At 37.2% G+C, this 57,671-nt stretch carries 52 protein-coding genes (2 of these 52 running past the window's edge); 23 read left to right on the forward strand and 29 right to left on the reverse strand.

What is annotated here, in order from left to right; all coding sequences use genetic code 11:
* On the reverse strand, positions 1 to 142 hold the 5' portion of the coding sequence (locus C3K47_RS06510) for a hypothetical protein (RefSeq protein WP_103788316.1). Its footprint begins 239 nt before the window's first position; only the first 142 of its 381 coding nucleotides appear in the window; its start codon is at positions 140 to 142; its stop codon lies off the left edge, out of view.
* A 210-nt stretch (positions 143 to 352) separates the two neighbouring features.
* Between C3K47_RS06510 and C3K47_RS06515 the strand changes: the two genes are divergently transcribed.
* Positions 353 to 1,690, forward strand: a complete 1,338-nt coding sequence (locus tag C3K47_RS06515) for a cytochrome ubiquinol oxidase subunit I (RefSeq protein WP_103788317.1) — start codon at positions 353 to 355, stop codon at positions 1,688 to 1,690.
* 3 nt (positions 1,691 to 1,693) lie between these two features.
* A complete protein-coding gene (locus C3K47_RS06520; RefSeq protein ID WP_103788318.1) occupies positions 1,694 to 2,704 on the forward strand; it encodes a cytochrome d ubiquinol oxidase subunit II in 1,011 nt (336 codons plus the stop codon).
* A 103-nt stretch (positions 2,705 to 2,807) separates the two neighbouring features.
* Here the strand turns inward: C3K47_RS06520 and C3K47_RS06525 are convergent, their stop codons facing one another.
* The 4 genes from C3K47_RS06525 to C3K47_RS06540 all read right to left on the reverse strand — a co-directional run bounded on the left by C3K47_RS06525 (position 2,808) and on the right by C3K47_RS06540 (position 7,411).
* A complete protein-coding gene (locus C3K47_RS06525; protein ID WP_103788319.1) occupies positions 2,808 to 3,293 on the reverse strand; it encodes a thermonuclease family protein in 486 nt (161 codons plus the stop codon).
* Positions 3,294 to 3,388: 95 nt separating this feature from the next.
* Positions 3,389 to 4,696, reverse strand: coding sequence for a TolC family protein (locus C3K47_RS06530; RefSeq protein ID WP_103788320.1), 1,308 nt, complete (start codon positions 4,694 to 4,696; stop codon positions 3,389 to 3,391).
* Between the two features lie 77 nt (positions 4,697 to 4,773).
* Positions 4,774 to 6,360 (reverse strand): DHA2 family efflux MFS transporter permease subunit, encoded by a 1,587-nt coding sequence (locus C3K47_RS06535; protein ID WP_103788321.1) that lies wholly within the window; start codon positions 6,358 to 6,360, stop codon positions 4,774 to 4,776.
* A gap of 1 nt (position 6,361) precedes the next feature.
* Entirely contained in the window at positions 6,362 to 7,411 is a 1,050-nt protein-coding gene (locus C3K47_RS06540; protein ID WP_103788322.1) for an HlyD family secretion protein, read from the reverse strand.
* Positions 7,412 to 7,543: 132 nt separating this feature from the next.
* On the opposite strand from C3K47_RS06540, the gene C3K47_RS06545 reads away from it, so the two are divergent.
* On the forward strand, positions 7,544 to 8,044 hold the full coding sequence (locus C3K47_RS06545) for a MarR family winged helix-turn-helix transcriptional regulator (RefSeq protein WP_103788323.1): 501 nt from the start codon (positions 7,544 to 7,546) through the stop codon (positions 8,042 to 8,044).
* A gap of 87 nt (positions 8,045 to 8,131) precedes the next feature.
* Positions 8,132 to 8,728, forward strand: coding sequence for a hypothetical protein (locus C3K47_RS06550; RefSeq protein ID WP_103788324.1), 597 nt, complete (start codon positions 8,132 to 8,134; stop codon positions 8,726 to 8,728).
* 1 nt (position 8,729) lies between these two features.
* On the opposite strand, the gene C3K47_RS06555 is transcribed toward C3K47_RS06550, so the two are convergent.
* Positions 8,730 to 9,194 carry an Lrp/AsnC family transcriptional regulator gene (locus C3K47_RS06555; protein WP_103788325.1) on the reverse strand — a complete coding sequence of 155 codons (465 nt, stop codon included), beginning with the start codon at positions 9,192 to 9,194 and terminating at the stop codon, positions 8,730 to 8,732.
* 154 nt (positions 9,195 to 9,348) lie between these two features.
* On the opposite strand from C3K47_RS06555, the gene C3K47_RS06560 reads away from it, so the two are divergent.
* Positions 9,349 to 10,506: a histidine decarboxylase gene (locus C3K47_RS06560; protein ID WP_103788326.1), complete on the forward strand. Its 1,158-nt coding sequence runs from the start codon at positions 9,349 to 9,351 to the stop codon at positions 10,504 to 10,506.
* 55 nt (positions 10,507 to 10,561) lie between these two features.
* Here C3K47_RS06560 and C3K47_RS06565 read toward each other — a convergent pair whose 3' ends face one another.
* The 3 genes from C3K47_RS06565 to argS form a co-directional block, all read right to left on the reverse strand.
* Positions 10,562 to 11,782: a hypothetical protein gene (locus C3K47_RS06565; RefSeq protein WP_103788327.1), complete on the reverse strand. Its 1,221-nt coding sequence runs from the start codon at positions 11,780 to 11,782 to the stop codon at positions 10,562 to 10,564.
* A 49-nt stretch (positions 11,783 to 11,831) separates the two neighbouring features.
* Positions 11,832 to 14,333 carry a DUF2339 domain-containing protein gene (locus C3K47_RS06570; protein ID WP_103788328.1) on the reverse strand — a complete coding sequence of 834 codons (2,502 nt, stop codon included), beginning with the start codon at positions 14,331 to 14,333 and terminating at the stop codon, positions 11,832 to 11,834.
* A 152-nt stretch (positions 14,334 to 14,485) separates the two neighbouring features.
* Entirely contained in the window at positions 14,486 to 16,252 is a 1,767-nt protein-coding gene (gene argS / locus C3K47_RS06575; protein ID WP_103788329.1) for an arginine--tRNA ligase, read from the reverse strand.
* Between the two features lie 287 nt (positions 16,253 to 16,539).
* Here argS and C3K47_RS06580 point away from each other — a divergent pair, with 287 nt between their 5' ends.
* The 4 genes from C3K47_RS06580 to C3K47_RS06595 all read left to right on the forward strand — a co-directional run bounded on the left by C3K47_RS06580 (position 16,540) and on the right by C3K47_RS06595 (position 21,166).
* Positions 16,540 to 17,997: an arginine deiminase family protein gene (locus C3K47_RS06580; protein ID WP_103788330.1), complete on the forward strand. Its 1,458-nt coding sequence runs from the start codon at positions 16,540 to 16,542 to the stop codon at positions 17,995 to 17,997.
* A 72-nt stretch (positions 17,998 to 18,069) separates the two neighbouring features.
* Positions 18,070 to 18,984: a citrulline utilization hydrolase CtlX gene (gene ctlX, locus C3K47_RS06585; protein WP_103788331.1), complete on the forward strand. Its 915-nt coding sequence runs from the start codon at positions 18,070 to 18,072 to the stop codon at positions 18,982 to 18,984.
* A 203-nt stretch (positions 18,985 to 19,187) separates the two neighbouring features.
* Positions 19,188 to 20,576 (forward strand): type III PLP-dependent enzyme domain-containing protein, encoded by a 1,389-nt coding sequence (locus C3K47_RS06590; RefSeq protein ID WP_103788332.1) that lies wholly within the window; start codon positions 19,188 to 19,190, stop codon positions 20,574 to 20,576.
* A 146-nt stretch (positions 20,577 to 20,722) separates the two neighbouring features.
* Positions 20,723 to 21,166 carry a hypothetical protein gene (locus C3K47_RS06595; protein WP_103788333.1) on the forward strand — a complete coding sequence of 148 codons (444 nt, stop codon included), beginning with the start codon at positions 20,723 to 20,725 and terminating at the stop codon, positions 21,164 to 21,166.
* A gap of 86 nt (positions 21,167 to 21,252) precedes the next feature.
* On the opposite strand, the gene rlmB is transcribed toward C3K47_RS06595, so the two are convergent.
* Positions 21,253 to 22,014 (reverse strand): 23S rRNA (guanosine(2251)-2'-O)-methyltransferase RlmB, encoded by a 762-nt coding sequence (gene rlmB, locus C3K47_RS06600; RefSeq protein ID WP_103788334.1) that lies wholly within the window; start codon positions 22,012 to 22,014, stop codon positions 21,253 to 21,255.
* A gap of 349 nt (positions 22,015 to 22,363) precedes the next feature.
* Here rlmB and dnaB point away from each other — a divergent pair, with 349 nt between their 5' ends.
* The gene (gene dnaB, locus C3K47_RS06605; protein ID WP_103788335.1) at positions 22,364 to 23,944 is read left to right on the forward strand and encodes a replicative DNA helicase; all 1,581 of its coding nucleotides are present in this window, start codon (positions 22,364 to 22,366) and stop codon (positions 23,942 to 23,944) included.
* Positions 23,945 to 24,068: 124 nt separating this feature from the next.
* Here dnaB and chrA read toward each other — a convergent pair whose 3' ends face one another.
* Positions 24,069 to 25,274 (reverse strand): chromate efflux transporter, encoded by a 1,206-nt coding sequence (gene chrA, locus C3K47_RS06610; protein WP_103788504.1) that lies wholly within the window; start codon positions 25,272 to 25,274, stop codon positions 24,069 to 24,071.
* A 32-nt stretch (positions 25,275 to 25,306) separates the two neighbouring features.
* The gene (locus C3K47_RS06615; RefSeq protein ID WP_103788336.1) at positions 25,307 to 25,642 is read right to left on the reverse strand and encodes a hypothetical protein; all 336 of its coding nucleotides are present in this window, start codon (positions 25,640 to 25,642) and stop codon (positions 25,307 to 25,309) included.
* A 128-nt stretch (positions 25,643 to 25,770) separates the two neighbouring features.
* On the opposite strand from C3K47_RS06615, the gene C3K47_RS06620 reads away from it, so the two are divergent.
* The 5 genes from C3K47_RS06620 (at position 25,771) to C3K47_RS06640 (ending at position 30,640) form a co-directional block, all read left to right on the forward strand.
* Positions 25,771 to 26,508, forward strand: coding sequence for an electron transfer flavoprotein subunit beta/FixA family protein (locus tag C3K47_RS06620; protein ID WP_103788337.1), 738 nt, complete (start codon positions 25,771 to 25,773; stop codon positions 26,506 to 26,508).
* 79 nt (positions 26,509 to 26,587) lie between these two features.
* Positions 26,588 to 27,565 carry an electron transfer flavoprotein subunit alpha/FixB family protein gene (locus C3K47_RS06625; protein WP_103788338.1) on the forward strand — a complete coding sequence of 326 codons (978 nt, stop codon included), beginning with the start codon at positions 26,588 to 26,590 and terminating at the stop codon, positions 27,563 to 27,565.
* Between the two features lie 85 nt (positions 27,566 to 27,650).
* On the forward strand, positions 27,651 to 28,253 hold the full coding sequence (locus C3K47_RS06630) for a bifunctional nuclease family protein (RefSeq protein ID WP_103788339.1): 603 nt from the start codon (positions 27,651 to 27,653) through the stop codon (positions 28,251 to 28,253).
* A 45-nt stretch (positions 28,254 to 28,298) separates the two neighbouring features.
* The gene (locus C3K47_RS06635; protein ID WP_103788340.1) at positions 28,299 to 29,561 is read left to right on the forward strand and encodes a NupC/NupG family nucleoside CNT transporter; all 1,263 of its coding nucleotides are present in this window, start codon (positions 28,299 to 28,301) and stop codon (positions 29,559 to 29,561) included.
* A 92-nt stretch (positions 29,562 to 29,653) separates the two neighbouring features.
* The gene (locus tag C3K47_RS06640; protein WP_103788341.1) at positions 29,654 to 30,640 is read left to right on the forward strand and encodes a DUF3667 domain-containing protein; all 987 of its coding nucleotides are present in this window, start codon (positions 29,654 to 29,656) and stop codon (positions 30,638 to 30,640) included.
* A gap of 72 nt (positions 30,641 to 30,712) precedes the next feature.
* Here C3K47_RS06640 and C3K47_RS06645 read toward each other — a convergent pair whose 3' ends face one another.
* The 3 genes from C3K47_RS06645 to C3K47_RS06655 all read right to left on the reverse strand — a co-directional run bounded on the left by C3K47_RS06645 (position 30,713) and on the right by C3K47_RS06655 (position 33,911).
* A complete protein-coding gene (locus C3K47_RS06645) occupies positions 30,713 to 31,999 on the reverse strand; it encodes a citrate synthase (protein ID WP_103788342.1) in 1,287 nt (428 codons plus the stop codon).
* A gap of 192 nt (positions 32,000 to 32,191) precedes the next feature.
* Entirely contained in the window at positions 32,192 to 33,055 is an 864-nt protein-coding gene (locus C3K47_RS06650) for an aldose 1-epimerase family protein (protein ID WP_103788343.1), read from the reverse strand.
* A gap of 70 nt (positions 33,056 to 33,125) precedes the next feature.
* Positions 33,126 to 33,911: a TIGR00266 family protein gene (locus tag C3K47_RS06655; protein WP_103788344.1), complete on the reverse strand. Its 786-nt coding sequence runs from the start codon at positions 33,909 to 33,911 to the stop codon at positions 33,126 to 33,128.
* Positions 33,912 to 34,064: 153 nt separating this feature from the next.
* Between C3K47_RS06655 and C3K47_RS06660 the strand changes: the two genes are divergently transcribed.
* On the forward strand, positions 34,065 to 34,424 hold the full coding sequence (locus C3K47_RS06660) for a Rieske (2Fe-2S) protein (RefSeq protein ID WP_103788345.1): 360 nt from the start codon (positions 34,065 to 34,067) through the stop codon (positions 34,422 to 34,424).
* Here C3K47_RS06660 and C3K47_RS06665 read toward each other — a convergent pair whose 3' ends face one another.
* Positions 34,425 to 35,423, reverse strand: a complete 999-nt coding sequence (locus tag C3K47_RS06665; RefSeq protein ID WP_103788346.1) for a lipid A deacylase LpxR family protein — start codon at positions 35,421 to 35,423, stop codon at positions 34,425 to 34,427.
* Between the two features lie 326 nt (positions 35,424 to 35,749).
* On the opposite strand from C3K47_RS06665, the gene C3K47_RS06670 reads away from it, so the two are divergent.
* From C3K47_RS06670 to C3K47_RS06685, 3 genes are all read left to right on the forward strand, one after another.
* On the forward strand, positions 35,750 to 36,127 hold the full coding sequence (locus C3K47_RS06670) for a hypothetical protein (protein ID WP_103788347.1): 378 nt from the start codon (positions 35,750 to 35,752) through the stop codon (positions 36,125 to 36,127).
* Positions 36,128 to 36,141: 14 nt separating this feature from the next.
* Entirely contained in the window at positions 36,142 to 36,798 is a 657-nt protein-coding gene (locus C3K47_RS06675; protein ID WP_103788348.1) for a hypothetical protein, read from the forward strand.
* Between the two features lie 483 nt (positions 36,799 to 37,281).
* A complete protein-coding gene (locus tag C3K47_RS06685; RefSeq protein WP_103788350.1) occupies positions 37,282 to 37,461 on the forward strand; it encodes a histone H1 in 180 nt (59 codons plus the stop codon).
* Positions 37,462 to 37,496: 35 nt separating this feature from the next.
* Here the strand turns inward: C3K47_RS06685 and C3K47_RS06690 are convergent, their stop codons facing one another.
* A complete protein-coding gene (locus C3K47_RS06690; protein WP_103788351.1) occupies positions 37,497 to 38,639 on the reverse strand; it encodes a putative sensor domain DACNV-containing protein in 1,143 nt (380 codons plus the stop codon).
* Positions 38,640 to 38,759: 120 nt separating this feature from the next.
* On the opposite strand from C3K47_RS06690, the gene C3K47_RS06695 reads away from it, so the two are divergent.
* Positions 38,760 to 39,812, forward strand: a complete 1,053-nt coding sequence (locus C3K47_RS06695) for a ferredoxin--NADP reductase (RefSeq protein WP_103788352.1) — start codon at positions 38,760 to 38,762, stop codon at positions 39,810 to 39,812.
* A 76-nt stretch (positions 39,813 to 39,888) separates the two neighbouring features.
* Here C3K47_RS06695 and C3K47_RS06700 read toward each other — a convergent pair whose 3' ends face one another.
* The 6 genes from C3K47_RS06700 to C3K47_RS06725 form a co-directional block, all read right to left on the reverse strand.
* Positions 39,889 to 40,488, reverse strand: coding sequence for a class I SAM-dependent methyltransferase (locus C3K47_RS06700; protein WP_103788353.1), 600 nt, complete (start codon positions 40,486 to 40,488; stop codon positions 39,889 to 39,891).
* Positions 40,489 to 40,617: 129 nt separating this feature from the next.
* A complete protein-coding gene (locus tag C3K47_RS06705; RefSeq protein ID WP_014680377.1) occupies positions 40,618 to 40,839 on the reverse strand; it encodes a DUF2795 domain-containing protein in 222 nt (73 codons plus the stop codon).
* Positions 40,840 to 40,978: 139 nt separating this feature from the next.
* Positions 40,979 to 41,527 carry a cob(I)yrinic acid a,c-diamide adenosyltransferase gene (locus C3K47_RS06710; RefSeq protein ID WP_103788354.1) on the reverse strand — a complete coding sequence of 183 codons (549 nt, stop codon included), beginning with the start codon at positions 41,525 to 41,527 and terminating at the stop codon, positions 40,979 to 40,981.
* 96 nt (positions 41,528 to 41,623) lie between these two features.
* Complete coding sequence (locus tag C3K47_RS06715) at positions 41,624 to 42,349, reverse strand: ABC transporter ATP-binding protein (RefSeq protein ID WP_103788355.1); 726 nt, start codon at positions 42,347 to 42,349, stop codon at positions 41,624 to 41,626.
* A 148-nt stretch (positions 42,350 to 42,497) separates the two neighbouring features.
* The gene (gene gatC / locus C3K47_RS06720; protein WP_103788356.1) at positions 42,498 to 42,782 is read right to left on the reverse strand and encodes an Asp-tRNA(Asn)/Glu-tRNA(Gln) amidotransferase subunit GatC; all 285 of its coding nucleotides are present in this window, start codon (positions 42,780 to 42,782) and stop codon (positions 42,498 to 42,500) included.
* Positions 42,724 to 43,509, reverse strand: coding sequence for a lysophospholipid acyltransferase family protein (locus tag C3K47_RS06725; RefSeq protein ID WP_103788357.1), 786 nt, complete (start codon positions 43,507 to 43,509; stop codon positions 42,724 to 42,726). The genes gatC and C3K47_RS06725 overlap by 59 nt, the downstream gene beginning before the upstream one ends.
* Before the next feature lie 139 nt (positions 43,510 to 43,648).
* Between C3K47_RS06725 and trpS the strand changes: the two genes are divergently transcribed.
* Entirely contained in the window at positions 43,649 to 44,644 is a 996-nt protein-coding gene (gene trpS / locus C3K47_RS06730; RefSeq protein WP_103788358.1) for a tryptophan--tRNA ligase, read from the forward strand.
* Positions 44,645 to 44,727: 83 nt separating this feature from the next.
* Entirely contained in the window at positions 44,728 to 45,348 is a 621-nt protein-coding gene (locus tag C3K47_RS06735; protein ID WP_103788359.1) for a deoxynucleoside kinase, read from the forward strand.
* 219 nt (positions 45,349 to 45,567) lie between these two features.
* On the opposite strand, the gene C3K47_RS06740 is transcribed toward C3K47_RS06735, so the two are convergent.
* The 3 genes from C3K47_RS06740 to C3K47_RS06750 form a co-directional block, all read right to left on the reverse strand.
* Entirely contained in the window at positions 45,568 to 46,116 is a 549-nt protein-coding gene (locus C3K47_RS06740) for a hypothetical protein (RefSeq protein ID WP_103788360.1), read from the reverse strand.
* A 162-nt stretch (positions 46,117 to 46,278) separates the two neighbouring features.
* The gene (locus C3K47_RS06745; protein ID WP_133159343.1) at positions 46,279 to 47,043 is read right to left on the reverse strand and encodes a hypothetical protein; all 765 of its coding nucleotides are present in this window, start codon (positions 47,041 to 47,043) and stop codon (positions 46,279 to 46,281) included.
* Between the two features lie 232 nt (positions 47,044 to 47,275).
* Positions 47,276 to 49,861: a zinc-dependent metalloprotease gene (locus C3K47_RS06750; protein WP_103788362.1), complete on the reverse strand. Its 2,586-nt coding sequence runs from the start codon at positions 49,859 to 49,861 to the stop codon at positions 47,276 to 47,278.
* A gap of 523 nt (positions 49,862 to 50,384) precedes the next feature.
* Here C3K47_RS06750 and C3K47_RS06755 point away from each other — a divergent pair.
* Positions 50,385 to 51,404: an outer membrane protein assembly factor BamB family protein gene (locus C3K47_RS06755; RefSeq protein ID WP_103788363.1), complete on the forward strand. Its 1,020-nt coding sequence runs from the start codon at positions 50,385 to 50,387 to the stop codon at positions 51,402 to 51,404.
* 447 nt (positions 51,405 to 51,851) lie between these two features.
* On the opposite strand, the gene C3K47_RS06760 is transcribed toward C3K47_RS06755, so the two are convergent.
* The 3 genes in view from C3K47_RS06760 to C3K47_RS06770 are tightly spaced (at most 18 nt apart) and all read right to left on the reverse strand, a layout consistent with a single transcriptional unit that may run on beyond the window.
* The gene (locus C3K47_RS06760; RefSeq protein WP_243392505.1) at positions 51,852 to 54,044 is read right to left on the reverse strand and encodes a glycoside hydrolase family 3 C-terminal domain-containing protein; all 2,193 of its coding nucleotides are present in this window, start codon (positions 54,042 to 54,044) and stop codon (positions 51,852 to 51,854) included.
* 18 nt (positions 54,045 to 54,062) lie between these two features.
* Positions 54,063 to 56,225: a glycoside hydrolase family 3 C-terminal domain-containing protein gene (locus tag C3K47_RS06765; protein ID WP_103788364.1), complete on the reverse strand. Its 2,163-nt coding sequence runs from the start codon at positions 56,223 to 56,225 to the stop codon at positions 54,063 to 54,065.
* Positions 56,222 to 57,671: the 3' portion of a glycoside hydrolase family 31 protein gene (locus C3K47_RS06770; protein WP_207765247.1), read on the reverse strand. The gene runs 887 nt beyond the window's last position; 1,450 of the gene's 2,337 nt are visible here — the last part of the coding sequence; its start codon lies off the right edge, out of view; its stop codon occupies positions 56,222 to 56,224. Before C3K47_RS06770 ends, C3K47_RS06765 begins: the two co-directional genes overlap by 4 nt.

Here is a 57,671-nt window from a genome sequence, read left to right on the forward strand (position 1 = left end):
GCATAGCGTCGGCGTTTCTTTTTTTAACCACCTCGGTTAAGCTCGAGTTAAACTTTTTTAGTTCATCTCTAACCGTGTTTACCAGGTTTTTCCATTCTGTAATTTCTCCGTGTAAATCGGATGCTTGAATTGTGCTGTTCATACGCATAATTTTTAATTAATGAACAATTAGAAGAGTATATCCGGTGGGATATTATTTGTATAAATTTTATAAAAAAATACCTTATTCCGAAATCAATTTTCCTAAAAAATGAACCTCTTTCAGATACCCCGATTAGCTGGTTGAGTAGCAATTTTTCGGAGAAAAAAATAATTTTCAATGTTGCAACCGTTCTTTTAATAAATTTGAAGTATGGATAATTTACTAGCCGCCCGTTCACAAATGGCCCTTTCCCTGGGCTTCCATATCATATTTTCTTGTATAGGCATGGCAATGCCTTTTTTTATGGCCGTATCTCATTATAAATGGTTAAAAACAGGCGACGAGCAGTTTAAAAACCTTACGAAAGCATGGAGTAAAGGGGTGGCAATATTTTTTGTTACTGGTGCCGTTTCAGGTACTATGCTGTCGTTTGAATTAGGTTTGTTGTGGCCAACATTTATGAAGCATGCAGGTCCCATTTTCGGAATGCCATTCTCTTTGGAAGGCACTGCATTCTTCATTGAAGCAATTGCCTTAGGCTTTTATTTGTACGGATGGAAGAAATTCAAACCCTGGTTCCATTGGTTTACAGGCGTTATGGTTGGAATAACCGGATTAGCCTCTGGAATTTTGGTAGTTTCAGCAAACGCATGGATGAACAGCCCTGCCGGTTTTGATTTTGTAAATGGAGAGTATCTTAACGTCGATCCGATGAAAGCGATGTTCAATGAAGCCTGGTTTTCACAAGCCTTACATATGACCATAGCCGCTTTTGTATCTACTGGATTTGCGGTGGCAGGCGTACATGCTTTAATGATTCTAAAAGGCAAAAACACCTTATTTCATTGGAAAGCATTTAAAATTGCTATTTCATTCGGAGCTGTTTGCGCCATTTTACAACCCATAAGCGGTGACATTTCTGCCAAGGATGTAGCCCAACGCCAACCAGCCAAGCTTGCTGCCATGGAAGCGCATTTCAAAACTGAAGAAAGAGCTTCTTTAATAATTGGGGGAATCCCGAATGAAAAAGAGAAACGAGTTGATTATGCAATTAAAATCCCTGGTGCCTTAAGTTTTTTGGCTCATGGTAACTTTAAGGCTGAGGTTACGGGTTTAGATCGTATTCCGGAGAATAATCATCCTCCTGTTGCCATTACCCATTATGCATTTCAGGTAATGGTGGGTTGCGGAGTAATTTTGATGCTATCTGGAATTCTATTTTTAATCGCTTTTTATAGAAAGAAGAAATGGCTCGAAGCTAGTTGGTTTTTCAGACTTTTTGCCATTCTCACACCTCTGGGTTATATCGCTCTTGAGGCAGGTTGGGTAGTTACTGAAGTAGGTCGTCAACCTTGGATCATATACGGTGTGATGAGAACCTCCGAAGCCGTAACTCCAATGCCTGGCATCCAATATTCATTTTATCTATACTCATTGGTTTATTTATCCTTAAGCGTAGTGGTTACCTTTTTGTTATATCGCCAAATAAAAAATATCCCACTTAAGTATGATGCAAACAACATCCATCCATCTTTAACTTTAAAATAAGTAATGCTTTATATCGATATTGCCTTTTTAGGCCTTTCCATCCTACTCTATTTATTGTTTGGTGGTGCTGATTTTGGTGCAGGGATTATTGAGTTATTTAGCTCCGACGACATTAAAAACAAAACCCGTCAACTTACCTATAAAGCTATTGGCCCCATTTGGGAGGCCAACCATATGTGGCTAATTATTACCATTGTGATCTTATTTGTAGGTTTTCCGATAGTTTATACTACCATTACAGTCCATCTTCATATTCCTTTACTGATCATGCTATTTGGCATTATTGCAAGAGGTACTGCATTTGTATTCCGACATTATGATGCGGTTAAAGACGATATGCAAAAGGTATATAATCTGATCTTTGTTTATTCAAGTTTTATCACTCCCCTATTTTTAGGCATTATTGCTGGTGCATTGATCAGTGGAAAAATTGATCCGGTGGCAGTTAGTTTTCAGGAAGCTTTTATAGCCCCGTGGTTTAATCTATTCTCGCTTAGCGTTGGATTGTTCACTGTTTGCATTTGCGGTTTCTTAGCGGCGGTTTATTTGATTGGGGAAGCTAAAACGACTGAAGATGCCGGTATTTTTATTTCAAAAGCAAAGTGGATGAATATTGCCACTGTTTTATCGGGTGCATTGGTATTTATAATTTCAGAGATGGAATCTATTGGAATTTTTAAAGGGTTATTGACGAATCGAATTAGTTTATTGGCCATTATCGCTGCTTCAATTTCGTTATTCTTTTTGTGGGATTATCTTCTAAAGGGAAAGAAAAACAGAGTGAGAATATTGGCTGGGTTTCAAATCACAATGATCTTATTTGCTGTAGGATATGAGTATTTTCCTGCTTTTGTTTTGTTGAAGAATAACTCATTTATATCACTGCTTGAAAATACGGCCCCTTTAAGTACATTAACAGTCTTAGGATGGGCGCTAATACTGGGCAGTTTATTTATTCTCCCGGCTCTATTCTATTTATATTATAGTTTCCAGCATAGGGAGCAGGAGGATTAGGAAGTAGAGCCAAGAAGTAAGAGATAAGAATCAGGATATATCACCCAACAATTTGTCAATTCAACAAATGTTCCTGGTTCTTTATTCTTGATTCCTGAATCTTTTATTCATATTTCCAAAGCCCCAGATTTTTGCTGCGAGCTTCGCGTTCGAGTTTTACAAAATACTTGGAGAACTTAACGTTTGGAGGAAAAGTAGCAGCTTTTGCATATCCGAGAGCAACTAATTTTTCATTAATAAAAACACCGTTAGGCAAATAAACGTAAGCCAATGTTCGTCCGTAACGGTCTTTTTTGCTAACATCATATTCCAGCTTTACCTGTTTATCTTTCAATAATGCAATTAAAAAAGACTTAGCCTGTTGGCCATAAACACCAACCTCCTTGTGAGCCGATCTATGGATCTCGGGTGCATCAATGCCAATCAGTCTGATCTTTTCAGTTTGATTTTTACCATTAATAATCGAGAATGTATCTCCATCAACAACCTTTTGAACGATATAACACCGGCTTCCGGATTCAGATTTTGGTGAATTAATTTCAATTGCGCCGAAAAGCAGCAATAATATGGTGGTTAAAAGATTGGGCATTTTGATTTATTGGTTTGATTGGCGGATATACAAGAAACCGGCGCTCTCATCACTGATTAGCGCCGGCAATAATACAACCTATCTATGTATTTTGCTTAATTATTGTTCCAAAACTGTACACCCATTAAGCGTTTTAAAGCTAACTGGGTGGTTGCTAGTTGATATTCGAATTGAATTTGATCGACCTTAGCCTTTAATAAATTACTTTGAGCATCCAACAATTCAATATTGGTAATTACACCATTTTTGAATCTTGAGTTAGCCAGGTCAAGTGCTTTTTGAGCTTGTTCAACCTGGGTTGCTGAAAATGTAACCTTTTCACGTTCAGTACTTTCATCTGCAATGGTTTGCTGAATATCTTTTTTAAGGTTAATGCTTACCGCATCAGTATTGTATTCAGAGGCTTTGTAGTTGACTTTTGAGATATTATGCTCATTGTCGTTACGCCCTCCCGTATAAATTGGAACAGATAAAACCGCCCCAACATTATAGTTGAACTTCATTTTGTAGAGATCGCCAGGGAAATAGCCGTTTTTATAGCCTGTCCCACCAACAAAGCGTAAAGCCGGAGCCCAATTCTTTTCCGTTATTTTCAGCTCACTTGCGGCTGCATCCTGACGAGATTTTGCAGCAGCTAAATCAGGGTTGGTTGCCTGTGCTACAGCGAAAACTGAGTCCGCATTATGCTGGGTAAGTTGGTAATCGAAACTCTTAAACGGAATTGAACTGCTATTGTAAGAAGTACCTGCCATAGTGTTCAACAATATAACCTGCTTTTGAAGGGAATTCTGTAGTTCTGTTTTACGATTGATGGCATCATTCAACTTAACCTGTGTCGATACCAAATCAAACTCAATACCTACACCATTACGAATACGGCTGTCAATGATCTTTTTGGTACCGTTTAACACCTCAATTTGGGCGTCAATGGCATCAATACTTTTGTTCAGAAAAATAATATTGTTGTAAACATTGGCCACACGATAAGCAAAACCAAACGAGGTGCTCTTGTACTGACTTTCCACAACCTTTTTCTGACTCTTACTTTTATCAATATCTGCCTTGGTTTTCCCAAAATCATACACCAGCTGATTTACTTTAATACCAGCATCCCATTGGTCGAGTGGGTAAAAAGAGAATTGCTCCGGTCCAAAGTTAGCGTAAGAATCAGGGTACACGTGATGATAAGCAGCGTCGCCTGTAACAGTTGGTAAGTATTTACTTTTGGTGATTTCAGTTTGAAAATCGCTTACTTCCAACTGAACCTTTTGTTCTTTTAATGTTGGGTAATAATCGATCGCCTTGGCAACAATGCCATTTAATGACGCTGGTTCATTGGTTTGCGCCTGTAAAGAGGTAAATGCAAACAATGAAATTATACCGAATACGTATTTTTTGTCCATCTATCTTTCGATTTATTTTTTGATTGTAGTTGTGAATTGAAAATGTAGTTCAATTTACTACAAGCTATTATTATTTACTAATGTGCTGCCTCTGCTGCTGCTTTTTGAGCTTGTTCAGCTTCTTTTTTGCTCATGGTTTTACGTTTTACCAAACCAATTAAAGGAAGGCAAATAATAAAGAAAATGCCCACCAAACGAAATGCATCCTGATAACTTAGTAATGCAGCCTGTTGATTTACAATTCCATCGATCATGTGTAAAGCCTGATCTTTTGCACGGGTCAAATCAGCTCCTTTACTCATAAAAAAGCTGGTTAATTGATTGATACGTTGAGATGAAATAAATCCACCATCTACATTACTTACCAAATCAACCCGGTGCGTGCCCATACGGTTGCCGATATAAGTATTGGTTATAGCAATACCAAAAGCTCCACCCAACTGGCGCATCATGTTGTTAATGGCAATCCCTTGTGGAATATCTTTTGGTGCTAAGCCCATTACTGCCTGGTTGGTCAACGGCACCGTTAACATAGCTGCTCCCACCCCACGGATGATCAAGGGATGAAAGAAATCCCAGCTACTTGCATCGGCATTAAAGCTGGCCATCCAAAAACAAAATCCTATGTAACAGGCAAAGCCAACACCTACGAATAATTGAGGAGAGGTTCCTTTAACCATCATTTTACCTACAATAGGCAAAATGAAAAAGGCACTCAAGGTCCCGGGAATTAATGAAACACCCGTCATAGTTGGAGTGTAACCCATTAATCGTTGAACCATTACCGGGTAAATAAATACGGCCGCAAACAACCCGTAACCGAAAATAAAGGTTAAGATTGTGGTAAAGGCCAGGGTTTTATTACCCATCACCCGGATGTTAACCACCGGTTCTTTTTGCCGGAGCTCCCAGAACACAAAACCTACCAGACCGACAATTGCGGCAATGGTTAAAACGGTGATATAGTTGGTGTGGAACCAATCTTCCGATTCGCCTTTTTCAAGGACAACCTGTAACGCTCCAATTCCTACAGCAAGTAATACAATTCCAATCACATCAATATGCATGTTTTTGCGATCGATACTGTACTCTTCCGGTTTCTTATCAACAAACAGGTAAACTAAAACCGCGGCAACAATACCTACCGGAACATTGATATCGAATATCAATGGCCAGTTGAAATGATCAATGATCACACCTCCTAGAGTTGGGCCGAAGGCAGGGCCAACAATCACTCCCATACCAAATAAAGCGGAAGCAAACGGACGTTCTTCAGTAGGAAATGAATCAAATAAAAGAGCTTGAGATGTAGATAGAAGCGCGCCACCACCCACGCCTTGTATGAACCTGAAAATAACCAGTTCAACCAAACTGGTTGATTGACCACAGGCATACGAAGCAATGGTGAATAATATAATGGAGCCGAGATAGTAATTTTTCCGCCCAAAATAACGAGCCAAAAAGCCTGTCATCGGAATGATAATTACGTTGGCAATTGCGTATGATGTTACCACCCAGGCAATATCTTCAATTGACGCACCTAAACTGCCGCTCATTTGCGACAAGGCAACGTTTACAATTGAAGTATCAATCAGCTCCATGATCGCTGCAACAATAACTGTTATTACAACAATCCATTTTTTAAAGCCTGTTGGAGTAGCCATATTACTTAACCTCTACAGAAACGTCCAAACTTAAGCCTGATTTTAAATACTCGCGGTATTTATCTGGTTCGTTCAATTGGATTTTTACAGGAACACGCTGGGTAACTTTAACGAAGTTGCCGGTGGCGTTGTCAGGAGGTAGTAAAGAGAACTTGGCGCCCGTGGCTTCAGAAATTGAAACAACCTTACCTAAAATGCTTAAATCAGGATAACTGTCGATAGTGATTTTGGCAGCTTGACCAACTTTGATCTTCTCAATTTGAGTTTCTTTAAAATTAGCTACCACCCAAAACTCATTATTATCAATAATGGTCATTAATGACTGACCGGCTTGAATATATTGTCCGTTCTCAATGTTCTTTTTACCGATTTTACCACTTGCTGTTGCAACAATAGTCGTATAAGAAAGCTTCAGTTTTTCTTCATCTATTTTAGCTTTCTTGAAATCAACATTTGCCTGGGCTTTAGCTACAGCAGCCTGCATCATTGGAATTCTAGAAGCTGAAATGGCTACATCTTCCTGTGAGGCTACTATTTGTTTTTGGGTAACATCATAATTGGTTTTCGAATCATCAACTTGTTTCGAAGTGATGGCCTGGTCTTTAAATAAGTTTTGATCACGTTTATAATCAGCAGAAGCCTTATTAGCTTTAATTTGATTTAAAGACAAATTGGTTTTGCTCAGGTTTGCGGTCAGTTCCGTATTCTTTAACGAAGCCTTTGCGCTTTCAAGATCAGCCAAAGCCGTTTGATATTCAGCTTCCATTTGTTTCAGGGTTATCTGTAACTCATCGTCATCAACGGTAACAATGGTATCCCCTACTTTTACTTGTTGATAATCCTGAACATTTACGGTTTTTACATAACCTCCTACACGCGATAAAATTGGCGTCATATGACCCTCAACCTGTGCATTATCAGTGCTTTCGTGGGCTAAAAAGAAAGTAATGCGCTTATAGCCATAAATACAAGCAGCGATAATCACTATACCAATTATCACGCGGCTAACAATTTTCTTACTTGGATTTGATGTAGAATTCTCAGTGCTCATAAATTTTAAAATATTTTACAAAGGTAAACCACGTTGACTATATTGTCAACCTTATTGACTATTTTTGTAAAATAAATTTACATATTGCACTCTGAATGTTATTGTAGCTGCAATCAGAAACGTGAGTATTTTATGAAAGAACGATTAAAGGGTCAACTTGAGCAATTAACGGATTTAAGAAAGAAAAGTCTTAGCCGAACAGTTCATAACCTAAGAATGCATTTAAGCAGTAGACTTACTAAACGTATCCATGAAATGGGCTATCTTTCGTGCTCGTTTCAACATACAGCCATTTTTGCCAACATCGATATTGAGGGAACCAATATTGTGACATTAGCCGATAGAGCTAATATTTCTAAACAGGCGATGAGTAAGCTGGTTAAAGACATTGAAGAAATGGGCTATGTAGAGACGATTAAAGATCCAAAAGATTCAAGGGCACTTCTGGTTATTTTAACTGATTTGGGAGCTGAATTAATAATTAACGTTCAATCATGTATTACAGAGATCAGGAATGAGGTGGAAAGGGTTATCAGTAAGGATAAACTCGAAACCTTCATGTCCATTGCCACCGAAATCAACGAATATTTTGATCAGGATAACAGATCAGAAAAAGGATATAAGGTTCAATAAATAGTAAGAGTGTACCGCCAATGAGTCTTTTTTGTAACATTCTTTTCTATGCCTCGTTAAAATATTACGAATACACTAGCTATTTAAATGACGCCTATTGCTGCTGCTTTAAAGAAACACAAAAACTTTATTCCAATTATTTTTCTTCTAATTCTATCAATTAATACTTTAATCAACTTAATAACATTAGAAGAAGCTATTGATGGTGTATCTTATCATAGGCATTTTTCAATAAAAAATTATTTAGCATTTGCCTTGCTAGCGATTTTAACCGTTACTTATTGTTATAAAAGAGTTTGGTTCAAGAACTTACTCGCTGTTTTTTTATTATTAAGCTTAGCCAATCTTATTAACTTCACTTCAGGCGAATATACAGGTGACCTGAGCTTTAACTCACTTTCTATTGGTTTTGGAGAAATAGGCTTTCTTTTGATCCTTTCTTATTTCTTTATAAACTATAAGAAAGTCAAAGCGTATATCTTTTCATCGGTAACCATTGAAAAAACGGCTATTGAAGAGGAATTCTATTATAATGAGGAACTCGAAAAATTTAAAAAGAACCTGGGACATTACTCAAATCAAGAGTTGGAAGGTTTAATTTACGCCAATAAACTCGTTCCTCATGCCGTAATAGCAGCCAAACAAATAATTGAAGAAAGACAATCAGTTGATCCACAATTGTAGATTAAACAATCTCCATCGCTGTTTCATTTTTAATCTCTTTTAAAACAAAACTACTTTGCAGATTAGAAATATTGGGAATTTGAGATAATCTGTTTAGCACAAACGAATGATAATCGTTCACATCTTTAACAGCTATTTTCAATAAGTAATCATGATTACCGGCTAAACACAATACTTCGAGCACTTCCTTAAAATTGGTAATGGTTTGCTCAAAGATCACCAGTGTTTCCATTGATTGCTGTTTTAAGGTAACCGTGCATAATACCAGCAGATGTTTGCCAATTTTTTCACGATTTACAATAGCTACATATTTCTCTATAAAACCATCTCTCTTTAAGCGGTTAATGCGCTCATAAGTAGGTGATACACTTAAACCTATAGCTGCCGAAACATCTTTTACACCCAATGAAGAATCTTTCTGAAGCAGATTTAAAATTCGAATATCAATTGAATCAAGCCTATCCATAAACTGTTTTTCCTGTTATTACCATCAAAGTCATCAAAGTTCAATAATATTTCCTAAAAAAGTTAATTAATCAGAAACAATTACTGATTTAATAAATTTAATAGAAACATTTTTCACCAACATCTACTTTTGCAGAAGATTAACCTACTAAACGATGAATCACTTAAACCAATCTGATCGCACCCATTTGCATGAGTACATGCAGAAAGCTACTGAAAGAAGTAAATACTTTATTGGTTATCCAATTGCCCGGGATTTTGATTATTCAGAACTGTACCCTCTTTTAGAACTACCTTTAAATAATGTTGGCGACCCACAGGTTGAATCGACTTATGATTTAAACTCACGTTCACTTGAACAAGAGGTACTTGCTTTTTTTGCCGAATTATTTAAAGCCCCTGAAAACAATTGGTGGGGTTATGTTACGAATGGTGGTTCAGAGGGTAATCTTTATGGTTTATATGTTGCCCGTGAGTTATATCCAACCGGAATCGTTTATTATTCAGAATCAACCCATTATAGTGTTCAAAAGAACATTCAACTATTAAACCTGAGAAGTATTGTTATTCGTACGCAGGAAAACGGTGAAATGGACTATGACGACCTACGCCAGATGTTGCAAATGCACCGCGATCAACCGGTTATTATGTTAGCCAATATTGGAACTACCATGACCGAGGCGAAAGATGATCTGGGACAAATTCAAAAGATATTCAGAGACCTGGCCATCAAAAACTCTTACATCCATTGTGATGCTGCATTGTCAGGTACCTATAGCGCTTTATTAAAATTAAATCCTGGATTCGATTTTACCTACGGTGCCGATAGTATTGCCATCAGCGGTCACAAATTTATTGGTTCTCCTATACCTTGTGGATTAGTGCTGGTGAAAAAAAATTATAAAGAACGTATTGGTCGTTCCATACCTTACATAGGTACAGTTGATACTACCATTACCGGTAGCCGTAACGGCCACAGCCCTATTTTTATGTGGTATGCCATTAAAAAAATGGGTAAAAATGGATTGATCCAACGTGCATTAGCAGCTTTAGCAATGGCTAACTATACAGTTGAAAAATTAAACTCAATTGGTGTAAAGGCTTGGAGAAATCCTGATGCGCTTACAGTGGTATTTCCACAACCATCTTACAAGTTGCGTCAGAAATGGCAAATAGCAACAGAAAATGGCAAAAGTCACGTTATATGTATGCCGGGTGTTACACAGGAACAGATTGATCAATTTGTAAGTGAACTGGAAGCAGAACTAAATGAAAATACTTCCACTCCCAATCGTCTCCTTTCGTCAATTTAACTTTTCATTATATTTCATTAGATTGATCGGCTTAGAGGAAACTTTAAGCCGATTTTTATTTACCCTTCATTTCCCCAATCATTTTAAAAGAAATCAAGAGCAAGGTTCCTACCAATACAATCAAGCCGGTCCAGATCCAATTTTTACTACCAAAGAACACAGAAGTTGATGATTCGGTTAGTTTTTCAACCGACTTAATTTCACCTACCTTCAATACCGGTAGATTACCGTTGATTTTATCTGTAAAATAGCTAAGATCATATTGAGGCGATGAAATGATGGTGGCATTCCCAAAGTTCAAGCTATAAATTTTATCCTTCTCCAGGTAAGCAGTTAGATAATATCGCTGTTGAAATGCTTCTATCTGTTTAAAAACTAAAGGCTGATTATCTTCATTTTCAACAACCAAATACACCGTGCTTTCTTTAACAGGATTATCCAAAGTAACTTCTTGCATTCCACCTGAAACTAAAGAAAATGAACTTATAGGGATGTATTGAATGGCTGATTGCTTTTTATACCGAGGAGTTTTTTCATTTTTTAATGCCAGAAAAGCTTCTCTTTTAAAAAACTTAGGCGACTTAACATCAAATAACAACTTTCTTATAAGAAATGGCTCTTTAAACGTTAGCTGTAGAACCGTTTGATGACTGTTTGAGCTCTTTACTTTGGTAATTACCGGAGATGGAACCTGATCATAATCCGAATTATTGATCAACGAAGTATTAAATTTTCCAACATTTTTAATAAACAATGGAGCACTTAATGAATCATTGATCTCCAATTTATAAAACTTATAATTAGTGGTTGGAACCGTGATCGTATAAATTAATTCTGTACCTGATTTAGAAGAAGAAGCCTCAAACGGATCCAAACTTATTGAATTGTTTACTACATACCATTGTGCGTTATCATTACTCCCACTTATAGATGCGACTTTCTGTACTGCAGTATTGTTTACTACCATGCTAAATTCATTTAGCTTAGCGGCATTTTCATTGGCAAATATTACCGATGTAAACTGCTTGGAAGTTTCTATTTTTTGAATAATAGTAAACGGAGTGAGTTTAGTTTCGTCGTATGCTAATGGTTTAGTGCGCAAAATATAAGATACGTCCTTCTCTCCTTCTGTTAATCGTATGTCGAAAAGATCAGGGCTCTTTAGTTTGGCAATGATCTCAGGCAAAAGTACTATGTCGTAAAACCCATTTTTATCAACTGTATTCAAAGAACCTTTCCACTCAAAAGATTGAGCATTGGATGTCGTTGAACACATGAAGCAAAAAAGAAAAAGTAAATAGCTCCTATTCATCAATATAAATTGGCTAAGATTCAATTTGAATTTCCCCATTATCATCATTCGTATTTTCCTGCGATGCATCTGATAGAAGGATCCGTTTTAATCGTTGATACATAAAAGATATTACAAGTAGTAAAGCTCCCAGCGAAAGAAAAGCTGCGATTTTACCGCCTTCAGATAATCCTCTTAAATCAAAAACAAAAAGCTTAATTAATGTAACCGCGAATACCGAAAGAGAGATAATACGTACATTTTTAGACTTCCAATGCATTCCTAAGTGGATAAGGATAAACGCAAAAACTCCCCACAAAATCGCATAGCCTGTTTTATGAGTTACTTCAGTTAGGATATCCGCATAGGTTTCAGGATTTCCGTATACCGCAGCCCCAATATGATCAAGTTCAGAGCTTAAAATGAACACCATACACACAGCGGCAAACCACTGAAAAATACGCAACAAATTTTCATTTGAAAGCACTTTAACAAGTCTGTAAACCTGAAATAGAGTAACAAAGAACAAAACCACTAACACGATTTGCAATAAGACATCGAACGTAGAAAAACCATTGATCATGTTTTGCAAGCGAAGTAAAATAAGCTGATTATTATAAAAAACAGGGTATGCTATCAGGTTAATTAATCCTACTGCACCTAAAAATTGCTTAGCAAAAAGAGAAATCTTTTCTTTTGCTCTTACTGAAAGATACAAAAGGATGGCAATGAACATATAGTTGTAGCAACCTACTATTATAAACAACTCTTCATTAAAATAATAAGCAGCCTGATAGTTGATCTCCAATCGGAATAATACATAGATCAGTATAACTGAAATTACCGATAATGCAGTTTTGTAAGATTCAACCTTAATACCATCTACTAAATGACTTTCTGATTCATCATTTTTTAACAGCTTAAGGGTTGTGTAAACTGAAACAATTGCAGCCACACCGGTAATAAAACCACTGTTGCTAAACGGCCTTAAAAACTTAAGGGTGGTTTGATAGATCGCGCCTGTATTGTAAATAGCGATCCAATCCATTGCTAAGCTGATAAACATTAGTGTCATAACAATTACGGATGCAACTCTTATATACACAATGCCCGATTTTTGTGATAACCAGAGTAATAAAACTGCCTCTGCTGCCCAGAATAGAGTAATGTAGTTACCATGCAACTGTATTGGCGCAACTAAACTGCAGAATGTTAACACTAAGCCAATCAACAGGTAAATCAAGTTCTTATCAACCCGCTCATTTTTATACAATACATATGCAAATACTAGATTAAATACGGCTAATAATGCTGTAAACAGACCTTGATAGACTTCTGCTTGCATACTGTTAAGCACCAGTATCCCGGCAGAAAAATAAAAGAAGGTATTACTTAATAAAATACTTATTTCGGCTGCATTAAATCTAGTTTTCTCTTTGATATTGTTGATTATGTTCATTAAAAAGAAAACAAAATAGAATAGCGTAGCAAATAGTAGAGCGCCGACATAAGGAACATTTTCAGCATCACTACCAACCATAATTACTTTAGTTGAGAGCCATGCCCCAAACATTATTATCGTAAAGGCATAGCAAATGATGTTCAAAATATTCCATTTTTTAAAGTAAGCCAGCACCAGCATACCGATGTTTAAAATCAGGATATAGGAGAACAGTACAACATAATTCCCTTCACCGGTGCTAATCATTAATGGTGAAGTAAAGCCGCCTAAAATGGCCAGGATAGCCAACTCTTTTCTATCATAACTTATAGATAATAACACGGCAAAACCGGTTATCAATACCATTATTAAAAATGCAATTGTTTGGCTGAAAAGCTGATATTGCTGAAAGGCTATGGTAATAGTAAAATAAAGTATGGCAATGCCACCACCAACTAAAACCGAACTGAACGCAGCAAATGATTTACGCATTCGGTGAGCGATTGTAATTAACGCTCCGCCGGTTACAATACCAATAAAGGTTCTGCCTATTTCGTTGATCCAGTTTTTGTCGATAGCGTATTTAAGGAAAAAGCCCATCCCTAATACCAAAATTGCAATCCCAATTTTATTAAAGAGGTTTTCTCCAATGTATTTTTCCAAATCCGGATTACGTTCAAGGAATGATTTTTTAGTGGGAATTTCTTCAGATTGGTTTCTAAGAGCTGCTGATGCCTCGGCAAATGAAGGTATTGATTGTTCCGGTTCGTAAGCAGAAATTCCTGAATCAGATAATGTTAAATGATCACTTTCTTCAGGGAAAAATAATCGCTCAGCATAGATTTCATCCTTTTCAGGTGAGGGTTCAACTTCCGGCTTAACAACTGAACTAATCACATTAGGCTGTACATCTATTGCAGTTTGGGTAGACTGTTCTCCTTTAGGTTCAACTTTAACAGATTGACTATTGATTAGCTCTGTAAGCTGATCAATTTTATAGCTTAAGTAAGTTGATTTTTGATTTAAATCGTTCTTTTGCTGTATTACCACAACCAAAATAACCAGGAGAAGGATAAAAATTAATGCTTCAATCATAAGTAGAAAAATTACAGCCAAAATTCATTTTACGCAGCAATATGTATTATTGTTTCAGGTTACTAACATAATGATTAAGATTAGTACTTAAAACAAAAAACACCGATCCATCTTAAAGACGAATCGGTGTTGAAGAATATCTCAATTGAAAACTACATTCGTTCAGGAACCTCAATTCCTAACAAAGAAGTTCCGCGGTTAAGTACATCAGCTGTTAATGACGATAAGGCCAAACGGAATTTCTTCAGTTCCTCATCTTCATTTTTCAATATCGGATTATCGTGATAGAATTTATTATAACCTTTAGCCAGTTCATATAAATAATTAGCTACAGATGCCGGGTTATAATTCTCGGCTGCGTCAGCAATAATAGTTGGGAACTTATCTAATTGTTGAATTAGTTCGCGCTCATCTTTATTGATGGTTTCGGGAACAATTCCTGCAAAATCGGCCTGCTCACTTTTACGAATTACTGATTTAATACGAGCATAAGTGTATTGAATAAACGGACCTGTGTGTCCCTGGAAATCAATGGACTCATTCGGGTCGAACATCAAACGTTTTTTAGGATCGACTTTTAGCAAATGATACTTTAATGCACCTAAGCCAATTTTACGGAACAGCTCTATTTTCTCTTCTTCCGTAAAATCATCCACTTTACCCAAATCTTCTGTATGCTGACGAGCAGTATCGATCATTTCATCAAGCAAATCATCAGCATCAACAACTGTTCCTTCACGCGATTTCATTTTACCGCTTGGCAAATCAACCATTCCGTACGATAAGTGATAAAGCCCTTTTGCCCAGCTTTTTCCCAATTTATCCAGAATCAAAAACAAGACTTTAAAATGATAATCTTGTTCATTACCTACCACATAAACCGATTTATCCATCTGGAAATCATCGTGCTTCAATTCAGCGGTTCCTAAGTCCTGGGTTATATAAACTGATGTTCCGTCTGAACGTAAAACAAGTTTCTCATCCAAACCGTCCGCAGTCAGATCGATCCAAACTGAACTATCTGGTTTACGGAAAAACACTCCCTTGGCAAGACCTTCCTCGATAATATCTTTACCTAACAAATAGGTATTCGACTCGTAATAGTATTTATCGAAATTAACACCCAAGTTATTGTAGGTAACATTAAAACCTGCATAAACCCAGCTGTTCATCATTTTCCAAAGCTCAATAACCGCTGTATCTCCTTCCTCCCATTTCTGCAGCATTTGCTGTGATTCAATGATTAAAGGAGCTTGTTTTTTAGCTTCATCTTCAGCTAAGCCCTGAGCTTTTAATTCATCAATCTGTTTCTTGTATTCTTTGTCGAAAATCACATAATACTTCCCAACCAAATGATCACCTTTTAACCCGCTTGACTCAGGAGTTTCTCCGTTACCAAACTTTTGCCAAGCCAGCATTGATTTACAAATATGAATACCCCTATCGTTCACCAGGTTAGTTTTAATTACCTCATAACCTGCAGCACCAATAATTTGTGCCACTGAATAACCCAAAAGATTATTACGAACATGACCAAGGTGCAAAGGTTTATTAGTATTTGGCGATGAATACTCAACCATTACTTTTTTTCCGTTTGACGGAGCAAAACCAAAGTTGGAAGTTGAGGCATTGGTTTTATATCGATTGATCCAGTAAGAATCATCAATAACAATATTTAAAAAGCCTTTTATTACATTAAAATCGGCTATTTCAGTAACATTCTGTTTTAAAAATTCACCAATTTCCTGGGCGGTAACATCAGGAGATTTTTTAGAAAAACGAGTAAAAGGAAATACAACAACAGTTACGTCGCCTTCAAATTCTTTACGTGTTTCTTGTAGAGTGATGTCAGAAGAAGTTAAGGTTTGATTGTAGAGTGTTTGAACAGCTTCTAACGTTTTTTGAATAATAAATTCCATGGGCCAAAAATATCAAATCTGCGCAAATTTTAGTTAGCTGATTTATAATAAACCTTGGCCTTAATTACTTGATTCTGCATCCATAATTACCCATTATAAACTTAGTACAAGATTTTTTTAACTTTTTTTGTTCAGCATTCCATTCATGAAAACAGAGTTTAAATGATTTAAACTCACAAAACAGACCAAATACACAATTAAAACAAATCAAAAATGCCCCTCACAGACTCACAATGGCTTTTTTATGTGCTTTTTTGATTTAGATTTGTATTCCAAACTAAACTTTTATGTCGTTTAATAATGTAGAAAACAAAGTAAATGTAACCTCTGAAATTGGCACCCTTCGCCGTTTGTTGATCCATAGTCCGGATAGCGGACTGGGTAAAGTTGTACCATCAAAAGCACAAGATTGGTTATTCGAGGATATTGTACACCTTGATACCATCCGCCGAAAAGAGTACGATTATTACGTTAAAATTTTGCTTTATTTCCTTGATCCAGGAAAGATCAAAGGAAAACTTGCCCATATTGATGCAGAGTCATCAAACCGTAGCTTTTTTAAACCCGACAGTGCAGACTTTCACAACTCCGACAAAGTAATTGAACTGCAGGTTCTGTTGAAAGATATTCTCAAAAACAAAGACATTAAGCTAAAAATTGTAGCTTCGGTATGTGCCATAGAAAATTGCACTTACGAGTTGCAAAATGAACTTATTGCTTTACCGGAAGACCAATTAGCAAAAACTCTTATTTGTGGTTCAATTGACGAAGAACGCATGATCTTCGCCCCTATCCCGAACTTTATCTTTACCCGCGATATTGGAATTACTATCAATAATTTCATCCTATTGAATAAAGCCGCCAAACAGGCCCGTGCCCGTGAATCAGTTTTATCAAAATATATCTTCTTTAATCACGAGGTCTTCGCGGATTACCGTAATAATATCATCGAAATTCCCGAACATGTTCATCATTTCTTATTACCTGATGAAGAAAACCAGGATCGTAAAATAACATTAGAAGGTGGTGATGTGATGGTGGTGAGCAAAGATCACTTAGTGATTGGCTGCAGCGAGCGTACTACATTATATGCTTGTAACCAGGTAGTTAAAACCCTTTTCAAAAAAGAAGTGGTTAAAAAGGTAACTGTGGTTAAAATTCCGAAGAAACGTGATTTCATGCATATCGACACAGTATTCACACAAGTTAAGAGAAACGTTTGGGTAATGCTGGGTTCACTAGGCCGAAAATCGGATGCGATCAATGTTAGAGTTACAGAGATCATTGAAGAGATGAAAGACATCCGTAAGGAAGACAAAACGCAGATCATTCAGTTTAAGATCGAAAATCCTTTAGAACCTACCTATTTCGAATACCTGGAAGACCTCCTGGATGATATCAGCCGAAATGATCTTGGAAGTACAGAAGAAACCAAATTCATTTACTCAGGTAACAATAAATTTCCATATGATGCACGCGAACAGTGGACAGATTCATGTAACTTAGTGTGTATCAAGGAAGGTGTTGTGTTAGGTTATGACCGAAACGACAAAACGGTAGAAGCCTTTAAGGAAAATGGATTTTCGGCTATTCATGCGCATGATCTGGTTCAAAAGCTGGAAAGTGGCGAGATTGATACCGAAACAATTACTGACACCATCATTTTAATGCCTTCTGCTGAACTATCTCGTGCAAGAGGAGGCTTCCACTGCATGAGTATGCCAATCTTAAGAGAAAACGTTTAATCAATTAAGATGGGGAATTGTCGAAAGCAACTCAATTCTCCATCTTAATTTCAATCAAAATATCATCTAAAAATGCAAACCACCAATCATATTCTAATGATTCGCCCGGTACGTTTTGGTTTTAATGCCGAAACAGCAGTGAATAATGCCTTTCAAAACCCAAATGCGCAAGCGGAAGACACCCAGGAAAAAGCGCTGCGGGAGTTCGACAACTTTGTTGATGTTTTAACTGAAAACGGAGTGGACGTTACCGTAGTTGAAGACACGGATACCCCACATACTCCCGATTCTATTTTTCCTAATAACTGGATCTCTTTTCATAACGACGGTACCATTTGTTTATACCCGATGCAGGCCGAAAACCGCCGGTTGGAACGCAGAACTGATATTCCTGAATTATTAAAAGTAAAAGGATTTGAGGTTAGAAGAACTATAGACTTTAGTCATTATGAATCAGATCAACTGTTTTTAGAAGGAACAGGAAGCATGGTACTCGATCGCGTTGATAAGGTGGCTTACGCTTGTTTATCTCCACGGACTGAAATAAGTGTGCTGGAAGATTTCTGCAAACAACTAGGCTACGAATATGTTGCTTTTGACGCTATTGATAAATCAGGAAAAGCTATCTATCACACCAACGTAATGATGTGCATAGGAACCGGTTATGCAGTGGTTTGTTTAAACTCTATTCCGGATGATGATGAACGTGAAATGGTGGCCAATTCATTGAATGCTTCGGGAAAAGAGATCATTGAAATAACGCTTGAACAGATGAATGAATTTGCCGGTAATATGCTCGAACTTAAAAACGAAGCCGGTGAAAGTCTCTTGGTAATGTCGGAGCAAGCTTACAAATCATTGGCTGCATCACAAATTGAAAAATTGAGCAGATACAGCAAGATTGTTTATGCTCCAATTGACACAATTGAAGCCAACGGAGGAGGCAGTGCAAGATGTATGATAGCCGAAGTTCATTTAGCTCTGTAAAACCAAGCAGTTTTTGAATTCTTTTTGAGAAATTTACTTTTTCTATTTAACGCATCTAACTATACTGAATTACAGTTAAATACAAATTTTAATTTTTGATAAAAAAGTCAGTTTTTTTTGAAAATGTCCCGAAGTAAAAAAAAACTGACTTTTACTTAATTTTTTTACTTCAAAAATTACATTTTTGCAAAAAATTAAAATAGATGCAAAGCTACCAGGAATTTCTTGACTTAAGTGTTGGTTTTCCCCAAGACGGATTTGACGTTATTGAGGATGAACTATTCTTCAATGATATCAACCTTATGGAACTAATTGAAACGTATGGCACTCCCTTGCGCTTTACGTACGTTCCGTTAATTTCAAAGAAAATTCAACAAGCCAAACTATTATTTCAAAAGGCGATCATTAACAATAATTACAGAGGTAAATATATTTATTGCTACTGTACTAAGAGTTCGCACTTCCGCCATGTGGTTGAGGAAGCCCTCAAAAATGACATTCACCTTGAAACTTCTTCGGCATTTGACATGCCAATGATTGATTCTTTGGAAAAAAGAGGTATAGTTAGCAAAGATGTTTATGTAATCTGTAACGGCTATAAAACATCGCAGTACAAACAATATATCTGCGATATGATCCATGATGGTTTCAAAAACATCATGCCAGTACTAGATAACAAAGAAGAGTTTTTCTTTTACGATGATGAGTTGGAAGAAGAATGTAACCTGGGTATCCGTATTGCCACTGAGGAGCAGCCGGACTCGCAGTTTTATACTAGCCGCTTAGGTATTCGTGCCGAAGATGTAATTGACTTTTATCACCAACGTGTAGAGAAGAACCCGAATTTTAACATTAAAATGTTGCATTTCTTCATCAACTCTGGTATTCAGGATTCTCCGTATTACTGGAACGAATTAGAGAAGCACGTTACTTTATACTGTAAGTTCAAAAAGATAAACCCTGCCCTTACCATGTTAGATATTGGCGGTGGTTTTCCATTTAAAGATTCATTGGTATTTGATTTTGATTACGAATACATGACCAATGAGATCATTAGCCGTATTAAAGAAATTTGTGCAGAGCACGAAGTTGAAGTACCGGATATTGTTACCGAATTTGGAAAATACACTGTTGCCGAAGCTTCTGGTATCATTTATAAAGTTTTAGGCCGTAAGCAACAAAATGACCGTGAGAAATGGCTAATGCTCGACGGAAGCTTTATCACTAACTTACCAGACGTTTGGGCCTTAAATCAAAAGTATATCCTTCTTCCAATTAATAACTGGGATGCTGAATATGAACGTGTGAACTTAGGGGGTATTACCTGCGACGGACAGGATTATTATAACCAGGAAGCGCATATGAACTCGGTGTATATGCCTAAAACACGTAAAGTTCAATACCTTGGTTTCTTCCATACCGGTGCCTATCAAGAGGTATTAAGTGGTTACGGAGGTATTCACCATTGTTTAATGCCTACGCCTAAGCATATTTTAATTCGTCGCAACCGTGATGAAACGTTTAACTACGAAGTATTTGGAGAAGAACAAAACTCTAAACAGGTACTCAAGTTATTAGGATACGTCCAATAGATCTCCAAGACAAATATAGAAGACCTGCAAATTTAACTTTCACTGAAACAGGAAGTTAGATTTGCAGGTTTTTTTTTATCAAATTAATCATCTTCTTTTCATAATTGCTTTCTATTTTGCGCCAAAACCAAACTCAAATTCATATAATGAAAAAATTCTTACTATTAGTTATTTGTTCTGTTTTTCTTTTTTCATGCACCAAAACTGTATATGTAGAGAAGGAATCACATCATAAAAAAGGTCCTCCTCCACATGCAAAAGCCTGGGGAGTAAAGAAAAAGCAACGTGTTTACTATTATTACTATCCTTCAACAAACGTTTATTTTGATGTAACTTTTGGCAAGTATGTATATTTTAATGCAGGTGCCTGGGTTAGGGTAAGCACATTACCTTCTACAATTATTATTACAAATCACGAGCGCGTGCGAATTGATTACACCGCGGATGATGTATATGTGTATAATTCCGATCATAAAACAAAGTATAAAAAGGTTCCTCCGGGACAGGCGAAGAAAATGAACTATGATAATGATCAGGGAGAAAATCATGACAACGGAAACAGAAGAGGCAAAGGAAAAAAGAAACATTAACAACCACTATTAAAACAGAAAAAGCCGTTCAAGAAAAACTGAACGGCTTTTTTATATAAATCAATGTAGAAAATCTTAAATAAAGCTTAAGCGCCTCGCTGCCTCACCGCCTCGTACAAAATCACACCAGCTGACACAGATACATTCAGTGAAGCAATTTCGCCAAACATTGGAATTTTGGCTCTCGAATCACAAAACTTCAAATATTCAGGCGATATACCGTCTTCTTCGGAACCCATAATTATTGCCGTTGGCCCTGTATAATCAACATCTGCAAGCAAGTTATCTGTTTTTTCAGTACAAGCAACCAATTGAACACCCGAGTCTTTCAAGTACTCCAAAGTTTCTTTCAGTTTCATTTCCCTGCAAATAGGCACCCTGAACAAAGCACCTGCAGAGGTTTTAATAGCATCTGGATTTACCTGAGCTGATCCCCTGGCTGGAACAATTACGGCATCAACGCCCATACACTCAGCGGTACGAACAATTGCTCCAAAATTTCGAACATCAGTTACCCTATCTAAAATCAAAAGCAAGGGAGTTTTACCTGCCGCATAAATCTCGGGCACGATCTGATCAGTCTTATGATAACTGATCGGTGATATAAACGCCACTGCTCCCTGGTGGTTCTTGGTAGTTAGCCGATTTAACTTTTCAATAGGAACAAATTGGAATGGTGTGTCGTACTCTCCTATCACCAAACGAAGTTCAGCATATAAATTTCCGGTTAGGCCTTTTTGTATAAAAAGACTTTCAATTTCTTTACCAGCTGTAATTGCCTCAATTACAGCGCGAATGCCAAATATCAATTCGTTACTTTCCTTTTTAGGCGTGCCAAAATCTCTCATAGAAACGCAAAACTACAAATCAATTATTTTAATCTCTGAAAATCTGTCATTTAAATTTTAAACATTTTCATATTGTCGCTTAGCCGCGATTTTACGTTTTCCACAAAAAAATAGTTATCAACATCGTTTTAAACTTACTTAAAAAGTTGATTTTTAATGAATAGGAAAAGAATTTGTTAATCGATTTTACAGTTGCCAACATTTTATGTTAATAACTACCAACCCGTATATCGCTAGTTTTCAGGTAGATTTAATACACGCGATTTGTCTGTTTATAAGTTGAAACTGAGCCTAAGCTTTAAGTAAATATATTTGTCGACTAAAATAAAAACTACCTGCTAACTAACATATGAGTTCAGATAATTTCGAAAATAACGGAAATTCAAGAGCCAGATCCGATAAACGCACTATTGCTCGCAAATCGCCACAATTAATTGGCGGTAAGTTGCAGCCACAGGCGGTTGAACTGGAAGAAGCTGTTTTAGGATCAATTATGATCGAAAAAAACGCTTTAACTTCCGTTATTGAGTTCCTTCGACCCGAAATTTTCTATAAAGATGCCCACCAAAAGATATTCAAAGCCGTAATGGACCTTTACAGCGAGTCTTCACCAGTTGATATTCTTACTGTAACCAATCAATTGCGCAAAACTGGTGATCTTGAAATGGTTGGCGGTGCATTTTTCATTACCGAGCTAACAAATCGCGTAGCTTCTGCTGCAAATATTGAATTTCACGCACGTATTGTTGCCCAAAAATACCTTCAGCGCCAATTAATTCAAATCTCAACTGAGACGGTGAATATGGCGTATGAAGATACCACTGATATTTTCGAGCTTTTAGATAAAGCTGAAAGTGGTTTATTTAAGATCACCGAAGGAAATCTACGTCGAAACGCAGAAAACATGTCGGACTTGGTAAAAAAAGCGGTTTTGGAAATTGAAAAACTGAAGGATAAAACCGATGGTTTAACAGGTGTTCCTTCAGGATTCACAGCCTTGGACCGTGTAACTTCAGGCTGGCAGAAATCCGATTTGGTAATTGTTGCAGCTCGTCCGGCAATGGGTAAAACCGCATTTATTTTAAGTGCTGTTAGAAATGCTGCTGTAGGCTTTAACTTTCCAGTGGCTGTTTTCTCGCTTGAGATGTCTTCGGTTCAGTTAGTGAATCGTTTGATTGCCGGAGAGGCAGAAATTGAAGCAGAGAAGCTTAAAAAGGGAAATCTGGCGCCTCATGAATGGCAACAGCTGCATTCAAAGGTTGGTAAACTTTCAGAAGCTCCAATTTATATTGATGATACCCCTGCATTAAACGTATTTGAATTGCGTGCAAAAGTGCGTCGTATGAAACAACAGTACGGCATAGAGATGATCGTTATCGATTACCTTCAGCTGATGCATGGTTCAGGTGATGCAAAAGGAAACCGTGAACAAGAGATTAGTGGAATTTCACGTGCACTAAAAGGTATAGCCAAGGAATTGAGTGTACCCGTTATAGCCCTATCGCAGTTGAGTCGTGCGGTGGAAACCCGTGGTGGTGATAAAAAACCAATGCTTTCCGATTTGCGTGAATCGGGTTCAATTGAGCAGGATGCCGACATGGTAATGTTCCTTTACCGACCTGAATATTATGGCTTTACACAAGACGAAAGTGGACGATCTACAGCCGGAGTTGCTGAGGTAATTATTGCCAAGCACCGTAACGGTTCCTTAGAAAATGTTCCGCTAAAGTTTGTGGGTAAATACATTAAATACCAGGATCTTGAACCAGACAACTTTGACTTCAGCGGATTCGATCCATCTAATTTAAATGCAGCAGCAGGCCTTGCTCCTTCGGCAGGTTTTGATGATGAACGTCCTCAGAACTTTATCATCCGTCCATCAAAAATGAATGAGTTTGATGAAGGCGGAGATGATTTCGCACCATTTTAATTAATCACACTTATACAAATAGAAACGGGCTATAACCATCATTATAGCCCGTTTTTTATTTATTGTTTAGGGGGAATACTTCTTACTTCTTACTTCTTACTTCTTACTTCTTACTTCTTACTTTCTAAAGAAAAAAACCTATCACCAGCCCTGTAATCATTATTAAAGCAGCCGGAATCTTAGTAAATCTCAACAAACAAAAGGTTATTACAATTACACTTACCGAAAAATAATTTACTCCAATAGGCTTTAATAAAAGGAAGAAAGCCGCCGCCACAAAACCCACCGAAACAGCATTTACTCCAGCCATTGAATTCTTAATCCTGCTTATTTTCTTAAGATCATTCCAAAATGGAACAATAAAAAGGATCAGGATCAATCCAGGGAGATTTATACCTAGAACTGCAGCCACACTACCGAGCAATTGCCCGCTAATACCCTGCTTTTTCATTGCCATTCCCCCTAAAAAAGAACTGAATGAAAAAACCGGTCCCGGAATAACCTGCTGTAAGGCATAACCTGAAAGAAACTCCTGGGTGGTAAGGTATTTTTTCAATTCTACAAACTCCGTATACATATACGGTATCAGCACCTGTCCCCCTCCAAAAATCAATGCCCCGTTGCGATAAAAATTCTCGAACAAACGAACCGGCAAACTAAAGAATGAAGTCCGGTTTATTACTCCTCCTAATAAGGCAAAAAGGATCAGGATACCGAAAAAGTAAGCGACTTTCTTCTTGTTTACATTTATCACCAGTTTTTCACCTAAATCTCGTTCTTCTTCATCCGCATTTATCCTTGATGTTACAAAGCCTCCTGTTAACACCAATACAGGAAACATAAATGGGAATACGTACGGATTCTTAAGCAATAAGGAGCAGGTAAAGGCTAGTAAAGCAAGAATACTTGTCACCTTGTTTTTAAGCACCTTTTGAGCAAAAATATAAGCCGCATACGATACAAAGCCCAGTGCCATAGGCTCAATAATTTTGAGCAGTTTAGGAATTTCAATTTTAGTTTGAAGGTGCGTAAAAAGTATAGCGGCAACAGCCATAAGAATAGCTGAAGGTAACAACCAGATAAGAAAGGTGAGAATTGCAAACCATAATCCACCTATTTTATAACCAATAGCGGTAATGGTTTGCGTAGAGGCCGGTCCAGGCAAAACCTGGCATAAAGCATTTAATTCAAGTAACTCTTCTTCAGTCAGATAATTCCTTTTTTGAACGAACTCCTTGAGCATAATAGCCACATGAGCTTGAGGTCCGCCAAAAGCCGTTAAGGTGTATTTAAACACATCTTTTAAAAAAAGAAATTGTTTTGATGTCAAACTGGTAGCAGCTAAATGAAGGGCCAAGTTAATTAATCGTCCTCGTAATCCAAACCTAGCACAGCATTAAGTACTTGTTGCAGCTCAGAGGCAGCGTGCATGTTTCCAGCTTTTCTGGCAATTAACAATCCTTTTTTGTAGGTTGCTTCTGCATCGTCTTTTCTATCGAGTTTTTCGTAAAGCTTGCCCAAATGATAATATGTGCCTACGTAATTTTCATCCGTAGTTACTAACTCAGTGAAATATTTAAGCGCTAGTTCGTTATTGTTTAATTTTAAATATTCGGTAGCAATAGCATATTTCAAAAATGAATCATTGGGTTCATTCACTAAAAACTGCTGTAACTGCTCTAATCGGGAAATTTGCATTTTGAGATATAAGGCTTTTAGGTATTTTTACAAAAACTATGCAGCAAAATTAGTAAAATACAATTTGGTTTATATATTTGTATGCATGCATAACATTTTGAATTCTATCAATTAATCAATTATATATTATGAAAGTTCTAGTTTGTATAAGTAATGTTCCAGACACCACCACAAAAATAGCTTTTACCGATAACAATACCCAATTCAATGCTGTAGGAGTACAATACATCATTAATCCTTATGATGAAATTGCCTTGGCTCGTGCCATTGAATTATGTGAAGGAGGAAAAGGGACCGTTACTGTAATAAATGTAGGTGACGCGTCTACTGAACCAACCATTCGTAAAGCGTTAGCTATTGGAGCAGATGATGCTATTCGTGTGAATGCAGCTCCACGAGATGCCTACTTTGTTGCTAAACAAATTGCCAATACAGCCAAAGACGGAGGATATGATTTTATATTAACCGGACGTGAATCGATTGATTATAACGGTTCACAGGTTGCTGCCATGGTGGGCGAATTTTTATCGATCCCATCGGTTTCGATCATTAAAAAATTAGACCTTAATGGAACATCAGCAACCCTGGAACGAGAAATTGAAGGAGGAAAAGAGGTTGTTGAAACTCCGCTTCCGTTTATTGCCAGTTGTGCCGAAGGTGTTGCAGAACCAAAAATTCCGAATATGCGCGGAATTATGTCGGCCCGTACTAAGCCTCTAGCAATTGTTGAACCTGTGGAAATTACTAAAGTTGCCGAGGTGAAATCATATGAAACCCCTGCTCCTCGTGGTCAGGTTAAATTGATTGACGCAGGTGATGTATCTAAATTGGTGGACGCCTTACATTCAGAAGCCAAAGTAATTTAACTTTCAGTAAACGAGCCTAAAGAGAAAAGCCACCTATATTCGCCTTTCTCCAATGAAAATCTAAAACCTAATTAAAACCATGTCAGTATTAGTATATGTTGAAAATGCCGAAGGCAAATTCAAAAAATCAACCTTCGAAGTAGTATCATACGCAAAAGAAATAGCAAAGCAATTAGGCACCTCATTAACTGCATTATCAATTGGCAATGTTGCTGATAGCGCTTTGGCCGAACTGGGTAAATATGGCGCACAAAAAGTTCTTTCAGTAAGTAACGACAAGCTTAAAAGCTTTGTTAACCAGGCTTATGCTTCAATAATTTCATCGGCTGCAAAAGCGGAAGGATCAAAAATTATTGTGTTGGCAGCAAGCTTTTCGGGAAAAGGTTTGGCTCCGCGTATTGCGGTTAAGCTGGAAGCCGGTTTAGTGGATGGCGCAGTTGAATTGCCAGAGCTTACTGGCGGTAAGTTTATCGTTAAGAAGAATGCTTTTTCAGGTAAAGCTTTTGCTCATGTTGAGTTAACTTCCGAAGTTAAAATCATCTCTTTGGTTCCTAATTCATATAAAGTGGTTGAACATCCGGAAACGGCAACTGTTACTGCATTTGAATCAACTGCTGCTGAAAGTGATTTCGGAGTAATGATCAAGGATATTGTTAGAGCATCAGACAAGATCTCTTTACCTGATGCGGAACTTGTTGTTTCGGCTGGTCGTGGCTTAAAAGGTCCGGAAAACTGGGCTATGGTTGAAGAATTGGCTAATTTATTAGGAGCCGCTACAGCCTGCTCTAAGCCTGTGTCTGATGCCGGCTGGAGACCCCATTCAGAACACGTTGGTCAAACAGGTATTACCGTTAGCCCCAACCTTTATATTGCCATTGGCATTTCAGGAGCCATTCAACATTTAGCAGGAGTAAGCTCATCGAAAGTAATTGTGGTTATCAATAAAGACCCTGAAGCTCCGTTCTTTAAGGTAGCTGATTATGGAATTGTTGGCGATGCTTTTGAAGTGGTTCCTCAATTGATCGAAGCCATTAAAAAATTTAAAGAAGTGGCTTAAAACAATTTATTCCCTGATTTCGATTCTAAATCCTATATTAGCATGTCGTTTGGTTAACAAAGCCAAACGACATTTTTTACTAATAATGAAGAAGATAAAACTTGACATAGTAGGATTATCATACAGCCAAACTCAATCGGGTGCCTATGCATTGGTAATGGGTGAGGTAAACGGACGCCGACGACTTCCGATCATTATTGGTGGTTTCGAAGCTCAGGCAATTGCTATTGAGATTGAGAAAATGACCCCTACCCGACCCCTTACTCATGACCTGTTCAAATCATTTGCTCAGGCTTTTAGTATTCAAATTCAGGAGGTTATTGTTTACAATCTGGTAGATGGAATTTTCTACGCAAAACTTATTTGTTTTGATGGAAAAAAGACGCTTGAAGTAGATGCAAGAACCTCGGACGCCATAGCCTTGGCTGTTCGTTTTAATTGCCCAATTTATACCTACGAATTTATTTTATCACAGGCAGGCATCCTTATCGAAGGTAATGAATTTGTCTTCCTAGAAAATGTAGAAAACAAAGAGGAAATAGCTCCGGTTCCTTTAAGTGGCGTAAGCAGTTACGCTTCTTTATCTGACGACGATCTTAAAGTTCAACTGAAGGCAGCTCTGGAAGAAGAGGCCTATGAAAAAGCTGCAAAGATCAGAGACGAATTAAGCAGAAGAAAATCATCTTAATTTCTAAATACCTTATTGTAGTCGATTTGAATACATAATCAATCTATGGATAGATTTACCGGTTTTATAGGCATTGCTCTTATTTTAGGCATTGCCTTTTTAGTATCTAATAATCGACGAAAAATAAATTACCGGGTAGTTTTAAGCGGTCTTTTTCTACAAATCATCATCGCCATCTTAGTTTTCAAAGTCCCCTTTGTTCGTGAGTTTTTTGAAGTCATTGGTCATGGAATGGGTCAAATTGAGCATTTTGCCTTTCAAGGCGCCTCCTTTGTTTATGGAGGTTTAGGTGTTGATAAAGGAGATGGAACAATTGGCAACTATGTTTCAGGCGGGTTTGTTTTTGCGTTTAATGTAACAGCCACCATAATTTTAGTTTGTGCCCTGGTTGCAGTATTCTATCATTTCGGCATTATGCAACGTATAGTTTCAATTATTGCTCGGGCGATGAATCTTATTATGCGTGTGAGCGGAACTGAAGCGCTAAGTAATGTAGCCAGTGCATTTGTTGGTCAGGTGGAAGCACAGGTAATGATCAGGCCTTACTTAAAATCAATGACCAAAAGTGAATTACTGGCAAGCATGAGTGGCAGTTTAGCCTGTATTGCCGGAGGAATTTTGGTAGTGTATGTCAAAATGGGTTCACAAGCAGGAATGGATTTGGCTCCTAAATTAATAACGGCCAGTTTAATGGCAGCTCCAGGTGCATTGGTTATTTCTAAGATCGTATTTCCTGAAGTAGAAGAAAGTCAAACCCTTGGCCAGGTAAAATTGGAAGTAAAAAGCAGTTATTCAAATGTGATTGATGCCATTTCCCATGGTTCGGCTGATGGTTTTAAAATTGCCATGAATGTAATTGCCATGTTAATCGGCTTTATAGCGATCATCGCTTTGTTTGATTCAATATTGCTATGGATCGGGCATTTGTACGATCCTGCTTTAAACCTCAGCCTAAACTATATTTTTAGCCAACTATTTTATCCTTTTGCCTATGCTATGGGTGTTCCTGCCGTGGATGTGAAAAATGTGGCTACTTTGTTAGGGCAAAAATTAACGGTAAATGAATTCGTTGCCTTTTTAAACCTAACCAACAAAAGTGTTCCTATTGTTACAGAAAAAGGATTATTGATCGTAAGTATCGCAATTTGTGGCTTTGCAAACTTCAGCAGCGTCGGAATGCAAATTGGAGGCATTGGAGCATTAGTCCCTGAAAGACGCGCAGACTTAGCCAAACTAGGATTAAAAGCCTTGTTATGCGGAACCTTAGCATCCTATCTTTCGGCTACAATTGCAGGTATATTAATGTAATTAACTATTTTTAAATAATAGTTAATAAAGCCGAAGCAAATTGTTTCGGCTTTATTATTTTTATCATAATACAGAAAGGACTCAACAACACTATGAGTAAACACTATAGAAAAGAAACAGATTGCTTAAACTGTGGATCAACTATAACTGGAAAGTTTTGTTCGAATTGCGGACAGGAGAATTTAGAGACACATGAAAACTTTTGGCACTTTTTATCTCACAATCTCGGTCACTATTTCCATGTTGATTCAAAGTTTTTTAAAAGTATTGTTCCCTTGCTTACTAAACCCGGTTATTTAACCAATGAATACAGTGCCGGACGAAGGGCAAGTCATTTTCCGGCTGCCAGCATGTATCTTTTTGTAAGTTTGATCTATTTCATCTTATTCTTTAAACAACAAAGTTTTATTAGTGTGGAACCAGATAAGGTTCAAAAAAGTAAAACTGAAGTAAGTGATACCACCAAGGTTTTGGGTATCGATATCGTCAACAAAAAAAATTCCTCAAATAAAGCTAAGGTTGACTCATCTGATATAGAAAACTACTTCCAGGGAAAGAAAAATTATACAGTTGAGAAATATGAAAAGGAGCAAATGGCTTTAAAACCTTCTGAAAAAGATAATTTTGTTGAACATTTTATTAATAAAAGATTAATCAAAGTATTTAATGGACGCGAATCACAGGAGCACTTTGTGGATACCTTTGTCCATAATATTCCTAAAATGATGTTCCTTTTATTACCATTATTCGCAGTTGGTCTGCGTTTATTCTTTTATCAATCTAAGCAATTTTATGTTGAGCACCTGGTGCATTCTCTTCATTTACATACCTTCATATTTTTTCTTTTTTCAAGCTATATTCTATTAAGCTTTTTACCATTATCGCATGCAGTTACCGATTGGTTGATACTAATAGTAATGCTCATTTCTTTATGGTATATCTATAGATCACTCCGGACAGTATACAAACAAGGACGAGCGAGAACACTCATAAAAATGTTCTTTCTATATGTTTTTTATGTGATATCATTAACAATAAGCCTGGGTTTAATGGCGCTTATCACTTTCGCAATAGTTTAACTTATAGCATTTAAAAGCAAAAGGCTCCGGAATATGTATTTCGGAGCCTTTTGGTGCAAATATTTATCTTAACTATCTTTTTTCAAGTGGAATATACTCACGGGTAGTACTACCAACATATACCTGGCGTGGACGACCAATTGGCTCTTTATTCTCACGCATTTCTTTCCATTGTGCCACCCATCCTGGTAAACGACCTAATGCGAACAATACGGTAAACATATCGGTAGGGAAACCTAATGCGCGGTAAATGATACCTGAGTAAAAGTCAACGTTTGGATACAACTTACGCTCAATGAAGTATTCATCATGCAAAGCAACTTCTTCCAGTTTTTTAGCAATATCTAATACCGGATCCTGGATCCCTAATTTATTTAATACATTATCACAAGCCTCTTTAATGATTTTGGCACGAGGGTCGAAGTTTTTGTAAACACGGTGACCAAAACCCATTAAACGGAATGAATCATTTTTATCTTTTGCTTTAGCAACCCATTTATCAACGTCACCACCGTCTTTCTTGATCAGTTCAAGCATTTCAATTACAGCCTGGTTTGCACCACCATGAAGTGGACCCCATAAAGCAGCAACCCCGGCAGAAATAGAAGCAAATAAATTACAGTCAGAAGAACCTACGATACGAACAGTTGAAGTTGAACAGTTTTGCTCATGATCAGCATGAAGGATCAATAATTTGTTCATCGCATCAACAATAACCGGATCCAAATCATATTCCTCCGTACGGTGACCAAATGTCATGTACAGGTAATTTGAAACATAATCAAATTTATTTTTAGGATACATTACCGGATGACCGATCGCTTTTTTATAGATCCATGAAACAATCGTTGGCATTTTAGCGAACATGCGAATAATGTTCAGCTCCACTTCTTCCGGAGTTTGATTTGGATGCAATGATTCTGGATAAAATGCAGAAAGACAACATACCAATGAAGCTAGCTGTCCCATTGGGTGAGTTTTTGACGGATAACCATCAAAAAACTTCAGCATGTCTTCGTGAACAAGTGTATGACGAGATACTCTGAATTGAAAATCAGTTAGCTGAGTTTGAGTAGGCAGTTCACCGTAAATCAACAAATAAGCAACTTCAATAAATGATGATTTTGCGGCAAGTTCTTCGATAGGATAACCACGATAGCGTAAAATACCTTCTTCACCGTCTAAAAATGTAATTGCACTTTTAGTTGCTCCTGTATTTTTATAACCTGAATCTAAGGTAATGAATGTGCTAAGATCTCTTAATTTAGCAATATCAACGGCTTTTTCATTTTCCGTACCGGTAATAATCGGGAGCTGGTACGTATTGTCTCCTAATTTGAGTTCTGCTACTTCTGACATAACTTTTGTGAAAATCTATTTGATAGTTAGGGGCCATAAACCACCCGATATAATAGATTTACATGATCAATTTTGAACGGGTTTTTTATGGAAGCCCAAATTTAATTAAATAAGAGAGATTTAAAAATAAATGTACTTTTCTTTAGAATTTTTTTAAAAAAAAGCAGTATTTAAGCTAATTCTATGTCAATTTTAAAATGTAACCACTTTATACCCACAGGTAAACTGCTCATTTTGAAGCAACGAGCGAATTCCTTCCTTATTTTTAAACTGCTGATCACTTTCTTTATTATCAGCAATTCCCTCCCATGGTTCCAAACAAACAAAATCGGCATTAGTTTTTGCCCAAATTCCAAAGAATGGAAAATTATTGAATAAAAAATCCAAACCATGCACCGATTTTTCACATTTAATACTAATTCTATCCGACTGTAAACCTTTAAATACTAAGGCATCTTCATTAAATAGTTCATAAGTCAGTGGCAATTTATCTTCTTGCTCTAAAACTTTACGATAAGGCTTTCCAATTAGCCCTTCATTTACCTCCCATCTTTCGATATTCTCAGTTTTATTTAACGCCAAGTAGTAATCGTTATATTTAGTATCAGCAGTTAGTGGAATTTTAAATGCAGGATGAAACCCAATTGAAAAATAAAGGGTTTTCGTATCCAGGTTGGTTGTGCGGGTCTCAACTTCCAATACTTTTTCATTCAAACGATAGATGATATCCAATTTAAATTGAAAGGGAAATTTCTCTAAGGTAGCTGGCGAGCTTTGAAGGGTAAGAACGCATTCATTAACTGTCGAACTCGACAATTCAAAATCCATATCCCTGGCAAAACCATGCTGGTTCATTGAGTATGATTTATCATCAATGAAACAAGTATTGTTCTTTAGTTTACCTACAATTGGAAATAAAATCGGCGCATGCTTAGGCCAGGCTTCACCTGCCTGCCATAAATACTCTATTTGAGTCTCTTTATTGAAAATGCTACACAATTCAGCACCTTTAGTTTTTATCTTAATGGAAAGGAAATTATTCTCCAGTTGGTACATATTTTTAAAATCAGAAATTAAAATAGATAGAATAAAAAAGGTTTGAGTAAAGCTCAAACCTTTATGTTAACTAATCACCGTCCAACAAATTACCCAAGCCACCTAAAATGCTTCCCTCTTCCCTACGCGGCCCTGTTGCCAACGAAAGGATTCTGCCAGCCAAACGTGAGATTGGTAATGATTGAATCCAAACTTTTCCCGGTCCTCGTAATGTGGCAAAGAACAAACCTTCCCCTCCAAACAAAGAGTTTTTAATTCCTCCTACAAACTGAATATCATAATCAACTGAACTGGTGAAAGCAACAATACAACCTGTATCAACTTTTAATACTTCGCCTGGATTCAATTCACGTTCAACCACCATACCTCCGGCGTGCACAAAAGCTAAACCATCACCCTCCAGTTTCTCCATAATAAAACCCTCTCCACCAAATAAACCTGTACCCAACTTCTTTTGAAATTCAATCCCTATAGAAACACCTTTTGCTGCACACAGAAAAGCATCCTTTTGGCAAATTAAACGGCCTCCCAGGCTGCTTAAATCCATTGGGATAATACGACCCGGATAAGGAGAAGCAAAGGTTACATGTTTCTTACTTTGCCCTAAATTGGTAAAGGCTGTCATAAACAAACTTTCACCGGTTAATAAACGCTTCCCTGCTGAAAATAACTTGCCCATTAAACCGGAAGTTTGCTGGCTTCCATCACCAAAAATGGTTTCCATTTGTATTTCCTGATCCATCATCATAAAACTGCCAGCTTCGGCAACAACGGTTTCTTGTGGATCGAGTTCAATTTCTACACATTGCAGTTCTTCGCCATAAATGCGAAAATCGATTTCGTGATTGCTTTTCATTAGATTATTCTTGTTAATAATGATGATTTGAATTTTAACCGATTATTGAATTAAACATGATTTGACCTTACAATTTCAATTTTTCTCTTCAAATTTACCCGATAAAAATACCATAACTTATCTGAACAGTAATTTAAAAAACGTAAAAATTTAATGGCTGAAAAATGGATTAGGATTGACTCCATTGAATGGATAAAAACCGATGTTGCGCAAAACTATTCAATTGGAATCTCAATCATTAACGGAAGAAAAGTATGTATAGTAAAAACCGGCGAGGAGTTACATGCGGTTCAAAATAGCTGTCCACATGCCGGAGGAAACCTTAGCCACGGTTGGATGGAAGAGAACATGCTTATTTGTCCTATTCATCGTCATAAATACAATTTATTAACAGGAAGAGGTGCTGAGCAGCAGGGAGATTGCCTTAAAACTTACGAACTAAAGCAAACAGACGAAGGTGTTTTTATAAAGTTTACCCGGTCATTTTTAAACCCATTTAACTGGTTTAAATAACTAATTGAAATAATATAGCAGTTTCAGCGAACCATATTTGGTTGGAACAATGGCCTCCCGGGTTTCTTTAGTCCGATAATTATAGGAAAAATTAAGGCCCCACCGATTTTGGGAGAACATGAACCCTATTTGTTGATTAAAGACGAGCGGTGATGGTGTTTTTAAAATTTCTTCAGGATCGTTATGCGTCTCAAACAAACTACCTTCTATTGTAGCGTCATAAGCTACATAATTAAGTTTAGGTATGACATAAAATGACCATTCACAATTTCGCTCCTTTTCATCTACCTGCGTTCCGTTTGAAACTCGGGCATCATAAACATTGCTATTAAACATTTTTTCGAGGGCACCAATTCTTATAACGGCACTAGCCTCTGCCCCATTGAAAAAAGTACCAATTCGGGCTTCAGTACCTGCCGAAATATCAAAAAAACGCTTTCCGCTACGATTGCTTAATAACATTTTTTGGTAAACCACCTTTAGGTTTACACCCACTGAATTTTGGATCTGGTGATTCCAACCAATTGGATGATAATAGCCAAATTTATCGTGTGTCCAGCTTTGTAATTCTTGAACATTTGTAGAAGGTCCTATGAAACCTATGGAACCCGAAAGCTTCAAAGCCGATTCATTTTTGTAATAACTATCCCAACTGCCGGTAAGCGAAATATAACCCGCATATGGGCGGTCAATAAGAGATTCGCGATAGTATTTTCTTTGAGATGTATAAGGCATGAATATTTCATGCCCAAGTTCAAATCCGTATATTTTCTTAGCCACTGAAGCTTTCGATTTATGTAAATCAGCATCTATGGCTTTTCGAAACGAAAGAAACATTCCATTCGAATAATAACGGTCTGAATTGGTAAAAGCATAAGAATCGTTATCTGTTTGTCCACTCATCTGAAACTTAAAATCTTTCTTCAATTGAGCATACACTGATAGCGGAAATATCAGTATAAAAAGAGAAAAAACAAGCTTGCCGATTGAATTAAACATGGTGCAAAGATGGTAGAATTTTTTTTTACCGCAATGGATTAAATCATTGAAACAAAAAAAGCGTTGAATAATATTCAACGCTAATTTCTTTAAATTCAGGCAGAGAGCTATTATTTAAATCAGGCAGAAGTGGGATGTGAGATTAGAATAGTTAGTAAAAAATTCTTAGCCTAAAATGACAATACTTTACAGCAAAAAGCTACGTATTACTACTTATAAATTTACGTACAACTACGTATATTTAACTCGTACTTATACTGTGTAACTTATTTGAATGAATGTTTTAATTTGATAATTCTAATTACGAACACTATAAACTATTTACCATGTCACCCAAAAAAAACAAAGTTACTATTGCCGAAGCAAAAGAATTGATCAAACGCTATCGCAATAATTCCCAGAAACATGTAAAAGGAGTTAAGCTTCTAAATTCTGTTGATTTTGACCTTGAGTCAGTAAAAGATATATTAAATACCGGTGATTGTAAAGGCGTAAGAGCTTATTTTACAGAGAACGAAGAAAATCAGGTACAATTGATTTTAGTAGGATATGATGGAAATAATGCAGATATTTTACCTTCATCAACAACCGAATCATCTACTGCGCAAACAATGAAAATAGCTTCAGCATCAGGAGGAACAACTAGCCCTATAAGAACCTGTCCTCCAACCTGCACTGGTCCGACCTCACCACTTGAACAATAGTATTTACTAATTGAATGAAATTATCTGCTGATGATACTAATTCGATTTGCTTGGGAATAGCCCTAATTATGGGGTTATTTAAGTATTCAAAAGTAGAAAATTCATACAAACCATTTCTTTACTATATCGCGGTTTGCTTTTTAACCGATATGGTAAGCATTGTTCTTATAAATCTCTATCAAAATAACTTAATTGCTGTTAACATCACTTTATTGTTGGAGTTTATTCTTATAAGCTACCAATTTAAATGCTGGGGTTTATTTAACAGAAAACCTACATTATTTTACATACTTAACAGCATAGTTGGTTTGAGTTTTATAACGGAGGTAATTAGAAATGGCAGTTTATGGACGTTATATTCTTATACAAGAGGAGTTTATTCTTTTTTAATTGTGATTTTAAGTATTCAACAATTAAACCAACTCTTATTTAAAGAGGGGAAAGGACTGTTTTTAGACTCTAAATTCATCATTTGCAACTCATTAATAATCAATTACACATTACTTTTATTAGTTGGAGTATTTATTAATTTTAACTTTTCAGCAAGCTTATCTTTTTATCAAAAGATTTTATTGCTTCATACTCCAATTAATGCTTTTGTAAATGTACTTTTTGCATATGCAATCTTTAAGATGCCTGAACGTAAAAAGTTTCTTTCGATTGATAAATAGTTTATCGCCTAACAAATTGTGGTTTTGATACAAATATTTATTTTTTGGAAATTTATTTACCTATTAATTAATTGTTTTTTCATGGAAAAAGCTTTTTTTATTGCTCCTTCTTTTAACCAAAAGCAACAAAGACAAACTGTTGATTTAGCAGCTTACAACAATTGTTTCATAGAAGTTTTTAATCCGAGGAGTATTATATTTTTAAGTGAATCATTTTTTTTGTACACTTTTAACATTTTTTTTGTGAATTTTAAATGTGAAACAAGTAATAATTTTTATTTAAGCTTTATAGACTACAAACATCTGTTTAAACGTTTATTAGTTTAGTATTTACGCTTGCAACGTGGATTTAGTTTGTAAAATGAAATTTTTATCAATTGAAAAATAACCTGAGGTATAAAATAAGGAAAGATTAAAAAAATACTTTTAATTGTCATTTTATATCTTAGCTTTACAATCACTGTTTAACTTACAATATTATTTATGGAAAAATTCAAACACCTAAAAGAACTAATTGCTGCGGCAGAAGAAGATGCAACAAAATTTTATGACAAAGCGAATGGTGCAGCCGGTACTCGCTTAAGAAAAGCGATGATGGATATCAAAAATGCAGCACAAGAAATTCGTAATTCTGTAACTGAATTAAAGAATAAAGAAAAATAGAAAAAGGCCCTTAGAGGGCCTTTTTTATTTAATAGTTATAGTAACAAAATATCAATGCGGTGGGCATGCACCATTTGTAATTCATTAGACCAGGTAAAAATGGTAAAGCGCCCATCCTGTGAGGCTACAAGCGCCAAAGCATCTTGTTGATCGTAAACAAATTGTGCGGCCGCTAAATGTCTTGTTCCTCCAATTTGTGAAGGATGTATCATTTGTGCGGTTCCACCTATTACGGGCTCAGTGGCGATAACCTCATTAACAGGGAAACTATGTTCTGACCTGGAAACCTTAGCTCCAAAAGCCAGCAGCTCATACTTGTCATTTAAAATAGTGGCCCCGTCTACCGCAGTAAACCCTCCTACCACCTCAATCATCCTTTTTAAAGATTCCTGCCAATGCGTCTCGATTCGTACTGAGCTATCCTCCTGCATTAATTCGCTAATCCCTTTAAATGCCGGTTCAGAGGGATAATTTATTGGGTGCACAATTGATTTGCGCCAATCAATCGTTTTTTCAGGTACTACTAAAACCAGTCCTCCCCTTTTGTGTGCTCTCATGCTGGCAGCGAGCTCAATTAACACATTAACCGAATCATTTTGAAATCGCGGCAAAGGCATTACCATTAATGAGTTTAAGATGGCTGGGCAATCATTCAAACTAAGGCTTTCTTCATCAACTAACTTAATATCGTCACCTTTCAAGACTGCTACGTTCACAAATTTCCCGAAACCATCAATTCTTTTGTGTTTAACCACCATTAAGCCTGGCTCAATTACTTCAAGAACAAAGCATAAAGTCGACAGGTTAAGAATGGTTCCCCAGATAAATAGCTCATTCTTATCAAACCAAACACCCAGGTGAATATTGGGACCAGCCAATGCCGGTGCCAGCTTGGTAATATTCTTAGGTGTTAACCTTATTGCATGCTCAAATACTAAAGGGCTAACAACGTGATCTGGAGGAAGCAAAGCAATAGAGAATTTAGGAGGAATGCCTTCTTCATGACGCAGACTAGCCCAGAATGATGTATCTATTACTGCTTCAACAATTTGAGCTTTAGGAAGAATGGCTGTATTGACTACTTCATTCAGATCTAAGTTTTCAATATGTGCTATAAAATGTCTTTCAATAGAGGGAGCAACAATTCGGGATGCAAGATAACTTGGTTCGGATATCATTATTGGTATAAGCTAAGGCTATTTCAATTCTAAAATACAGTATTAATTTTATTTAATTCCGAACAAGCAAGGCGAAATAAAGTTTGAGTCACTCGATTTAATATTTGTAGTTTTAACATAATGCAGAAACTTCATTTCAGGATAACTTCCATATCAAAACATCCAGGCGAGGTCGTAACATTTTCACTTGAGCCACTTTCAGAAAGAAAACCGGATTTTATTTCAGGACAATTCCTCTCAATTATTCTCCAAACAGCCAACAAAGAACTGCGAAGATCTTATTCAATATGTAGTTCGCCTTATACTAATGAACCGATTACTATTGCTGTTAAAAGAATTGAAAATGGTGAAGTTTCGAGAAAGTTATTTAATGACACGAGGGAGGGTGATGTTTTAACAACTCTTGAGCCTAATGGAATATTTACTTATGAGCCCATAAAAAATAGTAAACGAACTATTTTCTTGTTTGCTGCCGGAGTTGGCATTACTCCATTGATCTCTATGTTAAAAACGATTTTGACCGCTGAGGATCAATCGAAAGTTGTTTTGGTTTACAGTAATCGGTCGCAGGCATCAACATTATTTTTTTACGAGCTAAATAAATGGCAAAGCAATTACTCTAATCGATTTGATTTGATCTATTTATTTAGTGAATCTCAAAATCTGATAAGAGCAAGATTGAATAAAATACTAATTCAGGAAATAATTTCTGAGCATTTAATTTTTGAGAAATCTGACGCACTGTTTTATACCTGTGGCCCTATAAGTTATATGGATGTTTGCAGATTGACATTACTGGGAATGGGGTTCGGACAATGGCAAATTAAGCGGGAAACTTTTTTCATTTCAGCTGATGATGGTGATGAAGATGACGAAACGGAAAACATACCAACTGATACAAACACCTACACTGTTCGAATAATTTATCAGAATCGAAAAACCGATGTGGATATTCCCTACCACAAAAGCATACTCGATATAGCTCTCGAAAATAAAATCGATATGCCATACAGCTGCCGATCAGGTATTTGTGGCACATGTACAGCTTTTTGCAGCCAAGGTAATATTAGGATGGATTATAATGAGGTTTTAACAGAAAATGATATTGAAAAGGGAAAGATATTGACATGTGTGGGTCATCCAACTGTTAACGGAACGGAAATTTGGATTTAGTAATAGCCATTGGATAAGAAGTTAGTCTCAAGAAATAAAAATTGCTACTATTTGAGAATGCAATTAAAACACCTGATCATTTCTTCAGCCAAAAATTGAGTTTCTTGTTAAAATGTGATTCCAACAATTGATAACCTACCGGTATTTCATAGTGATCGCTTTGATAGGTGGCTACTTTGGTACCTGATGGACGACCATTAAGCATTTTATGCAATTCATCGGTATAATGTTGATATAAACCCGAATTGGTAGCATTGTTATCGATAAGGTAATCTTCATCCTCTACCAGGTTCTCAAAAAAGGAATTATAAAAATAGAAGTGTTGATAATGATCGAAGTTAAGCTTGGTAAAATCACCATGGATAAAAGAAACATTTTCAATTTCTAAAATCAATTTTACCTTTTCTGCCTCATTAATTAATTCTTTGCGCTGTTCAATTCCACAGAAAACATTCTTTTCAAATAAATTGGCGGCTATAAAGCAAAACTTACCAACTCCCGAACCTATATCCAGTATTTTTGATCCAGGGTCTGCGGCTAAAAATGCCGAAGCTTTCTGTGCCACGGCCATGGGGGTCCAGTGTTTACCCGATAGTTGTTGTGTTTTGAGGGAATATAAACTATCAAATAGTTTATTGGAGGAAAAGTAGTCAAATGCTGCCGATGAATTGTTCATACTTTTGATAGCCTTATTTATGCAACAAAAGTACTATCCTCACACCAATTATTAATTATAATCAGTAAACACCATCAATAGTCTTAATAAAACAAAAATCCCCACCTTTAATTTAGGTAGGGATTTCAGTTAATATTCGTCTTCGTTAAACAAGAAGTCGTCTTTTGTTGGATAATCAGGCCAAACTTCCTCAATGGTTTCATACGGTTCGCCGTCATCTTCCAAAGCTTGTAAGTTTTCAATCACCTCAACAGGCGCTCCCGAACGGATAGCATAGTCGATTAATTCATCTTTGGTAGCAGGCCAAGGAGCATCTTCAAGGTGCGAAGCTAATTCTAGTGTCCAGTACATAGGCAATAGATTTTAATATGGTTAAACAGAATTTTCTATATTTTTGCGAATATAAAATAAAAACGATTACTTGAATAAAAAAGTTTTTTTTATAATAATTATCTTATTATGAGAAAAAAATAATTATTCGATTTGCATTTTAAACCCTTGGTATCCAAATATATTCATCAGCCTTAAGATCCTGCGCAAGTTTACGACCTAAAACAAATAAATAATCGGATAATCGATTCAGGTATTTAATCACCAAGTCATTGACAGTACCCTCTTCTGCCAATTCCACCACTAAACGTTCGGCCCTACGGCAAACTGTTCGGCCTAAATGGCAAAAAGATACGGTTGTATGCCCCCCTGGTAACACGAAATGTTTTAAGGCAGGCAACTCCTCATTCATTCGATCCATTTCTTTTTCCAGCAACTCAATATCTTCTTCATGAAGATCAGGAATTACCATTTTCGATTTCTGCGGGTCAGAAGCCAAAGAAGCTCCCACTGTAAACAATCGATCCTGAATTTCTTTCAGAATAGCCTTATGGTGCGTGTCAATTGCCTGATCACGTATTAAACCAACGTATGAATTTAGTTCATCAACCGTTCCATAGGAATCGATACGCAAATGATGTTTAGCCACCCGAGTACCTCCTATTAATGCAGTGGTTCCTTTGTCGCCGGTTTTGGTATAAATTTTCATTTTAGCTTTCTCAGTTCTTATTAAAACCTATAAAAGATAAATAGGTTTGATCTTTCAATAATCAAACCTATTTAAAATAGTATAAATATCTTGTGGTTATAAAATTTCTGCAGCTTCTTTTAAAGCACTGCGAATATTGGTATTCAGGAAATCATCTTCGATTAATCCGTCGCGTAAACGAATAATACGATGTGCATGCTTAGCTATATCTTCCTCATGGGTTACCAAAATAATGGTGTTGCCTTTTTTATGAATTTCTTCCAGCAGGCCCATAATTTCAATAGAAGTTTTGGTATCGAGGTTACCAGTAGGCTCATCGGCAAGTATAATTGAAGGATTATTTACCAGAGCCCTTGCCACGGCAACACGCTGACGCTGCCCTCCTGATAGTTCATTAGGCTTATGGGTAACGCGATTTCCCAATCCCACATCTTCAAGCGCTTTTTGAGCCCTTGCATTTCGTTCATCCTTTTTAATGCCGGCATAAACCAAGGGTAAAGCAACATTATCTAACGACGATGAGCGAGGTAATAAGTTAAATGTTTGAAAAACGAAACCGATCTCCTTATTTCTAACTTCAGCTAACTCATCATCACTCATGCGGCTTACATCAATTCCATTTAATATATATTCACCCTTAGTTGGCGTATCTAAACAACCCAAAATATTCATCAAGGTTGATTTACCTGAACCAGAGGGGCCCATTAATGCTACAAATTCACCCTTATTAATAGACATTGTTACCGAATTCAAAGCGTGAATTACCTCCGAACCGATAACATACTTTTTACCAATGTCTGTAATTGAAATTAAAGCCGACATATTTTTCGATTAGCTGTTAGGTATCAAATCTAAATTAAAAGTAATGTATTGAATATTTGTATAAATAAAATTACAATACGGGAAAAATTAAATTGAAAGCCAAAACATTAAGAGCTTCTAACTTTTAATTAAAGCCCTATTCTACTACTTACTGTTCAATTACTTTGGCTACTTTTATGAAGTTTTCATCAGCATCAGGAGCATTTTTCAGTGCCTCCTCATGCGTAATTTCTTGCTTTACCACATCCTCACGAAAAGCATTGACCTCTTCTGTTAAATAAACCAATGGCTCTACATTGGAAGTATCAAGCTCATTTAACTTTTCCATAAAGGTTAATATCCTACTCATGTCGGCAACACTCTCATCAACATTCTCAACGTCGAGCCGTGCTAAGTGCGCTATCTTTTCTACTACGTTTCTGTCGATCTTCATATTCACTTAATTTACTGTTTATTACCTGATGAACTTTATGCTTTAAAATTTCATCATCTTCAACTGTTAACCCAACGGTTTCGATAGGTTGATGTACAAATATATCAATTACCCCGGGACGGGAACCAAATTGTTTTCCGTCATCAAAGAAAATTTGCCAGGCATTGGCAATGGTTACCGGGACAATCGGTGTTTGCTGTTCGATGGCTAATCGGAAAGCTCCGTTTTTAAACCGATGTAATTTAGGTGGGAAATGATCTAATATCCCTCCTTCCGGAAAGATGATCAAACTCATACCCCTGCTAATATTGGCCGCCGCTTTTTTAAATGCTCGATATGACGACAGTTTACTTTCGCGTTTAACCGCAATATCAATCGTTTCAAAAAAGATCCGCAATACAGGATTGGTTTTCAACTCATCCTTACCGATAAAGTGATGGTTTCCCCGACCAATCAGCAATAGTATAGGAATATCGAGGAATGAGGTATGGTTCGGACAAATAACATAAACAGCATCTTTATTCAATGGCTGTTCTGTTTTTATCCGCCAGAATATACCGCTCAACAATAAGGGTAATGCCGCATTTATCTTTCTGAAAAAATTTAATGTTTTATAGCGTTCGGGATTGCGGGAAGTGTAATAAAAAAATGGATAAAATAAATAAAACACTAAAGCCGTAAGCGCAAAATAATAGTATAGGTGTAATTTTCTCAATATTGTTGCCACGCTTCAAATTTATACGTTTTACCTATTAGGTTTTAGAGTTTGAACCGAAAAAATGCAGAAATCTCAAAATTCAAGCTGTTGCATTAATAATTCCATTCACTGAAAACAATTTTTCAATCTCTTTTTTTACTTTCGTGCAATGGAAACAGTAGTAAGTGGTATACGTTCTACCGGAAATTTACATTTAGGAAATTACTTTGGAGCAGTAAAAAACTTCGTTCAAATGCAGAGCGAGTACAATTGCTTCTTTTTTATAGCTGATTATCATTCGTTAACAACACATCCGAACCCCGCTAATTTACATCAAAGTGTTCGCCAGGTTTTGGTGGAATACCTTGCTGCAGGGATCGATCCTGAAAAAAGCACGATTTATATACAGTCGGATGTGCCTGAAGTAACAGAGCTTTATTTGCTGTTAAACATGAATGCGTACATGGGCGAATTGCAACGTGCAACATCATTTAAAGATAAAGTGCGGGCCAATCCAAACAATGTGAACGCCGGTTTATTGACCTACCCTACTTTAATGGCTGCTGATATTTTATTGCACCGTGCTACTAAAGTTCCGGTGGGTAAAGACCAGGAGCAGCATTTAGAAATGACCCGGACATTCGGAAACCGTTTCAATACTATGTACGGCAACGAATATTTCCCTGAGCCTTTTGCCTTTAATTTCGGATCGAAACTGGTAAAAGTTCCAGGTTTAGATGGAAAAGGTAAAATGGGTAAATCAGAAGGCGAAGGCAATGCTGTATTTTTAGCTGATTCGCCGGAAGTGATCCGCAAAAAAGTAATGCGTGCATTAACTGACAGCGGACCAACTGAAGCGAACTCGAAAAAACCAGATTATATTCAAAACTTATTTGATCTGATGAAGCTTGTTTCTGAAAAAGATACGATCAAGCATTTTGATGAGGCATGGAAAAACTGCAATATCCGCTACGGTGATTTGAAAAAACAATTGGCGGAGGATATGATCACCTACCTTACACCTGTTCGTCAAAAAATTGAGGATATTGCTGCGGATGAAACCTACCTACGACAGGTAGCTCGTCATGGGGCCGCAAAAGCCCGAGAAAGCGCTCAGAAAACCGTTCAGGAGGTAAGGGAAATTATTGGTATTAAACGATTCTAAAACAGTTATAAAAACAGCTAATTTGAGAATGTGCTACAATTTTCATTTTCAAATTATCAAATTGATTAATAATCAAACCATCTATGCACATAGCGATTGTTGGAAATATAGGGGCCGGTAAAACAACGTTGGCCGAACTGCTGGCCAAGCATTATAACTGTGAAGCCCTGTTTGAAACCGTTGAGGATAACCCTTATCTCGAAGATTTTTATAACGACATGAAACGATGGTCGTTTAATCTTCAGATCTATTTTTTAAATAGTCGTTTTAACCAGATACTTGATATTGAACGCAATAAACGTTCGGTGATTCAGGATCGTACCATTTATGAAGATGCTTATATTTTTGCCGACAACCTGCATGATATGAGTCTGATGACTTCGCGTGATTACCAAAATTATATATCCATTTTTAATTCGATCAAGCAATTCATTAAACCACCAGATATTCTTATTTACCTGAGGGCATCGGTTCCTACGTTGGTAAGTAATATCCAGCAACGCGGGCGTTTATACGAAGCCGGCATTCGTCTTGATTATTTGAGCAAATTGAATGAGAAATACGAAAAATGGATAGGTGATTATAACGAAGGTAAATTATTGATCATTGATAAAGACAAGGTTGACTTTACAGGAAATCCGGAAGATCTGGGCTTGGTGATCAACAATATTGAAAAAGAATTCCACGGTTTGTTTAAATTCTAAACAATTATATCAAAAGCTAACATCGGCTTGGCTTTCAAGAAAAAACTCCGTGAATTGATCGCGGAGTTTTTTGTTTACTCTTGAATAGATTCTTATTTATCATTTTTTAATGCCTTCTTAAGTAACTTTCCCAATGATTGTGTTGCAAGCTATTAAATAGGTTCAAATTTCAATTTGCTGGTCGCCAGCGCTGACGGCAAGCCTGTGTTACAAACAGTTTCACTCTACGCGTCTATATACTGGAGAGGATTCTCCACCAGAGGCAAAAAATGGAATCACGATAAATATCGCTGTTCCTCCATGTGATTCAAGTACAATTAAATCCTTGTTTTTTGTTAAGCCGATTGCTCTTTTATATGTCCCAGGACCCCATAAAAGGGGGAAACATGGTTTAAAAAAGTCCACTTGAGCTTTAGTCAGAAAATACCCGTTTTTAAACTTTCCCTGTATTGTTTTTTTCCTAACCAGGGAGTCTTTACGATAGAATTCAACCGACATTGAACGATTTGTTGGTTGAATTAACTTAAAGATTATACTGTCATTGTGTATTTCACTGGAGTATTTCTCTTCTCCATTAACTAATAGACTAAATAAGGGTTCATTTTGTGTATGTCTGTTATGATACATGCCAATAAGTTGATGTGAATTTGTATCACTTAGAATGATGTTAGAACAGCTTGTTTGGTCGTAATTGATACTCGCACAAGATGTTAGTTCAAGTATAGATATAATAAGAAGTAATTTGAGATCTATATAATGTGATGTCATTGGGTTCGCTTTTTAAAGTTGCCTATAACGTTTCAGCTTGCCGAAGACGCGGTGAAAATACCTGCGTCATTCTCCGCCGTTGCGTAATTTATTAATTAGGTTGTACGTTCAATTTGCATTTCTATAGCGCTTATGGCAAGCGTTTATTATGTGTAGTTGCTATCACTGAGCCAATTTATAAAAGTCCATTTCTTTTATTAAACTGTCAGCCCTAGGACTTGAAATTACTTCACTATTAAATGAATTCCCAACTCCAATGTCCGCTCCAAATACGTTTACAACCCAATCTTCCATTTCAGGAGCGTTCTGTTTTTTCAATTGAACTGTCTTGCCACAACTATTTAGTTCTGTTCTTACTTTGTCTATGCCGAATTTGCCAATACATAGTTCAATGTATCGATCGTGAATTTTACTGTTCCAAGCCTCGACATTTGCTAAGAATGGTTGTAATATCATTATAGCATTTTCTTTGTCTTTAAGTTTTTCATAGGCATACGAACAAAGAATTGCAGAATTAACTTCATATTGGAGATATCTGTTCATGTCCGAAAATCCTTTTAACTGTTTAGGTCGTTCGTTAAGATAGAAGTCAACTATGTTTTTATAAAATTTCCCAGCCTTTTCTTTTTGTCCTAACTTGTCATACTGAATAGCTGTTTTGGAAAGGTCTATTAAATTATGAGGAGTTGTCAATGGGTAATCATGCTGCAGAAAAGTGAAAATTCCAGTCTCAATAATTGTTGTGTCCAGTTTTGAATTTACAATCATTAAAGTATCGGCGCTTTCAATAATAGTGTCACATTGATGATATAAAGTTTCTAAAAAGTCGAAATTATCTGACTTACTATTTGTCGAAGTGTCCTCCGTTTTTCCGTGATTACAGGAAAAAAGTCCAATTGTTAATATAATAGCTATAAACTGTCTCACTGTCTTTTTGCAATTACACATAACAAGTCGCTTTACGCAACTCATTGCGTGTATTTAATAGTTAGTTGTGTATTTAACTGAATAACTCATCATTTTCATGGTGAAATTGTATTCAGGTATCAGTACTCTAAAATAACTATTCGTTCATCTTATCCAAATACAAAACCTACAGCAAAGCAAAACGCCCAACCGAAAGATTCCGATTGGGCGTTCAGTTTTTTTATTGAATAGTTTATTTAACTGCCAATGCTTTCTCAATCATAAAACTGATGTAGGCACGGTGTGCTTTGGTTTGCTCATCAGGCGAAGCTGCTGTAGCTAAACTCGTTTTAATTTTCTTTAATGCATTATAAGCTGCTGCTTTTGAAGCATTATCATAACCTGCAGCCGGCAGCGCATTTACCACATTGCTTAACCCTTTTACATACTCGGTTTGTAAGTTCTCGCGGTACAGATTTACCGATGTTTTTAAGTCAGCATCGAAAATTGCTTTGGTTAAGTCGTTAAGTACTTCGGCAACCGAATAGGTATTTCCATATAAACCCGAATTATTGATACGAGTTAAAGTAGTAGGATGAAAGAACTGCGCCAAGATAGTTTGGTGTACCCCCAAAGCAGTGCTTTGTGGTTTATAATCTTCAGGGCTTCCAAAGAAATTAAAACCACGACGCTGCATTTGCATATAAGGGAACAAATAGCTGTCGGCAGCATAGGCATTTGGTGCAAACACATACGTACTTAATACCTCCATTGCTTTTTTCTGCTTTTCCTTTGGCACTACTGTAAATGGCTTGTTCGGCGAATTTTGCCCGATAAAGCTTCTATCTACATACACCCCGCCAATATAACGGCTTACGCCATTGGCCATAATCACTCGCTGATTCACCAAAAGACCATAACGGTTGCGTAGTTCAGCGTATGATTGTCCGGGTTTACTGTACTTATCTTTCAGCTTGCCCATCATTGTATTCACCAGTATGAAACGATCCTTAGCATAGGTGATCATATCGTTACTCATGTCGTTGATCATCACGCGTGGATCAATACCATTTCCGGGCGAACGCATGTCGTCGGCATCATTACCAAAGGCCAGCTGAGGATCAGTGCTTCGGCTTAAAATTTTATCAATACCGTTTTTTTCTTCAGATGGCGCAAATGGTGTGTATCCAAACTGAATGGCCCAAATATCATAAGGACCTACTTTAGTGGTGTAATAATCGCCTTGTTTACTACGGTCGTTAGACACGTTAATAGCCGGGTAATCCATTACCGAACCTTGCAACCCTATTTTATGCGTGATTTCCTTGTTGTTTACTTCGGCAGGACTTAGCATTATACTGGCTTTCATGTTGTGGTTTAAGCCCAGCGTGTGGCCCATTTCATGCAAGATCAGGTAATACAAAAACTGCTTATGCATTTCTTTAATTTCCGATGACCCCGCTCCCATCATTTCGGCCATACTCATACCGGCGGCATACTGTGCTTTTAGTTCAGTAGCCATAGAGCAGAAATGAGCTTTTCCTTTTATATCCGTTAATAGCTTTTCAGGAGCATCTGCCGAAGGAGCCGAATTGAACAGATCGTCAAACACAGGTGTTGAGCTGCCCGAGCGCCATTCAACGGTAATATCGGCACCTAAAATTTGCCCGGTACGCGGATTTACAAAGCTAGGACCAATGGCACCGTATTGAGGATATGGCGAAGAAACCCAACGAATAACATTATAGCGAATATCAGCCGGATCCCAACTTGCGGTATCAGGCATAATTTTCATTACCACTGCATTTTTAAAACCTGCCTTTTCAAAGGCTTCGTTCCATTTCTCACCAGCCTCAACAATGGTTTGACGGTATTCAACCGGAGTACTGTTCTCCACCCACCATACGATTGGCTCCACCGGTTCACTCACAGCTGCAGACGGGTCTTTCTTTACCAAATTCCAGCGATTGATCACGTCTTTGTAATCGGCCACTTTAACGGTTGTTAAATTATCTACCTCCTGGCTGAAATAGCCCACGCGAGGATCGTCAAAACGGGGGCGGAAATCATTTTTAGGCATTTCGAGGAAACTGTGTTGCATACGAACACGGGTATAGCGTGCATCCGTAATGTCTTTACCTCCGCCGTTTAAAGGTGCTGGGTTATCATAAGCCAGGTCAACCACCACGTCGGTATTATTTGGATAGGACCTCAAGTTAGAATACTTCGACTTACCTGCATTCAGATTACCTAAATTAAAAACTGCTCCCGGAGGAACGGTTGGTGGTAAAATGGGTTTCACCTGATCGAGCTTGTCGCTAAGGAAAAGCCCATCGACAGCTACCAAATACCCCCCGGCATCTTCAGCTACAATTTTATCGGCATAAAAAACCGATTCAGCCACATCCACATCGGCAGCTTTGCTTACGGCATTTGCCGGATCGTACCAAAAGTTGGTGTTTACCTGCGAGAACTCCAATTTATCATAAGATTTCTTGATCTTAAATACCCAAGTGGTTCTGATCATGTTCTGATTCAAAAACAAAGAAGTGGGGCCGCCCATTGAAAAGCTCTGATAGATAAACTCCTTGCCGAGCTGGTCTTTCTTAATGTAAAGCTGCATGGTGCCTTTTGCCGTATCGAGATAAAGGGTAAACAAACCTTCAGATTTAGCACTGCCTTTGATCTTGTCAGTTATTCCTGTTTTTGCAGGTGCTTTTTTAACAGTATCTGCAACGGCATCTTTGTTCTTTTTATCGTTTTTGTTTTGAGCAGAAAGATTAAAACTGCATAATACTACTGGCAACAGTAGCCAGACAACGTTCTTAAGTGATTTCATTCGGTGATACTTTAGTAGATTGGTTGGAAGATAACTTATTTACATGAAAATTATTAACTAAAAATTTAAGGTATAGATTAAACTCAACAAAACGAAAGGATAATAGAAAGTAGATAAGGTTGTTACAAATAATGAAATAATTAAGGAAGACTAAAATTGAGGAACTTTTAAAAAACAAATTCCATAGCTAAAGTGAGGCCGCACAGGATATCTTAATTTTTTATATGAAGGGTGGACCTACGGCACTCAGGGTTAATCTTGTTTTTACACTTAACATCGGGTCGATGACCCTCCATTTCATGTACTTTAAAGAGATACTGCTTATATAAACGTACAATCACTACACTATTAACCAAATATAGAACTCACAGGAAGACCTTTTTGCTTAAACAAAACAAATTTAAGGTCAATAATCTTAACTAATAAGCAAGAGTATTGTCAATTAAATCAGATTTTTTAATTGAAATATTACAGAAAATTGTAACTTCCCCATGCCATTAGCAGATATTCTAAATGATTAAAAATGAGAAATTTATTCCTTTTGTTATTGTTCTTGTTAGTGAATTCTAATTCAAATGCTCAAACCGTTTTTTTCGTTTCTAAAATTTCTATCTCTGAGAGGAATCTCTTAAGTTTCTATTCTTCGCTCGAAGTCGATAATTCGCAAGTTTACTTTAATGCTAACGACTATAGGCTTTATGCTTTTGACAAAAAGACCGGCAAAGAAAATTGGCAGTTTTATTTGGCCAACAAATCCAACAGTGCCCCCATCATCTATAAACAAACAGTTATAGTAAATGAGCATGTAAGTGAGTATAATGACAAAAGTACTCAGCTTAATTCCAAAACAGGATTCGCTATCCAAACATTGAAAATTGATGAGATTCTAACAGCTCCCCTATTTAAGGATTCTATTATGTACTGCACTGGATTGTATAAAGGCGGAGCTATATTAGCATACAACCTGAAGAAAAATGAAGTTCTCTGGAGTAGATTCATCGCACATGGGTCTACAGTACAACCCTACTATTTAAAAGATAAAATCATTGCCAACGCTGAAGGTGACAAGTGGTTTGAATTAGACTACAATGGTAAACTTATTGATGCTTCCTTCAAATTCAAATCAGAACCTTCTAATCGATTAACTCACAATCAACAAAAAATCTCAGAAAATTACTTTAATAACGATGACAATGTTGTTATTAAATATATGAACGACAAAACGATACTTTTGAGTGGAAGTGAATTAATATTCATTAACAATAAAAATCAAGTTTCCAGGAAATTGGATTTAAATAAAACACTGAAACTCACTAATGCTTCTAATGGCTATAACAATTTTAAAAGCATTCTTAAAGTGGGTGACAATGTTCTATGGATCTTTTACCAAAATCGTTTGATGATTTACAGCTTGAAAAATAATGGGATTGTAAAAACGATTGATTTGACTAAATGGAAGCCTCATAGACTAGTAGCGGATAAAAACGATTTGTGGCTTATTTCCAGAAATGATGGTCAATTGTATGGGATTCACATAAATTAATTAAAAAAGAATAAAACTATACCCTATATAGCAGACACGCTTCTACAATTGAAATGGAAAAAGTAGGCACATTTGTGGATTTACCTAAATAACGAAAAGGTTCCTTCCTGTGTAGAAAAGTGATTTTAATATTACACCAGAAACATTGCTTTTTTATGAACATTCACCCGGATATAACGGTTAGAAAGCAGAAAATCACGAATAGATAATAACTATTTTAAAGTTTCAATAAAAAAAATGAGGCTGTCTTGACTTTTGAGACAGCCTCGTTTTTCTCTGATAGCTTTCCATCTTTAATCAACTGTTAAAAACTTAACTCCGAATCTATAAATCAATTCTCGATTCGTAAATCTTAAATAATTAAGCCTTTCCTCCAAAGCAACAAAACCGCCTTTTCAGGGGCGGTCTTGTTGATTGTTAAATAAACTTAGCTGTTATGTTGTTGGATTATTTTCCTGCGTAAGCAATTGTTTTTTGCTGACGGATATCTCTTGATGAACCTCCAACCAATACATCGAAGTTGCCGGCTTCAACCACCCATTTATTTTCTTTGTCGTTGAAGTAATGGAATGCTTCGTCATTCAGATCAAACACCAACTCTTTAGATTCTCCTGGTTTTAAAAACACTTTTTGGAATGCTTTCAATTCCTTTTCAGGGCGTTTTAAAGTTGATTTTTGTTGTTTAATGTATAACTGCACCACTTCAGCACCTTCCATTTTACCGGTATTGGTAAGCGTTAATTTTGCAGTGGCTTTATCACCGTTAACAGATACATTCAAATTATCATATTTAAAGGTGGTGTATGACAATCCGCGGCCAAACTCAAACTGAGGATCTACCTTATAAGTATCAAAATAGCGGTATCCAACGAAAATATCTTCTTTATAATGGGCTACATTATTAACACCCGGAAAATCACCGAATTTATGTGCCGGAGAATCCTGAAGTTTTTTAGGGAAGGTCATAGGCAGTTTACCTGATGGGTTAACCTGTCCGAAAATAACCTTCGCTAAAGCGTTTCCGCCTTCCATACCTGCATACCAGCCTTCGAGCACACCTTTAGCATCGCCAATCCATTGCGTTACATCAATTGGCCCGCCTCCAGTTAATACTACCACGGTTTTAGGGTTGGCTTTTAATACCGCTTTGATCAATTCATCTTGACCAAAAGGCATATCCATGTTAGGTTTATCTACCCCTTCGGCATCGTAAGCGTTATCATCCCATTTAGCATAATCATAGCCATGGGTCCATCCTACTACCAAAATAGCCACATCTGATTTAGCTGCCAAGGCCACTGCTTTATCGATCATTTTCTTATCAGCCTGCTGACCTCTTTCAATTTTATATCCTTGCGAATACTCTACTTTAACCGAATTCCCAACCAGGTTTTTCAACCCTTGCAAAGGAGTGATCTCGTATTTAGCTTTTACCTGTGAACTTCCGCCTCCCAAAGAGTTTGGACGATCGGCATTTTGGCCAATAACAGCAATTGATTTGATCGCATCTTTATTTAATGGAAGGATATTGCCTTCGTTCTTCAAAAGGACAATACTTTCTTCAGCCACTTTTAGTGCTGTTGCCTGGTGTTCTTTTGTATTGAAACTACCCGACTGGCGTTTACCGTCGATCATGTTTGTTTTATACATGATGCGTAAAATGCGGCGAACCTTATCGTCGATCAACGAAACTGGAACTTTTCCTTCTTTAACAAACCTCAATAGCGAATCGGCCATGAAGAATTTATTGTAATTAGGGTTTGGCAACATACTTAAATCAGTACCCATTTCAAGATCGGTACCGTTTTTAACCGCTTCCATGGTGTTGTGCACTGCTCCCCAATCGCTCATCACCACACCTTTAAAACCCCATTCACCTTTTAAAATTTTATTGATCAAATATTCATTGTGAGTGGCATATTGTCCTCTGAACTTATTGTATGAACCCATAATGGTGTTCACATCGCCTTCGGTTACAGCAGCTTTAAAGCCCGGAAGATAAATTTCACGTAAGGCACGTTCGCTCATATAAACATCAACAGTGTTACGATCAACTTCTTCGTTGTTTGCTGCATAATGTTTTACACAGGCCGAAATACCCTGATCTTGTACACCTTTGATATAACCAACAACCATTTTAGAGATCAGGTAAGGATCTTCGCTCATGTACTCAAAATTACGACCGTTCAATGGAGAACGAATGATATTGATACCAGGACCTAAGATCACATCTTTACCACGATAATTAGCCTCGCTTCCGAGAACTGAACCAAAATCATAACCTAATTGCGGGTTCCAAGTGGCAGCCAGTGAATTTCCTGTAGGAAGATAAGTTGCTGCATCATCTACGTCCTTGTCCGGTGTCCAGTCGCGGCCATGCTCAATTCTTACCCCATGCGGGCCGTCGGAGGTAACCAATTCAGGAATACCCAAACGCTCAACACCTGCCGATGTAAATGAAGAATTAGCATGAATCATCCCGATCTTTTCTTCAAGCGTCATTTGACTGATAAGCGCACTAATTTTATCTTCTACGCCCCCGGATGGTTTTTGCTGTGCTTGCGAACAAGCCGACAAAGCTGCCGAGGCAAACATAACCGCAGCACACCAACCCTTAACTGTTTTAAAACTGTATTTCATATTATATAACCTGATCATTTATTTATTGCTGATTTCTATTGTATTCTCTAATTTGATATCGGCCGATGAAGCGCCTATCATCAATTTAACTTCTCCTTCTTCTACCTTAAACTGATGAAGATTTTCATCCCAATAAGCCAACAAAGAAGCATTTAAGGGCATTGTAACCGTTTTTACTTCATTTGGCTTTGTAGCCACCCGCTTAAATGCCTTAAGCTGTTTGAGAGGTCTTTTTATTACTGAATTTGGATAACTTACATATAGCTGAACCACCTCATCCCCTGCCAGCGCTCCTACGTTTTTCACATCAACACTAACGGTTATTTCTCCGTTTGCGTTCATTTTAGTTTTACTTACTTTTAAATTGGAGTAGGTAAAATTGGTGTAGCTCATACCAAAACCAAAAGGATATAACGGTTTTCCATTGAAATACATATAGGTTCTGCCTTTAGTAATGTCATAATCCATCATTGGCGGCAATTCATCCAAGCTGTTTGGCCATGTTTGCACCAGTCTTCCTGCAGGGTTATAATCCCCAAAAAGTACATCGGCCAAGGCATTGCCTAGCTCCTGACTGTTTTGTGCCATGTGTAAAATAGCAGGCACGTTTTGTTGGGTCCAGTTAATGGCATATGGAAAACTCGAGATCAATACCACAATCGTATTCGGATTCGCCTGGTAAACCTCTTTTATTAATTCCTCTTCGGTAAGCGTAAGCGATTTACGGTCTACAGCTTCTTTACCTTCGCCAGCATCAGGGCACTGTTCCCAGCCTGCATTACAAGTAGGATGATTGCCCACAATAACTATCGCAGTCTCCGAGTTTTTGGCCGCATTAACAGCGGCATTACCCGCATTATTTTCAGCATAATTTATTTGGATGTTACTTCCTGCTTTAGCCTTTATTCCCTGTAAGGCAGTTACCACATAAGGTAGTGTTCCGCTATACCAGTCGAGCAACACCTGATCAGCTTTACTGCCGATTATTGCCAATGATTTTACCTTAGCTTTATTTAGCGGAAGCAAATTCCGATCGTTCTTTAACAGCACGATCGATTTTTGGGTAACTTCCCTAACGGCATTTTTATGTTTTTCAGAAAGCCACGGTTCCGGTCCATCTTTAATTTTTGAGTATGGATTCAATTCCGGAGGATCGAGCAAGCCGAGTTTTATCATCACCCTAAAGTTTCCCCTGATCACTGCTTCAATATCCTTTTCAGTAACCAGTTTTTTCTCTAAGGCATGTCGGATGGCCGAATCATAATGATCGAGAAATTGATTGATTCCTGCTTTAACGGCTGCAGCTGCTCCAGCAGCATCATCGGAGTAGTATTTGTGTGATTTAATCAATAGGCCTAAAGCTCCACCATCGGTACAAATTATTCCGTTCTGTTTCCATTGATTTACAGCCACGTTCTTCAATACCGGATTCACCATCATTGGAATTCCGTTCCAGGAGTTATACGATGCCATAAACGCCCTTGAACCTCCTTGCTCTACTCCCATTCTAAAAGGCACGGAATAGTATTCATGAAACAACTTTTCACTAAAGTCTGATGAGGTCCTATCTCTGCCGTTTTCGTTACTGTTGGCAAGGAAGTGCTTCATTAAAGAAGCTGCCTGCCAGTAACGCTTATCATTTCCCTGCAAACCTTTGATCATGGCAACTGCCATGGTTCCGTTGAAAAATGGATCTTCACCATAACATTCTTCGGTACGACCCCAGCGCGGGTCGCGAGCTAAATCAACATTGGGAGAACGTACAACCAAAGCTCCTCTTTCATATTTATCAGTTTGAAAAAGATAGCGAGCTTCATACCCTTCAATATCACCCACTCTTTGCAAAGCTTCAGTATCCCAGGTTTCGGCTAACCCATAAGCCTGCGGAAACTGAGTAGTGGTAATTGGATTTTCACCACCCCACTTCCCCGGTCCGCCTAGAGCTACACCATGTAAGCCTTCAATATGGTCACAGCCCTTAATGCCTAACCGAGGAATTGAGGGATTAGTACTTAAACATTTGATCTTTTCATCAAGCGTAAGCAAAGAAATTAGATTATCTATACGCTTTTCAACATCCAGTTTAGGATCCTGAAATGGGTATCGCTGCTGAGTGCATCCTAATGTGATATTAAAAACAATAAACAGCGCACTAAGAATGAAGGCTTTTGCTACTTTCATTTACCTGCCGACTTATTATATTCTGTATTCGATTGAATTTCCCAACGAATGGCCCCATTTGACCAATCTTTATTCAGTTTGAAGAAACCTCCCTGGTTATCAAGTGTTACTTCGTGCAGCACATTATCTTTAGGCAAACAAACAAAACCTTTTGCTTGCTGTGCTCCGGTTGTATAAGCCACCAGCTTCAATGTCGACCAATCCATTTTCATGGTTGATTGAGCCAATTTTATATGAGGAATTACCGCTCCATCTCTTACTAAAATCACCGCTTGAACGGCACCAGGAGCAATACTTCTCCAGCCACCTTCATAAACAGTTCCGGATTGATAATCGATCCATTTGCCAGGAGGCAGGTACACATTACGCTCGGTTACATTTTCTAAAAGCGGTGCAACCAAAATATCTGATCCGAATAAATATTCATCATCAACCAGCCACGATCCCGGATCGTTAGGATATTCTACGAATAAAGCCCTAACCATCGGCAAGCCTTTTTCGGTACACACTTTCGCTTGTGCATAGATATAAGGCATTAGCTGATAGCGCATATTATCGGCTAATCGGAAGTAATTATTAAAGGATTCGCCGTATTCCCAAGGTTCTTTAGGAGGCATACCATGACTACGGGTGTGTGAAGTTAGGAAGCCAAATGCCGCCCAGCGACGATATAGATCTTCAGGCGTTTTCTGCACAAATCCACCTATATCATGACTCCAAAACGCAAACCCTGATAACCCAAACGATAAACCACCTCTTAACTCAGCAGCCATACCGGTGTTGGTATTTTCAGCATCGCCACCCCAATGTAAAGGGTAACGTTGACTGCCTGCCCAGGCACTTCGTGCCCAGATAATGTTCTCTCCATTTACCTGTTTAGTAATGTCAGCAACGGCTTTATTGTATCGAAGCGGATAGAGGTTGTGTTCGTAAAAACCTGTTTTACCCGAATAGTATAAACCATTATCAGGAGCGGCCTCACCAAAATCAACTTTAATAGCGCCTACTCCCATTTTAAGCAAGCTTGCAATTTTCTCCTGGTACCAGGTAACTGTAGCCGGGTTAGAAAAATCGAGCGTGGCATCTTCGTATGGAATGTTTCCTTTAGCGTCTTTTACAGCCAATCCTTTTTCAATTATTTCTGGAAATAATTTGTTTTTAGGCGTGAAATATGGCAACTGCCATAAGGAAATATGGAATCCATCTGCTTTAAGATCTGTCATCATTTTAGCAGGATCTTTAAAACGATCGGGAGCAAATTTGTAATCGGTGCGCCAGTCGGTGGTAAACCAGCCGGTATCAAAATGGATAACGTCTGCAGGGATTTGATTCTCGCGAAGCTTAGCGGCAACATTTCTTCCGTCTTGTTCAGAGAAATAGGTAATACGGCTCATCCAAAAACCAAACGACCATAAAGGAGGCATAGCGGCTTTACCGGTTAAATTG

It is taken from the genome of Solitalea longa, assembly GCF_002920915.1.
GTDB lineage: Bacteria > Bacteroidota > Bacteroidia > Sphingobacteriales > Sphingobacteriaceae > Solitalea > Solitalea longa.

Bases quoted from the DNA above. Each gene is read 5' to 3' on its own strand.
- C3K47_RS06515 (WP_103788317.1), top strand. From the start codon at position 353: ATGGATAATTTACTAGCCGCCCGTTCACAAATGGCCCTTTCCCTGGGC.
- C3K47_RS06520 (WP_103788318.1), top strand. From the start codon at position 1,694: ATGCTTTATATCGATATTGCCTTTTTAGGCCTTTCCATCCTACTCTAT.
- C3K47_RS06525 (WP_103788319.1), bottom strand. From the start codon at position 3,293: ATGCCCAATCTTTTAACCACCATATTATTGCTGCTTTTCGGCGCAATT.
- C3K47_RS06530 (WP_103788320.1), bottom strand. From the start codon at position 4,696: ATGGACAAAAAATACGTATTCGGTATAATTTCATTGTTTGCATTTACC.
- C3K47_RS06535 (WP_103788321.1), bottom strand. From the start codon at position 6,360: ATGGCTACTCCAACAGGCTTTAAAAAATGGATTGTTGTAATAACAGTT.
- C3K47_RS06540 (WP_103788322.1), bottom strand. From the start codon at position 7,411: ATGAGCACTGAGAATTCTACATCAAATCCAAGTAAGAAAATTGTTAGC.
- C3K47_RS06545 (WP_103788323.1), top strand. From the start codon at position 7,544: ATGAAAGAACGATTAAAGGGTCAACTTGAGCAATTAACGGATTTAAGA.
- C3K47_RS06550 (WP_103788324.1), top strand. From the start codon at position 8,132: ATGACGCCTATTGCTGCTGCTTTAAAGAAACACAAAAACTTTATTCCA.
- C3K47_RS06555 (WP_103788325.1), bottom strand. From the start codon at position 9,194: ATGGATAGGCTTGATTCAATTGATATTCGAATTTTAAATCTGCTTCAG.
- C3K47_RS06560 (WP_103788326.1), top strand. From the start codon at position 9,349: ATGAATCACTTAAACCAATCTGATCGCACCCATTTGCATGAGTACATG.
- C3K47_RS06565 (WP_103788327.1), bottom strand. From the start codon at position 11,782: ATGTGTTCAACGACATCCAATGCTCAATCTTTTGAGTGGAAAGGTTCT.
- C3K47_RS06570 (WP_103788328.1), bottom strand. From the start codon at position 14,333: ATGATTGAAGCATTAATTTTTATCCTTCTCCTGGTTATTTTGGTTGTG.
- argS (WP_103788329.1), bottom strand. From the start codon at position 16,252: ATGGAATTTATTATTCAAAAAACGTTAGAAGCTGTTCAAACACTCTAC.
- C3K47_RS06580 (WP_103788330.1), top strand. From the start codon at position 16,540: ATGTCGTTTAATAATGTAGAAAACAAAGTAAATGTAACCTCTGAAATT.
- ctlX (WP_103788331.1), top strand. From the start codon at position 18,070: ATGCAAACCACCAATCATATTCTAATGATTCGCCCGGTACGTTTTGGT.
- C3K47_RS06590 (WP_103788332.1), top strand. From the start codon at position 19,188: ATGCAAAGCTACCAGGAATTTCTTGACTTAAGTGTTGGTTTTCCCCAA.
- C3K47_RS06595 (WP_103788333.1), top strand. From the start codon at position 20,723: ATGAAAAAATTCTTACTATTAGTTATTTGTTCTGTTTTTCTTTTTTCA.
- rlmB (WP_103788334.1), bottom strand. From the start codon at position 22,014: ATGAGAGATTTTGGCACGCCTAAAAAGGAAAGTAACGAATTGATATTT.
- dnaB (WP_103788335.1), top strand. From the start codon at position 22,364: ATGAGTTCAGATAATTTCGAAAATAACGGAAATTCAAGAGCCAGATCC.
- C3K47_RS06615 (WP_103788336.1), bottom strand. From the start codon at position 25,642: ATGCAAATTTCCCGATTAGAGCAGTTACAGCAGTTTTTAGTGAATGAA.
- C3K47_RS06620 (WP_103788337.1), top strand. From the start codon at position 25,771: ATGAAAGTTCTAGTTTGTATAAGTAATGTTCCAGACACCACCACAAAA.
- C3K47_RS06625 (WP_103788338.1), top strand. From the start codon at position 26,588: ATGTCAGTATTAGTATATGTTGAAAATGCCGAAGGCAAATTCAAAAAA.
- C3K47_RS06630 (WP_103788339.1), top strand. From the start codon at position 27,651: ATGAAGAAGATAAAACTTGACATAGTAGGATTATCATACAGCCAAACT.
- C3K47_RS06635 (WP_103788340.1), top strand. From the start codon at position 28,299: ATGGATAGATTTACCGGTTTTATAGGCATTGCTCTTATTTTAGGCATT.
- C3K47_RS06640 (WP_103788341.1), top strand. From the start codon at position 29,654: ATGAGTAAACACTATAGAAAAGAAACAGATTGCTTAAACTGTGGATCA.
- C3K47_RS06645 (WP_103788342.1), bottom strand. From the start codon at position 31,999: ATGTCAGAAGTAGCAGAACTCAAATTAGGAGACAATACGTACCAGCTC.
- C3K47_RS06650 (WP_103788343.1), bottom strand. From the start codon at position 33,055: ATGTACCAACTGGAGAATAATTTCCTTTCCATTAAGATAAAAACTAAA.
- C3K47_RS06655 (WP_103788344.1), bottom strand. From the start codon at position 33,911: ATGAAAAGCAATCACGAAATCGATTTTCGCATTTATGGCGAAGAACTG.
- C3K47_RS06660 (WP_103788345.1), top strand. From the start codon at position 34,065: ATGGCTGAAAAATGGATTAGGATTGACTCCATTGAATGGATAAAAACC.
- C3K47_RS06665 (WP_103788346.1), bottom strand. From the start codon at position 35,423: ATGTTTAATTCAATCGGCAAGCTTGTTTTTTCTCTTTTTATACTGATA.
- C3K47_RS06670 (WP_103788347.1), top strand. From the start codon at position 35,750: ATGTCACCCAAAAAAAACAAAGTTACTATTGCCGAAGCAAAAGAATTG.
- C3K47_RS06675 (WP_103788348.1), top strand. From the start codon at position 36,142: ATGAAATTATCTGCTGATGATACTAATTCGATTTGCTTGGGAATAGCC.
- C3K47_RS06685 (WP_103788350.1), top strand. From the start codon at position 37,282: ATGGAAAAATTCAAACACCTAAAAGAACTAATTGCTGCGGCAGAAGAA.
- C3K47_RS06690 (WP_103788351.1), bottom strand. From the start codon at position 38,639: ATGATATCCGAACCAAGTTATCTTGCATCCCGAATTGTTGCTCCCTCT.
- C3K47_RS06695 (WP_103788352.1), top strand. From the start codon at position 38,760: ATGCAGAAACTTCATTTCAGGATAACTTCCATATCAAAACATCCAGGC.
- C3K47_RS06700 (WP_103788353.1), bottom strand. From the start codon at position 40,488: ATGAACAATTCATCGGCAGCATTTGACTACTTTTCCTCCAATAAACTA.
- C3K47_RS06705 (WP_014680377.1), bottom strand. From the start codon at position 40,839: ATGTACTGGACACTAGAATTAGCTTCGCACCTTGAAGATGCTCCTTGG.
- C3K47_RS06710 (WP_103788354.1), bottom strand. From the start codon at position 41,527: ATGAAAATTTATACCAAAACCGGCGACAAAGGAACCACTGCATTAATA.
- C3K47_RS06715 (WP_103788355.1), bottom strand. From the start codon at position 42,349: ATGTCGGCTTTAATTTCAATTACAGACATTGGTAAAAAGTATGTTATC.
- gatC (WP_103788356.1), bottom strand. From the start codon at position 42,782: ATGAAGATCGACAGAAACGTAGTAGAAAAGATAGCGCACTTAGCACGG.
- trpS (WP_103788358.1), top strand. From the start codon at position 43,649: ATGGAAACAGTAGTAAGTGGTATACGTTCTACCGGAAATTTACATTTA.
- C3K47_RS06735 (WP_103788359.1), top strand. From the start codon at position 44,728: ATGCACATAGCGATTGTTGGAAATATAGGGGCCGGTAAAACAACGTTG.
- C3K47_RS06740 (WP_103788360.1), bottom strand. From the start codon at position 46,116: ATGACATCACATTATATAGATCTCAAATTACTTCTTATTATATCTATA.
- C3K47_RS06750 (WP_103788362.1), bottom strand. From the start codon at position 49,861: ATGAAATCACTTAAGAACGTTGTCTGGCTACTGTTGCCAGTAGTATTA.
- C3K47_RS06755 (WP_103788363.1), top strand. From the start codon at position 50,385: ATGAGAAATTTATTCCTTTTGTTATTGTTCTTGTTAGTGAATTCTAAT.
- C3K47_RS06760 (WP_243392505.1), bottom strand. From the start codon at position 54,044: ATGAAATACAGTTTTAAAACAGTTAAGGGTTGGTGTGCTGCGGTTATG.
- C3K47_RS06765 (WP_103788364.1), bottom strand. From the start codon at position 56,225: ATGAAAGTAGCAAAAGCCTTCATTCTTAGTGCGCTGTTTATTGTTTTT.